Here is a 57671-nt window from a genome sequence, read left to right as displayed (position 1 = left end):
GCCAAAACAGCTTTAATTATGGATGAATTTGATATTTTTTGTTTGAAGGTAAGCGTTTCCATTTGAATTTGGTTTAAGTATTAATTTGAAGCAAATGTAGATTGCCCAAAAACCAAAAAATAGAATGAAATTTGCCTCGCTTATAATTTTTGAAATTGTTTTGGAAGAAATCCCGTCTGACTTTTAAAAGTTCTTATAAAATGGCTTTGATCTGAAAATCCGCATTGGAACGCTATTTCGGTTAAGTTTTCTGGGCTGGATTGTATTAGCGAAAGCGAACGGTTAATTTTAATTCGGCGCATATATTCGCCCAAAGTACAGCCAAAATATTTCGGAAAATGTTTAGAAATTGTAATCGGATTTAAATGTAAAACTTGCGCCAAATCATTCAAATTTGGGTTTTCGTTCCAACAATCATTCAACAATTCATTCAGGCTTTTAACCCAAAACGGACTTTTGTCAAATCGTTCCAAATGATCCGTAGAATTGGAAAGCTGCGAAAATAACATTCGAATATTATCATTAGAAAAAGAATCAGAAGATTGCGTTTCCTTAAAAATCTTCAAAATCAAAAACTTGGTATAAACGCTGTTCTGCACCGATTTTTCTAAAGCAGCTTCATTCATTTCAAGCTCTTTCAGCAGATTTTCTTCAATTTCGATATTAATATTTCTGGACGGAAAAAGCGTATTTTGGTTCAAATGCAGTTCATCACTATGGTAAAAAAGTAACGAACCTGGACCAACTGTTTCGCTAAAGTTTTTACGTTTTTCGGTTGTTCCTCCGTTTAGAAAAAGAGTAATATGGGCATTATTATGCGAATGCCAGCCTTCGTAAACCTTATTTTGGTATTCGGTTTCTACGACTGCAAGACCTTCTGTATGGAAGATATTTTTGGTATTGCCCAGATATTTTTCTTTTTCCAGTTCGTACATTTCCAAATTCTTGCGTGGCGTTTATAGACAACCAAAATACTATTTTATTTGCGAGCTAAAAATATAATCTGAATAGGATTCAAAATACACATTCACTTTTGCATATTTTGTAATCTTTTACATCTCAAAAGAAAGATTATGAAAAAATTAACCGCTAGAAAGCAATAAATTACAAAAAAATTAATTGTTTTGTAACAAATTAGAAACATTGAAGACTAATTTTGTTAAATCTTAAACATAAATTATGAATACATTTTCATTCAAATCAGTGTTTGCTGCTTCAGTATTTTTCGTTGGAACTGCAGGCTGTTTTGCGCAAGACATTTTAGTAAATTCACTTAAACTAAACGCTAGCGACAAAAGTAAAGAGAACTTCAAATTTACAGAAGTAATTAACTTAGGAACAACATCAGTTAAATCTCAAGGATCATCTGGAACTTGTTGGAGCTACTCAACAAACTCATTCTTAGAGTCAGAAATGATTCGTTTAGGAAAACAGCCAGTTGAGTTATCTCAAATTTATTCTGCAAGAAACGTATATGTTGAAAAAGGAGTAAACTATGTTCGTATGCACGGAGCAATTACTCTTGGAGACGGAGGAGCTCTGCACGATGTAATTAATATGTATAAAAAATACGGAACTGTACCAAGAGAAGTTTATACTGGATTAAATTACGGAACAGACAAAAACAAATTTGCTGAAATGGGTGCGCTTATGGAAAGTGTTCTTACAGCAGTGGTGAAAAACCCGAACGGAGAATTAACTCCAAACTGGCAAAAAGCTTACGCAGCTGTTATTGATTCTTACTTAGGAAAAGTGCCAGATAACTTTACTTACAAAGGAAAAAACTATACGCCGCAAACTTTTGCTAAAGAAGTAGTAGGAATTAACCCAGATGATTACGTAGAAATGTCATCTTTCACAAATGCTCCATACTACCAAAAAACAACGATGATGGTGCCAGACAACTGGTCATTGGATCAAGTTTACAACGTAAAAGTAAACGATATGACAGATGTTATCGACAATGCTCTTAAAAAAGGATACACTGTAGCTTGGGCAACAGATGTTAGTGAGAAAAGCTTTAGCTGGAAAAATGGTGTTGCTTACGTACCAAACAAAAAATTCGATGATATGACTGCAGAAGAAAAAGCAGACATGTTTAACGGACCAAAAGCAGAACCAGAAATTACTCCAGAAATGCGTCAAGCAGCGTTTGATAACTACACAACAACAGACGACCACGGAATGCACATTATTGGTTTAGCAAAAGACCAAACTGGAAAAGAATACTATATCGTAAAAAATTCTTGGGGAGAAACAAACGACTACAAAGGTTTCTTGTTTGTAACTAAGAACTTCGTAAAATATAAAACTACTGCATTACTAGTAAACAAAGGAGGAATTCCTGCTGAAATTGCTAAGAAATTAGGGGTTTAATTAACCTGAGGATTTTTAAAGAAAATAGAAAAGCGCCGTAATCTTTTGGATTGCGGCGCTTTTTTTAATTAAATGCTTCATTAGGAATTAAAGCATTGCCATCCCTAAATTCTTCAACTAGATGAAAATTATTTAATTGATTTTCTTCCCAGTAATCTTTAGAAGCATGTTCTAGCAAAATTATTTGAAAATCTTCATGATAATTTTTACTAATATTAGTAATAAAATCATTTAATAATTTAAAAGCATTCTGAAGTTTTTGTCTATCATCATCAATTTTTATATTTTCAGAATTCTTGCTTTCATAATAAGGTTGACTAGGCTGATCAATTATTAAAAATTGAGGAACAAAATTAATTTTTTGATTTATGAAATGTTCGTGTAATCCTAAGAATAAAAATAAATGTAAGAACATATAATTTGACTTACTTCCAATAGTTAAACTTATTGGTTCAGTTTCTTTTCTTACTTTTAGTGTTTTTGTTCTTACATCGAAATTAACTTTATAGTTTTTATAAACTCCCATCGAGTTAGAATTGTTATAATAATTTTGAATTATAGATTCTAAATCTGAAAGCAGAATTCTTCTTTTTTCTTCGGTATCTTTTATTTTCTCTTTAAGGGAATTTAAATCATCTTCGATTTCATCTGTATTTACTGATTCTTCTTCCATATCCCATTTGTTTTCATAAAAACTTAATTGAGATTTAACTTCTCCGATAAAAACATATTTATAAATTTCTTTACTAAAATCAATATTCTTGGATGCATACTTTGAAAGCTCTTCATCGATAAAATCAATTTGTTTTTTTAGTTCTTTTACCTCTGATTTAATGTTAGTAACCATTGTTACTTTATTAGAAATTGCATTCTTAATTTTATGTAATGATTCTTCTAATGATGATAAAAATGCAGTTAATTCTAATGTTGGAATAAGTTGATCAAAGTTTTCTGTAATATATTGGATCGGCTTTAGACTATCGTAATCTTTTTTTAAGTTTTCACGATATTGTTTATATTCATTTTCAAAACGTTCTAAATTCCTTAATTTTCTAAATAAACTTCTTTTTTTACTATTTAGCTCATCAACCTGCATCGAATTATTTGAATACTCTATTTCACGTCCTAATGAAGAAACAAGTCTGTTTAATTTTAGTAATGCATCTTCATTATTGAATAATCTCCTTTCAATTAAATCATAACTTTGGGCTTGAAGTAGCAATTCTTGTATTTTTTTTCCAAAAAGTAATTCTTCCTTGTCAAGCAGTTTTTTTCTTTTTTCTATTTTAGAGAGTTCTTTTTCTAATGAATTTATTTTTTCTTTAACCAATACATTCCCAACATCGTCCACTCCAATTGCTAAATAAAAAATTCTATCAAGTGCTTCTACATATTTGTCACGATCATATAAATCAAAATCAAAAAAAACATTTGTGTTTGCAATTGTATCTTCTGATAAAGTATTAAACAGTAAAAAATATCTATATGAGATTTTGCTGCCAGAAATTATATGTTTACCTCCATAGGGCATTTTAAAATTTTCGTCAATCCCAAACTCTCGCTCTAGAATTTTTTTTACTTGGATTATATCATTGTTATGCGTAGGAAAATCAGGGAGTATACCTGTGCCAGAAAAAAAGACTTCTTTTGAGCCGATTCCTCCTAATGGATGTTTTCGAGCAATAGAAAAATTTTTATTGTTTATGTTGAAATCAATACCATACCAAATTACATTTTCATTTATAGCTGTTTCTGCTATTCGTGCACTTGTAGATAATAAACAGTAATCAATAATTGCTAAGATACTTGTCTTTCCTGTTCCACTAGCTCCTGTTATTACATTTACTTTATTATTTTTAAATTCTAAAATTCTAGGCTCAGAATCATTTTTAAACCAAATTTTAATTTTATTAATTCTAAACTTCATAGTTCGATTTTTAATGTTAAGTAGAGTGAATTTTGATCATTTTGAGTTATAATTTCTATTAAATTGTCAATACCTTTCATTATTTTTTTTGCTCTATCACCAATATCGTGATTGCTTTTTCTTTTAAAATTCCCATTTGGGTTATAATAAATATATTCTCTATCTAATACTATTATCTCTAATTCATTAAGAATGGTTATTGAGTTTATGGAGAGAGGAAGAAAGTCTTTGTAACGTGAGTTGAAATTAGAAAGTAGTAATGGCTTTTTAATAATAAATTCTTCCAAACTTCTATTAATTGAATTATTATTTAATTGTCTTAATGTTTGTTCATGAAGTACGAAAGGAAGAATTAACATGAATTTTGGTATTGAAATCACTTTAACTTTTGCAATGAAGTAAGCTAAAGCAATTGTAGAAATTGCTTCATTGTTGTAAATAAATAGATTGTTTTTAGGAAAATTAATATCTTGATTCCCAATTGAGATGCCATCCGATTTGCTCATTATTTGCTAAATGATAAAAATGTCCATTACTTAATTCTAAAGATAAAGCTGTTTCATCAATTGATAAAATTGCTTTTCTGATTTCATCTAAGCACTCAAGTGCTTTATATTTAATTTCAAAATCTTCAACGCTTATTCCAGTATTGAGTTTCGTTTTAATTTCTCTAAACTTTTGTTTAAAAGAATTTTTCCATATTAATATTGACTGCTTATTAAAGTTTTCTATTTCATAATTAACAATATCTCCGTCTTCTTCCCATTTTTTTAAATTATTAATTAATTGAAACATTTGAATTGTATATTCAAGTATTTCATCCTTCTCACTAATATTTATATCACCGATGTCTAATAATTGAATTATAAATTTTTGATCTTCAATTTTAGTGGGAGCAATTATTTTAAAATCTCTAATAGGAAGTTTATTGGTTAATCCTTTTTTAAAGCATTTCCTAAATTTTGAAGCAAATTCTTCAAATGTTAGCGTTTTTTTATCGCCTTTTTTTACTTCTAGATAATCATTTAGTTTTAATTCAGAATATAAATCATTAAATACATCATCAACTCTTTCTTTAAAAAGAATCTTTTCTAAAATGCGTTCTTTAATTCTGTCAATTAAATTGTCTTCGTCTAATTTAAGATCAATTTGTTTTACGAAATCTTGTAATGTAGAATTATTTAGACTTTTGAATAGTTTTATGTAGCCATTAATAGTTGCGTCTTCTCCACTATCAATTAAACTTTGTAAATAAGTTTTAAACTCTTGTATAGTTAGGTCGCTATTAGCAGTTTTTCTAAGATTGGTAATAAAGGGATTTGCACTTGTAGCTTTGTTGGTTATTAATTGGAATTTGGTGTTATTAATGAATTTTTTTTTATCAGGATTTTCAGTAATAACTTTTGTCCAATTGCTAATTGTTTTCCATAAATCTTTATCTCGCTCAGTTAAGTTTATGTTAGATAAGTCTTTTTTTGTTTGAACTGTATGTTTTGTTTGAATAAGTATAAGACGACCGCCTTGTAAATCAATATGAATATCATCCTTAATCTCTATTCCAATTTTCTCGTTATGTCTCAAGTCTAAAATTAGATACATAAAATAGTAAAATTGATAATCAAAACCAATTGAAGTATCAGAAGCGGAGGTGGTTTCATATCTTGATTTTCCCATATCTTATTTTTTAACAAAAAAACATCCTTAATATTTCAAAGATATAAATAATCTATTGAGAATGTTAAAAAGGATTATTTTGTTAGATGCTAAGATAAAAGTGTATCTCGAATTAATTTTACGGTTTTCCATAATAAACCATACACAATTGAAATTAAACAAAAAAAGAGCCTCTTTTAAAAGAAGCTCTTTTTTATATATTTTTCAAAAACTAGAATTTTACTTCCCCTTCATCAACTTCTCCAAATACTCCACTTTATCCTTCTCAGCCTGAACCAAACGCTCATAAAGCTCTACAATTTTATCAAGAGGGTTGAAATTGCAGTTATGGTTTACAGTTGGTCCGCTATGAATAACAGAGCCTTCGTGGTTATTTTGAATGTTGTTTAGTACAACTTCATCACTATAATTTTTAATCGCATCAGCCGAAACACCCAAAGCCTCAGCAATGGCGTTTAGTTTTTCGTCGTCAACCGTTTCGCTTCCTTCAATATTAGAAACAGATTGTTGGCTCAAACCAATGGCAATGGCAAGTGCTTCTTGTTTCATTCCTCTAAGCTCTCTAATTCGGCTTATGTTTCTCCCGATATGTTTTGGTTTTGTTGCTGTGCTCATACTTCAAAGATATTAAAAATCCTTAAAAATTAGGACTATAGTAAATTACAATCTTTTGTTGGTGAAATACCATTTCTTGTATTTTGTCTTCAGGTATTCTATTGTTTATTTCGCGAAAGCAAAAATACAATTTTTCGTACAATAAATATTCAAAACCAAAACCATAATAAACGCCATGAAAACAGAAAACGAAAGCAACGAAAGTCAAAAGAAAGTAATAGAATCGGTAGCGAAATTGGTATCAGATATTTGTTTCGACGGAGAATTTAGGAACCATCCCGAATACTTAACCGAAATTTTCGAATATCTTCTAGAAGCAGAATTTGGAAACAGTCGCGAGTTACGACTTAAAATGCTAAGCTGTATTGGAATCAGTAAAATGTTGGCAAAAGCTTTAGAACCATTTTCAGACGAAGAAATACAAAAAGCCTGCGTTCAAATGATCCATTCCTAAAAAGCAGTACTTTATCGGTTTTCTAGGTCGTTGGCAGGAGAATAAAAGTTAAAGGGAAGAAAATGAGTAACTTTAATGTGAGTTTTTTAATTGGAGCATTAATTTTATTCAAAAATCATGAAAAAGTATGAAGCACTTATTGTTACACTTGCGTTCGTATTTTCTCTCAGTTGTTTTGCCCAGCACGCAAACAATGCCTCTGTTTCTCCGGAAACAGGAAAAACGACACTATTGACGGATAGTCTTTCTAACAATGATTTGGTCATTCAATCTTATTATGTAGAAGAGAGAATCAATAAGCTTTTTGGGGGTAGAATTATTACCTACCAAGTTTCAAAATTGGACATGGTCGACACATACGATCTTGGACCTAATAATACTAGAACAGTAATTCCTAATTACGTAAAAAGAAAACCTAAAGTAGCTCCAAATACAATAGAGACAAAAACAACTGTTTCAAGTTCGTCTGCCCCTGTAGAACCCGTTAAAGTCGAAATTACAGCTCCTGCTCCGACAACTTCAAAATATGTAACCGTTAATATGGTCGACACCTATGAAAAAGTGCTTGACAAAGGCTATAAATCTATCGATATGCTTAAAAAAGTAGCCGATCGGTTTTATTTTGAAGGAAATCTAAGCGCAGCGGTTGGTTATTACGCGAAATTATTTGAAGAAGCCAAAGATTTGGATGTCATATATTATTACAGATACGCTCAGTCCTTAAAAGCAATAAATGAAAATGAGAAAGCAAATACTTTAATGAAAAGGTTTAAAAGCGAGACTTTGTCTATGAAATAGGTTTTTCAAAGGTTCAAAGGGGCAGGGTTGCAAAGGGACAAAGGCTCAACTTTTTTAAGGGTAATTTGTTTGCGATTTCTCCCCATCGTTCGAAATGACAAACTTGCGAGCTTTGCGTAAATCTTAGCGCCTTTGCGGTTAAAAAAGCCGTCCTTAATATTGGAATTCGAAATTTCTAGATTTGGGATTTAAACAAAAAAAAGACGATCAATTTGATCGTCTTTTTTTTAAGCTCCCCCTCTTGTCCCGATAGCTATCGGGAGAACCAACCCCGAAAGCTTTCGGGGCTCTGATTAAAATGTCAATATGATATAAAAAAAATACCACTTACAATTGTAAGTGGTATTTAATAAGCTCCCCCTCTTGGGCTCGAACCAAGGACCCTCTGATTAACAGTCAGATGCTCTAACCAACTGAGCTAAGGAGGAATCACCTTAAAGGTAAATATGTTTGCTAAAAAAAGTTGCTCCCCCTCTTGGGCTCGAACCAAGGACCCTCTGATTAACAGTCAGATGCTCTAACCAACTGAGCTAAGGAGGAAGTTGTTGCTCTTTTTAGCGAGTGCAAATATAAAACTATTTTTTGTTTCTAAACAACATTTTCACTCTTTTTTTTTACTTTTTTTTACTTGCCGACAATCGCTTTGTAAATGTCGTTACCGTTAGCAAACAGTAGTAGTGAAATAAGTAAAACAAAACCAACCATTTGCGCATTCTCTAGGAATTTATCGCTTGGTTTTTTGCCACTAATTATTTCGTACAATAAAAACATCACGTGTCCACCATCAAGAGCCGGAATTGGCAATAAATTCATAACTCCAAGCATAATCGACAATAAAGCCGTGATTGACCAAAATACTTCCCAGCTCCAAGAACTTGGAAAAATGTTATAAATCGCAGCAAAACCACCTACTTGTTTGTAAGCTTTAGTTTCTGGATTAAAAATCATTTTCAATTGTTTTCCGTAACCTACTAATTGATCTTTCCCTTTTTCAAGACCAACCGGAATAGATTCGAAGAAACCGTATTCTTTTGTACTTATTTTATAGTATCCTAGTTTTTCTAATGATTTCATGTCTAAGCCACCAGAAGCAACACCAAGTCTACCTTCATTATTAACTTTTAAAGTAAGCGGTGTTTCTTTCAAATCACGTAAAACAATTGCAGAGATTGTTTTTCCTTTATTTGCTTCCAAAAAAGTTTTAGCTTCATCAAAATATTTAATCTTTTGTCCGTTAAGGGAAAGAATCAAATCTTTTGGTTTCAAATTTTGGTTTGGAGATTCTTTATCAACTTTTGCAATGGCAAAAGGTGTACGGATACCAACAAGAAGACCTTTTTCTGTTTTAGAAAGCTGATCAACAAAATCTGTTGGCATTGTAATCGTTTGCTGTTGTCCGTTTCTTTCAATCAAAACGTGTTTTGCCATGATCACATTCATGTTCATGTCACTGTCAAAATTTTCTACAGCTTTTCCATCAATAGAAATAATTTTGTCACCCGTTTTAAAACCAGCTTTCAGCATAGCAGGATTTTCAATTGCAACACCATCTTTTAAGTCAGCGTTAGCAATATAAGTATCTCCGTAAGCAAATGCCATACCTATATAGATAATAAAAGCTAGAATAAAGTTTACCGTAACACCGCCAAGCATAATAATTAAACGTTGCCAAGCTGGTTTAGTACGAAATTCCCAAGGCTGAGGAGGAAGAGCCATTTGCTCTTTATCCATACTTTCGTCAATCATTCCAGAAATTTTCACATAACCTCCAAGCGGAAGCCATCCGATACCGTATTCTGTTTCTCCGATTTTCTTTTTGAAAAGTGAATATTTAACATCAAAAAATAAATAAAATTTTTCGACTCTAGTTTTAAACAATTTAGCAGGGATAAAATGCCCTAATTCATGAAGAATAATAAGTAAAGATAAACTCAATAGAAATTGAGAGAGTTTGATAACTATATCCATTTTTTGTTTTTAATTCGTATTTAACGCACAAAAGTAGCGTTTTCTATTTTAATATAAGAGTGCAAGATAGTGTTTAAGGTTTTAAATGTTTGTTAATTAATAAACATTTCGATTTCTCTTTTTATCAAGATACTGTAACTTTACTTTTTGAACACTGCCTTACTCAATTGGTAGTAAAAAATCATTAAAAGTTACAAGTCTATGGCAACGAAATTATTTTCTCCGCTCACCATAAAAAAAATCACTTTAAAAAATAGAATCGCTATCTCGCCAATGTGCCAGTATTCTGCCGTTGACGGATTTGCAAACGATTGGCATCTCGTTCACTTAGGAAGTCGTGCAACAGGCGGTGCCGGACTAATTATTCAGGAAGCAACTGCAGTTTCTCCAGAAGCTAGAATTTCTCCTTCCGATCTTGGAATTTGGAAAGACGAACATATCGAAAAACTAAAACAAATCAATGCTTTTATTGTTTCTCAGAATTCAATTCCTGGAATTCAGTTGGCTCATGCTGGTCGAAAAGCAAGCGTTTCTTCTCCTTGGTTGGGAAATAAAAAATTAGATTTTGCTCAAGGCGGATGGCAAACTGTTGCGCCAAGTGCGATTCCGTATCACGAAGGAGAACCATTTCTACCTGAAGCTTTAGATAAAAACGGAATTCAAAAAGTAATTTCCGATTTCAAAACCGCTACAAAAAGAGTGGTCGAAGCAGGATATCAAGTGGTAGAAATTCACGCTGCTCACGGTTATTTATTGCATCAATTTTTATCGCCTTTAACGAATGTGAGAACAGACGAATACGGAGGAAGTTTTGAAAATAGAATTCGTTTTACCTTAGAAATTGTAGAAGCAGTACAATCAGAATGGCCTTCAGATTTGCCATTAATTGTTAGAATTTCAGCAACCGATTGGGCAGAAAATGGTTGGAATCCAGAAGAATCTGTTCAGCTTTCTAAAATATTAAAAGAAAAAGGAGTAGATTTAATCGATGTTTCGTCAGGCGGATTGGTTTCGCATCAAAAAATAACATTAGGACCAGGTTATCAGGTTCCTTTTGCAGAAAAAGTAAAACAAGAAGCCAACATCGCAACAGGTGCAGTCGGATTAATTACGGAAGCAAAACAAGCAGAAGAAATTTTAAATTTGGATCAAGCCGATTTAATTTTATTCGCCAGAGAATCTCTAAGAAATCCGAACTTGCCTTTAGATTTCGCGAAAGCATTAAAGGACGATATTCAATGGCCAAAACAATACGAAAGAGCTAAACTTTAAAATGTTTTTGCCACGAATTGGACGAATTTCCACGAATTAAAAATTTTATAAGTAGCGATTTGTGTTAATTGGTGCAATTCGTGGCAAACAAAAAAACTATACCAATGCAAAAGATAAAAACAGCATTATTATCATACGGAATGTCGGGAAAAGTTTTTCACGCTCCGTTTTTAGATATTCACGAAGGATTTGAATTATTAGGTTCTTGGGAAAGAAGCAAAAAATTAATTCAAGAAGATTATCCATACGTAAAAAGTTACGCTTCGCTGGACGAATTATTAAGCGACGATGTCGACTTAGTAATTGTAAATACGCCAGTTGGAACGCATTATGAATATGCTAAAAAAGTCCTTTTAGCAGGAAAACATGCTGTGGTCGAAAAAGCGTTTACTACAACTGCTGCCGAAGCAAAAGAATTGGCTAAAATTGCCAAAGAAAAAGATTTAAAATTGGCTGTTTTTCAAAATAGAAGATGGGATAGCGATTTTAAAACCATAAAAAAAGTAATTAATGACGGAGTTTTAGGAGATTTAGTAGAAGCAGAATTTCATTTTGACCGCTACAATCCTTTATTAAGCCCGAAAGCGCATAAAGAAACTGCCAACGACGGAGCGGGAGTTCTAAAAGATTTAGGCCCTCATATTATTGATCAAGCTGTAAGTTTGTTCGGTTGTCCGAAAGCTGTTTTTGGAGATATTCGCGTAACCAGAGAAAATTCTGTTGTAGACGATTGGATCGATTTAACTTTGTTTTATTCTAATTTCAGAGTACGTCTAAAAGCTGGTTTTTTTGTGCGCGAAGCCAATCCTGCATATGTTTTACACGGAAAAAAAGGTTCTTTCTTAAAACCAAGAGGAGATGTTCAAGAGGATGATTTAAAAGCGAGCAAGAAACCAAATTTAGATTCTTGGGGAACAGAAGACGAAAGTCTTGAAGGACTTTTGCATACCGAAATTGACGGTAAAATTGTGAGAGAAAAAATTCCGACGCTTCAAGGCAATTATTTCAGTTTCTTCGATGGCGTTTACGATTCGATTGCAAACAATAAAAAAGAACCCGTTACAGCAGATGAAGGCGTAAAAGTAATGCAGATTATTGAAGCTGCGATTGCGAGTAATGCACAGCAAAAAGTAATAGGCATACAATAAGTAGAGACGCACAATAGTGCGTCTTTTTTTTGGCTTCAATTCTAAAAGTAAAGTCGAAATGTTGTAATTTTAGTAAGATGAATTCAACGGAAAACCTGTGAATTTATAAACAATAACGTTATATATTGTGTATAACCTTAAGCTTTATGCACTTTAACGAGCGTTTTTAGTATTTTTGACCACATTCCAATAAAATTCAATATGCTGATAAACATTAATCCATTATCGCTTTTTCAGACCAAAGCCAAAATCAAGAAAGTATTTAGAGAAGCAAAAGCTTCATATTTAAACCGAATTCGTTTTGCCGTTGGAATGTTTTATTTCGGAATGGGTTTGAGTTTTGCTACGTGGGCGAGTAGAATTCCAGATATCAAAACGGCTTTACATTTAACCGAAGGCGATTTAGGATCTATACTTTTTGCGCTTCCGGTTGGACAGCTAATTGTTATGCCCTTTTCAGGAAAAATGGTAACCAAATTTGGTAGTCATCGCATTTTGGTTTTCTCTTTAATAATGTATGTTTTGTGCTTAATCAATTTAGGATTGGCAACAACATCATTACAATTATCACTAGGATTATTTTTGTTTGGTGTCTTCGGAAATCTTGCCAATATTGCCGTAAATACGCAAGGCGTTTATACCGAAGTTTTATTCAAAAAAACAATCATGTCTTCTTTTCACGGAATGTGGAGTTTTGCTGGATTCACTGGCGCATTGGTAGGTTTAGGAATGCTGACTTTAGATTTGAGTCCGTTGCATCATTTTATAATTGTGGCTGGAATTGTTTTAGTAATGGTGGCATTTAACTTTAAATTTTTGGTTAGAGCCAAAGAAAAATCAAAACCAAAACCAGAAGGTAAAAAACTATTTGTAAAACCAGATACCGCTTTGCTTTGGTTGGGAGTAATCGGATTTTGCAGTATGGCGAGTGAAGGTGTAATGTTCGATTGGAGCGGAGTTTACTTTAAAGATATTGTAAAAGCGCCAGGACCATTGGTAGTTTTAGGTTATACTTCTTTCATGATTATGATGGCAAGCGGAAGATTTTTAGGCGACGGATTAATCAATAAATTTGGACGTGAACGCGTTATGCAGATTAGCGGTGTCATGATTTCAGCCGGACTTTTTACAGCTGTTTTTCTTCCTTATATTATTCCGTGTACTATTGCATTTATGTTTGTAGGACTTGGCGTTGCAACGATCGTTCCTACTGTTTATAGTATTGCAGGGAAAAATCCAACAGTGCCTGCGGGAGAAGCTTTAACGATTGTTTCTAGCGTGAGTTTCTTAGGTTTCTTAATGGGACCTCCAGTAATTGGACATATTGCACAAAGTTTCGGATTACAGTTTTCTTTTGCCTTTATCGGAATTTTCGGTGTTCTAATTGCCTTTATGGTTTCTAAAATTAGAGCTTAGTATTAACTCTATTTTTGATTAACATTTATTAAAAACAAATAAATTTGTAAGAATTTATTTGTTTTTTAAATATTTTGTCTACATTTGAATTCAGCAATAGCTTGAGTTTTTAAACGCTCTTTTTCCAAAAACCAATTTTATCTTTTGAATAAAGGATTTCTATCCTAAGATTATTTTTCAAAGTAAATTGGATTTTTTAATGGTAAAAAAATACGCAGTCTTTTTTATTGTATGGTTTTTTAATTTTGCTTTTTCGCAGAAGGAAATTAGGGTAACAGGAATTGTTATCGATGCTAGAACGCAAAATCCGCTAGAAAATGTAGTGGTGACGATACAAAATACGGCTGTCATGCAGCTCACATCAAAAACAGGGAAATTTGAACTTCAGATATTTCCCCAAAAAGAGAAACTTCTTTTACTGAAAAGTCAAGGGTATAAAGATTTCCTTTTAAAAGTTCAGTCCAATTCAGGGCAAAATATAGATCTCGGTATTTTACAATTAGAAGATACTTATTCAGATGAGGCTCCAGCGGCATTGATTACGTTGTCAGATAATGATTTTTCTGATGACAATAGTTCGTCCGAAATGACATCAGGTCTTTTACAATCTTCAAAAGATGCTTTTATGCAGGCTTCTGCATTCAATTGGGGGCAAGCTCGATTTCGTGTTCGTGGTTTAGATAGCGAAAATGGGACAGTTATGCTTAACGGAATGACGATGAATAAAATCTATGACGGCAGACCGCAATGGGGCAATTGGGGAGGTTTAAACAATGTACTTCGCAATCAGGAATTCTCAGTTGGAACATCGGTTTCCGATTACACTTTTGGAGGTATTTTAGGTACGCAGCAGATTTTTACTCGTGCATCTTTATATCGAAAAGGAGGATCGCTTACGTTTTCTGGAAGCAATACTACTTATTTATGGCGAGCAGTCGGAACTTATGCTTCTGGAATGAATGCTTCAGGATGGGCTTTTGTGGTTTCAGCAGGAAAACGTTGGACTGATGAAGGTTATTTTGAAGGAACAGATTTCAATGGCAATTCTTTTTTTCTTAGTGTGGAAAAGAAATTAAGTAGCAGACACTCAATTAATTTTACGGGATTTTATACACCAAATTCGCACGGAAAGAATTCAGCCAATACCAGCGAAGTTGCTGAGCTAAAGGATGAAAAATACAACTCCTATTGGGGATTTCAGAATGGTGAAAAACGAAATGCAAGAGTAAAAAATGTAGAGGAGCCGCTGTTTATGCTAAATCATTATTTTAAAATTGATAATAAAACCAATCTGAATTCGGCGGTAATGTATCAGTTTGGAAAAGTAGGAAACAGTACGATTGATTATCAAAATGGCGATAGTCCCGATCCAGTTTATTACAAAAAAATGCCAAGTTATTTTACTTCGCTTTACGCGAAAGATCAAGGTGAATTTTCGGGGGCATTTACTCCAGATTATGAAAATGCAGAAAAAAGTAAAATGGCTTTTTTGACAAATTCGCAGATAAATTGGGATGAAATGTATTTTGCTAATCAGAAGCTTGGAGCCAATGGTTATGAGCCTGCACAAAGCCACTATGTACTTTATGAAGACCGAACAGATGATCGAACTTTTGCCTTAAATTCAAATTTAAATACACAGATTACACCAAATATTTCCTTTGATGGCGGATTTACTTTTAAGAAATTAAAATCGCATAATTTTCAATATTTATTGGATCTTCTTGGTGGAGAATATTTTGAAGATATTGATCCGTTTTACAAAGGAAATCTTTCTCAATCAGATTTGCAGCATCCAAATCGTCAAGTCAGGAAAGGAGATATTTACGGATATAATTATAATTTATTGGCGAACACTTTAGATGTTTTTGCTCAGTTTAAGTTTAGCTACAATAAAACAGAATTCTTCTTAGCGCAGTCTTACACAATGTCAGACTATCAAAGAGAAGGATTATATCAAAACGGACTTTATCCAACGACTTCTTTAGGAAAAAGCGATAAAGTAAATTTTGAGAATTTTGGTTTCAAAGGCGGATTCACGTATAAAATTTCAGGAAAGCAGCTGCTGTTTTTCAACGCTGCACATTTTACCAGAGCACCTTCGCTTAGAAATACTTTTTCGAATGCACGCTTAAATAATAGCATTGTTAATGGTATTGAAAGTGAGAATATCAGCAGTGCTGAAGCCAATTATGTTTACCGATCTTCAAAACTCAAGTTGCGTTTAACAGCTTACTATTCTACAATAAAAAATACTTCAAAAACGTCTTATTTCTATGCTGAGGGAATTTTCGACAAAGGTTCTGAATATAATCCTACAAACGCATTTGTCAGTCAGGCTTTGACAAAATTGGATAAGAAAAATACAGGCGCAGAATTAAGTTTTGAGTATCAAATTTCATCAACACTAAAAGCAAATTTATCAGCAGCATTTGGAAATTATGTATATAGCAGTAATCCAAATGTGATGATTACAAACGATGCCAACAGGGCAAAAGAAGGAGCTCAAACCACTTTTGATTTTGGGCCCGCTTTTTTAAAGAATTATAAACAGCCGGGAACTCCACAGCAAGCATATTCGTTTGGACTAGAATATCGTGATCCAAAGTTTTGGTGGGTGGGCGTGAATGTTAATTATCTGTCAGATAGTTATATTGATGTTTCCCCAATTTCTCGAACTTCTCAATTTTACATCAATCCAGTTAATAGCTTTCCTTTTTCAGAGGCAACTGCCGAAAGAGGAAATGAATTATTAAAACAAGAAAAATTTAAGAGCATTAGATTGCTGAATCTTAGCGGAGGCAAATCTTGGCGTATTCATAAAAAATACATCGGGCTTTTTGCCAGCGTCAATAATGTCTTGAATTTAATGTATAAAACAGGCGGTTTTGAGCAGGCAAGAAATGCCAATTTTAGAGCCTTAAATCAAGATATGTCTAGTGGAACACCATCTTTTGGCCCACACTATTATTACGGTTATGGGCGAACTTATTTTCTAAATCTTACAATCGGTTTATAAACTGAAAAAATTATTTCTAATGAAAAAACTAATTTTATTTTTCACCTTATCCATAATATTCAGCTGCAGTAAAGGAGTTGAAAATCCAGAATTAGCTTGTACACAGCCAAATTTTACTGCAAACGAAACGGCAGAAAAAGTATATGAACTCACAGGGACAACAGCTAAGCAATATTTGTACGATGATATTATTGAAGCTTATGTAGTTTCGAGCGATGAAGGAGGGAATTTTTTCAAAACAATTTCATTACAGACAAAAGAAACTGAAAAAGTACCAGCTATTGGTTTTAGTGTATCTATTGACGCTACAAATACTTTTATCGATTATCGTGTGGGGAATAAAGTATATGTAAGACTGAAAAATCAGTTTACAGATTTATATTATGGTGGTGTAAGGATTGGGAGTTTGTATGTGAGTAATGCTGGAGATCCAACAATTGGAAGAATTTCTCAAAATGAGTACAAAAATGTATTAAACGCTTCGTGTACCAATATAGACGAGAATCAGTTGGTAAAATCTCTTTCTATGGAGGAAGCACTTTCAGATGATAAGCTCAATACTTTGATTGAATTAAACGATGTTGAGTTTACCGAAGCAGCGCTAGGACGCCATTATTTTGAAGAAGCCAATAATGTAGGAGGTTCAACCAATTGGTATTTGAGAGATAAAACAGGGAATCAGGTTATTTTTAGAACGAGCGCTTATGCAAAATTTGCAGATCACTTTGTGCCAGAAGGGAACGGGAAAGTTAGAGGTATACTAACAAAATTTGGTTCAGATTATCAATTTATGGTTCGTTATGAAAGTGACATTGCAATGAACGGGAAAAGAAGTACGCCATTCTTTTCGGAAGATTTTCAATCCGTTAAAAACAATGTGAATTTTGTACTTCCTGGCTGGAGCAATATTGTAGAAAAGGCTTCGAAATTATGGGAAAGCACAGTGTATTCTGGAAATGGGTATGCAGAATTTAATACTACAAGCACCACTGCAGCCGAGAATGTGGCTTGGCTGGTTTCGCCTAAAATAGATCTTACAAGTTATAAGAATATTATCCTTTCGTTTAGAAGTGCGCAACATGATTTGAAAGTTGATTCGCCTTTAAATGCTTTAGAGGTTTATATTTCAACCAATTTTGATGGGTCAAGTGTTACGAAAGCAAGATGGATAAAATTGGATGCAAAAGTCCCGACACTTTCAACACCTTCCCGTGAATTTATAAGTTCTGGCGGAATCGATCTTTCTGCTTATTCTGGAAATATAAATATTGCGTTTAAGTACATCGGATCTGGAAAAGATAAAACGTTAAACGGCGCTTTTATGGTAGATGACATAAAGATATTTGGGGAGAAGTAAGAAGTAATTTAGAATAATGAAAATAATAGGTTGATTTTTAAAGTATTATTGAAAAGTTTGTAGTTTTTGTATTTCAAAACGTGAAAATCTAATTGAATTTTGTATTTTGGTCGTCCCAAATCAATACAAAAACAAATATGAAAACCTACTTTATTGCCATCTTAATGATGGTGTTTCCTTGCTTGATGCACAGTCAAGACGACGTTAAACTAAAGCAGATTAACATTGTAAAGACAAATTACCAAAACTCTAAAGACGGAGAAATTGTTAACAAAACAATGGTTTTTAAAGAGGGTAAACTTCAAACCATAACTACTTCAGATGTTGTACAGCATTTCTATTACAACAAAAATGGATTACTGGATATGACAGTAAAAGATAAAGTTGGAAGTGATTGGAAAGAAGTCATAAATTACACTTACGACGCAGATAAGAACATTACCAAATTTGTAAAAAAATACCAAGAAGGACCAAATTATATTACAAAAGTGGTTTCGTTTGTTTATGAAGGAGCAAGGGTAAAAGTAACTACAAAAAAGAGCACTAATCACCAAAACTTAGTAGACGATATTGAATATCTTGTTGAAAACGGAATTATCGTAAGACGTACTTCACGTGATAGAAATAAAGCTATTATCGGAAAATTAGAATATGTTTATGTAAACGATAACGTATCGAGACATAAAGGATTAGTGGGAGATAAAATCTCTAAATCATATACTTACGATGATAAAAAATCGGTTGATCAATTAATAGTTCAAAGTCTTTTTGGAGATAATTACAAAGTAATCGTTCCGATGATTTCTTATCACGAAGAAGAATTTGAGTTTGAAGCAATTTCATATAACAACGAAATGAATTTCAGCCCATCATCAACAGCTTTAGTTGCGGTGAGCAGAAAATACAAATACAACAAATTAAATTATCCAATTTCTTGTTCTCAAATAGAAGAAAACGGAATTGTGAAAACGGAAAAAACGTTTATTTACGAATAAAGGTTTTAAACTTAGACCATTCATTTGAAAAGTGGAACTTTAGTTGAGTTTATCTTAACGGGTTCCATTTTTTTTGAAGTATAGTTTAATATAAATGTAAAAACAAAATTGTATAATTGATTGTAGCTGACAAATGATTAAATTTGTAGCTTATTCGAGACTATGTTAGATAAAGAAGTTATAAATTTTGAGAGAACAGTAATTGTTGGTATTGTTACTCAGAGTCAAAGTGAAGAAAAACTAAATGAATATTTAGACGAATTGGAGTTTCTAACTTTTACCGCTGGAGGTGAGGTTATTAAGCGCTTTTCGCAGAAAATGGAACGCCCTAATCCGAAGACTTTTGTAGGGACGGGAAAAATTGATGAGATCAATCTTTTTGTGGTTGAAAATAAAATATCGACTGTAATTTTTGATGACGAATTAACGCCATCACAACAAAAAAATATCTCAAGAATTATTGACTGTAAAATCTTAGACAGAACAAACTTGATTCTAGATATTTTTGCACAAAGAGCAGAAACTTCATACGCAAGAACACAGGTTGAGTTGGCGCAATGCCAATATTTATTGCCAAGACTTTCTGGTTTATGGACACACCTTGAGCGCCAAAAAGGGGGTATCGGTATGCGTGGACCTGGAGAAACGGAGATTGAAACCGATAGACGTATTGTTCGTGATAGAATTTCGTTGCTAAAAGAGAAAATCAAGACGATTGACAAACAAATGGGAATTCAGCGCAGCAATCGCGGTGCAATGGTTCGTGTCGCGTTGGTTGGATATACCAATGTTGGAAAATCGACATTGATGAATGCAATCGGTAAAAGTGATGTTTTTGTTGAAAATAAATTATTCGCAACCTTAGATACAACAGTTCGAAAAGTGGTTATAAAAAACCTGCCTTTTTTACTTTCGGATACGGTTGGATTTATTAGAAAACTGCCAACACAATTGGTAGATTCTTTTAAAAGTACGTTAGATGAGGTTCGTGAAGCTGATTTGCTTTTACATGTTGTAGATATTTCGCATCCTGATTTTGAAGATCATATTGAATCGGTTAATAGGATTTTGCAAGAAATAAAAAGTAACGATAAACCAACCATAATGGTTTTTAATAAAATCGATACTTACAAACATCTTACTATCGATGAAGATGATTTGATTACAGAAAGAACTCGTAAACATTATACTCTTGGCGAATGGAAACAGACGTGGATGAGTAATGTTGGGGAAGATAAAGCGTTGTTTATTTCTGCTAGAAACAAAGAAAACTTTGAGGAATTTAGAGAGAGAGTTTATGAAGCGGTTCGCCAGATTCATATAACTCGATTCCCATATAATAACTTCTTGTATCCAGATTATAAGGATGCAGTCGAAAAAGACGAAGAAGAATAAAAAAAGCGCTCCAATTGAGAGCGCTTTTTTTATGTTATATGTTTGGCTTGCTTCGGATCATTAGAATCCAAAGCTAATTCCTAAGCCGAATACCTGTCTGGTTTGGAATCCGCGGAAAGCATTATCATCATATATTGCCTGAAATGAGAAATTTGCAGACAGAAATTTATTTACTTTCATGATAATATTAAGAGAATAATCCATGTCTACATTTTGAGGGTCTTCTAAATAGTTTGAGTAAAGGTTTAAAGTGTTTTCTGCGGTAACATTGGTCATAATGGCTAATTTGTAATAAATCGATGAGTAGAAACCTAATTCGTAACGCATAGTTTTGCCTTCGTCCACTCCAAAATAAGCGCCATCTACATAAGGCAGGCCAGTAAATCTATCAATTCCACTTGTATAGGCGTTGTCTACAAAAGTGAATTTTGAAGTTAGAGGAGCAAAATTTATTTTTAAATTTTCGTCTTTAGACCAGTATATACCAGGTCCAGTGGTTAGATATCCAGGTGACATGAACTTAGTTTGCTCCGTTCTGATTTCTTTCCCGTTTGCATCCTGTCCGTAAAGGTATCCAGTTGTAAATTGTGTTCTGAAATTTAGGAAATAAGAGTAATACCATTCTCCAAATGCTCTTTTTCCGACTATAGAGTTGAATTCGAGTCTATCATCAGTTTTCTTTTCAAAATCGGCATTTTTAGTCTGCAATAAACCATATGAGGCTAAAAGTTTATTGTCCCAAGTGACATCGTCTTTTTTGTAGTTGAAATCGTAATTGACTCCCAATGTTCCAGAAAAGCTGTCTTCTCCTCCCGCAATCCAGTTATTAAAACTAGATTGATTCAATAAAAGAGAGACAATTCCTTTCGTTTTCCATCCTTCTCCTTCTATGGTGTCGTTAATTTTTTTTACTGCTTTTTCAGTATTTTTGACTAGCTCTTTTTCTGAATTTTGGGCTTGTACAAATGTGAAGTTTACTAAAATGAAAAGTAATAGAGTTAGCTTTCTCATGGTTTTTAGTTTAGAGTGTATTATCAAATATACTAAAAACCAATGGAAAGTTAAGGGGTATTAGCCTGTTATTGCAGGTTATTTCTTAGATTCTTTGTATAAAGGTACTGCTGAACATGCCTCGCCATACATAATACTTCTTGCAAATGGCTGAAGATAAGTTGTAGCTAAAATGTAAGCTCTCATCGGAACTGGTTTTCTAGAGCAGCCTTTTACAATGACAGGTTTGCCTTTATAAGCAGAATAATCAATTGTGCTTAGAATTTCTTCGTAAAGACTTGCATCCAGATCTTCAATAGTTCCGTTAACTACTTTTTTTGCAAAAGGTGCTAAATGAACGCTTACTAAAATTAATGCCCAAGCAGGAATGATAGCATCTGTACTGCAATTTACAGCCACATATTGATCTTGATATTGCGACCAATCATGGTTTTTAAGATGTTCTCTAAAGTCTTTTTCTTTCAATAAAAATCCTTCCAAAAGCCATTGCGAAATGTCAATTTGCATACGCATTCCCTTTGGATAATAATCCTCTAAATCAAAGACTTCTAAAGCACTATTGGCAACTTTATTGATAATTTCTTCCATTTTTTTTAAGTTTTCAGTCACAGTTTTCAGTCTCAGCTGAACACTGAGACTGAGACTGTAAGCTGTATACTTTTTTAAAGCATTCCTAATTCTAATTTCGCTTCTTCGCTCATTAAATCTTTGCTCCAAGGCGGATCGAAAGTAATTTCAACGTCTACATCTTTGATGTTTTCAATTGTTTTTACTTTTTCTTCTACTTCTCTTGGTAAACTTTCAGCAACTGGGCAGTTTGGAGAAGTAAGCGTCATTAAGATTTTTACTTCGTAATCTGTGTTTACCATTACATCGTAAATTAATCCTAATTCGTAAATATCTACAGGGATTTCAGGATCGTAAATGCCTTTTAAAACTCTTACGATTGATTCTCCTAATTCGTTTGTGTCTATTTCTTGTACCATTTTTTTGTTTTTTCCACCATATAAGTAATATAAGAAAATTTAAGTTTTGACTTGTACTACCTAAAATGTGTTTAATAATTGTTTTTTTAATCTTCTAGCCATCGATATAATTCGTTGACATATGTTTTTTGACCTTCATGATAAATATTTGTTACATTAAAATTTATCATTAATCCTATTGGAGATTCTAAAAGCTTCATATAAGACATTAGTTTGGCGACGTGTATTGGAATAATTTGATAAACAGCTTTTAATTCAAGAACTAAACAATTTTCAATAAATAAATCACATCTTAGATCTGATTCTAACTCCAAACCTTTGTATTCAACAGGAATCTTCAATTCTGATTGAAAATTAATTCCTCTCAAGGAAAGTTCTTTAATCATACATTGATGATAAATGCTTTCTAAAAGCCCTGCCCCAATTTTTCTATGAACTTCAATCGCCGCCCCATTGACCCGATATATCAAATCAGTCAAATATTTCTTTGTTATCATTACTTTTTTTAGCAATAATACAAATAAAAAGAAAGATAAATCTCACTTTGTTTTTTTCTAACCATCTAAATATATAAGAAAATCTAAGTCTTGTTTTACATGAACTTATATGACTTATATGGTTTAAAAATTTCTCTATTTTTTGTTTTTAGCATCAAAAGCCAAAGCGTACATTTTGATGTTTTTAATCATCGAAACCAAACCGTTGGCACGTGTTGCTGATAAATGTTCTTTTAATCCGATTTCGTCAATAAAATCAGTGTCTGCTTCCAGAATATCTTTTGCTTTTTGATTAGAGAAAGCACGAATTAAAATCGCAATTATTCCTTTTGTCAAAATAGCATCGCTATCTGCGGTGAAAACAATTTTATCATCTTGCTGTTCACCTTGTAACCAAACTTTCGACTGGCAGCCTTTGATTAAATTCTCGTCGGTTTTGTATTCTTCTTTGATTAACGGAAGACTTTTTCCTAATTCGATGATGTATTCATAACGCTGCATCCAGTCATCAAACATTGAAAATTCGTCTATTATTTCGTCTTGAATTTCTTTTATCGTCATAATTATTCTTTAGAAAAATCAACTAATAAATTTACTAGTTTTTCGATTTCTTTTGGTGGAAAACCATTGTCGAAACCAGGAGTTTCATAGGTTTTTCCATCTTTTGTTACTTTTAAATTTCCTATTGCAGCACCATCATAAGTACGTTTGTCAGTAGGTGCTTTTAAAGTGCTTAAACTTTCCAAGTTAACTTTCGAAAATGCATCAACGATTTGATTCCATTTTGCATCATCGATATTGTTTTTAACAGGTTCAGCGTTACGGTCTTTAGCAACAGAAACTGTTTTGTCTTGAACAGTTATCACTTTGTAATAACCTCTTGAAAGGGCAGAATATTCAATTTGAGTCGATTTCATATCTGCTTTTTTTTGACTGCAACATCCTGATGCAATAAAAAGTGTTACAAGTAATATTGATAGTATTCGCATATTTTTAGCTTAACATAGTTTGTGCTTTTTTCACAGCATCGACCATTGCGTCAATTTCTTCTTTTGTATTGTAGAAAGAGAAAGAAGCACGAATTGTTCCTGGAATACAGAAGAAATTCATGATTGGTTGCGCGCAATGATGTCCTGTTCTAACCGCAATTCCTAATTTATCTATAATAGAACCAACATCATACGGATGGATTCCATCAATATTAAACGAAATTACAGAAGCTTTATTTTTTCCTGTTCCATAGATTCTGATGCCTTTAATTTCAGATAAACGTTTTGTAGCGTGATCTAAAAGTTCGTGCTCGTATGCTTGAATATTTTCGAAACCAACTTCATTTAAATAATCAATTGCAGTTCCTAAAACAATTCCGCCAGCGATATTTGGAGTTCCAGCTTCAAATTTATGAGGAAGATCAGCGTAAGTTGTTTTCTCGAAAGTAACTTCTTTAATCATCTCTCCACCACCTTGATAAGGAGGAAGTTTGTTTAACCAAGTCTCTTTTCCATACAAAATTCCAGTTCCTGTTGGACCGCACATTTTATGACCAGAAAAAGCATAAAAATCGCAATCTAATTCCTGAACGTCTGGCTTTAAATGTGGAACAGCCTGTGCACCATCAATTAAAACGGCAGCACCAACAGCGTGAGCTTTGTCAATAATATATTTAATTGGGTTGATGATTCCCAATGCATTTGAAATATGATTTACAGTGACGATTTTCGTTTTGTCTGAAAGCAATTTGTCAAATTCTTCCATGATCAATTCTCCATTGTCATTGATTGGAATAACTTTTAAAATTGCTCCAGTTTTCTCGCATAACATTTGCCAAGGCACAATATTGCTATGGTGTTCCAAAGAAGAAACAACTACTTCATCACCAGGTTTTAAAATCGAAGCAAATCCGTTTGCGACTAAGTTAATTCCGTGTGTAGTTCCTGATGTAAAAAGCACTTCGTGAGCATGTTTTGCATTGATGTGCTCTTTTACTTTTCCACGAGCAACCTCATAAGCATCAGTTGCTAACTGGCTTAAAGTGTGAACGCCACGGTGAATGTTGGCGTTGATTTCGTTATAATATTTTACTTCTGCATCAATTACAACTTGTGGTTTTTGCGAAGTAGCTCCGTTGTCGAAATATACTAATGGCTTTCCGTTTACAGTTTGAGAAAGTATCGGGAAATCAGCTCTTATTTTTTGAATATCTAGCATGTCTTATTTAGAAAAAATCTATTTACAAAAGTACTAAAACTAAATTTGTTTATGCAGAAATTCTATAATTTCCTTTTATGGCGCCATTGCCTCAAGGCGTAAATGTTGATTCCGTAAAAATCAATTCGGTTTTCTGAATTATCTGAAACAGTTTTCTAATTTGACACTTAAAATCGTGAACATAAATTATTTATATTGCAGTAAAAATATCTAATCATTATGAAAAAATTTCTCAAAGTATTCCTTCTTGTATTGGTTCTGGCTTTTTTGTACTTCGGATTTACGACGTATCCGAAACTTGATTTGATTTCTGGTTTTTCGGCTAAAAGTGTCGCTTCTGGACATTTTATAGACAATCGTCCGTTGGATTTAATTCAAAAAACTGACAATGATATTAAAATGATTGATTTGGCTAAAAACTCAATTGATGATGCTGGGAAGTTTGCAATTGCTTCAGTTTATGGATTGAAAGAAAGAAAAGCAATTTATCGAGAAGGTCTTGGAGCAACTTTGATTGATGATAATTTTGATGTTTCTAAGCCATATTTGCTTCCAAAAAGAACGAAACTAGAAAATAATCTTCCTTTTCCATACGGAAATAACGAACCAAAAGATTCAGCATTTTCGAATGTTGATTATTCAAAATTGAAAAAAGCGGTTGATAATGCTTTCGACAAAACTGGAGGAAGAATTAAAAGAACTCGTGCGGTTGTAGTTTTATACAAAGACCATTTAATTGCTGAAAAATACGATACAGGATTTAATAAAGACAGTAAAATTTTAGGCTGGTCGATGACGAAAAGTATCACAAGTTCGGCTTTTGGAGTTTTGGCAAAACAAGGAAAAATCGATATTTATAAACCTTCTCCAGTTGCAGAATGGAAAAATGACGAACGCAAAAATATTACACTTAACGATCTGCTTCACATGAATTCGGGTTTAGAATGGGAAGAGAATTACAGCACAATCTGCGACGCTACAAAAATGCTTTTTCAAGCTGAAGATATGGGAAAAGTGCAATTGGAAAAACCGGCGCAATTTAAACCAAACACACATTGGAATTATTCTTCTGGAACAACCAATTTATTATCTCTGATTTTAAGAAGACAATTTAAAACACAACAAGAATATCTTGATTTTTGGTACAGCGCCGTAATCGACAAAATCGGAATGAACTCGATGATTGTTGAACAAGATATGAGCGGAACTTTCGTCGGATCATCTTATGGATGGGCAACACCGCGCGATTGGTCAAAATTTGGATTATTATATCTGCATAAGGGAAATTGGAACGGCGAACAAATCCTTGACGAAAGCTGGGTGAAATACACCGCAACTCCAACCAATACTTCAGAAGGAAAATATGGAGCTCAATTTTGGTTAAACGCAGGAGGAAAATTCCCAGATGTTCCTCGTGATATGTATTATTGCAGCGGTTATCAAGGTCAAATGGTAGCGATTATTCCATCAAAAGATATGGTAATTGTGAGAATGGGAGTTAGGGAAGAAGAACCAGGATTTGATTTTAATGGATTTTTGAAAGAGGTTATGGATAGTGTGAAGAAATAATAAATGGCAATTTTAAAAAGAATAGAAAATGAAGAGCTTTATTTATATATGAATGGAGTTCTAATATATAAACGCTGGCTCAGTTCCGGAAATTCTAAAATATTTGACATAATGGCTTATGACAAATATACGTTAATGACTTATAATGATTTAGAATATGAAAATTCAAGTGAATTGCTGCCTGTTAAAGCTAAAATTAGATTAAAAGGTACTCTAGAAGGAGGAAGGCGAACAGGAATTATTAGTGGTTATCGACCTAATCATGTTTTTGAATATGGGAGCGATGGAAAAATAAATCAAACTTTTATGGGAGATATTATTTTTGAAAATAAAACTACCATAGAACCAGGTGAAGAAAGAATAGTTACAGTAAGGTTTTTGCTTAATCAGCCCATCGAAAAGTATCTTAGTAAAGGACAAATCTGGTGGATTCACGAAGGGCCTAATTTAGTTGGAAATGCGGAAATCATATAAAATAAAAACCCGATAAGTTTTTAAAGCTTATCGGGTTTTTATTTGTTAAAAGAATCTATTACAAATCAAATCCTAAATTCACGCCCAATTTCATGGCAATGATTTTAGTAATTCTTTGTTTTAATTCAGGTATTTTGATGCTTTCGATAACAGCATTTGAGAATGCGTACATCAATAAAGCTTTAGCTTCTTTTTTCGGGATTCCGCGAGACTGCATGTAGAACATTGCTGTTTCATCAAGCTGTCCAACAGTACATCCGTGAGAACATTTTACGTCATCAGCAAAAATTTCCAATTGTGGTTTTGCATTGATTGTCGCTTTATCACTCAATAAAATGTTGTTGCTTTTTTGGAAAGCGTTTGTTTTTTGAGCTTCTTTCTCAACCAAAACTTTTCCGTTGAAAACTCCTGTCGAACGATCAGAGAAAATTCCTTTATAATCTTGGAAACTTTCGCAGTTTGGTTGCGCGTGGTTTACCAAAGTATAATGGTCAACGTGTTGTTTGTCATTTAAGATCGAAATTCCGTTCAACGTACTAGTTAATCTTTCGCCGAAATGGTAAAAGTTTAAGTTGTTACGTGTAAGGTTTCCTCCAAATGAGAAAGTATGAACATAAGCGTGGCTTTCTTGTTGTTGAGAAACATAAGTGTTATCAACTAAATTCGCTTCGCTATTGTCGTTTTGAATTTTATAGTAATCAACAATCGCACGTTTTTGAGCGAAAATCTCTGTAACTGAATTTGTTAAAACCGGATTTTCATTCAAACTTTGGTGACGCTCAATAATTTGAACATGTGAATTTTCACCAACAATAACCAAATTTCTTGGCTGAACCATTAAAGCAGCTTCATTACCAGTTGAGAAATACATGATTTCAATTGGTTTATCAGCAACTTTTTTCTTCGGAATATTGATAAATGCACCTTCAATCGCAAAAGCAGTATTCAATGAAGTCAAACTATCATCTTTACTTGCAATTTGGTTGAAGTAGGTGTCAATAACCATTTTATATTTTGGTTTGGTCAATGCCGAAGACATCAAACAAACATCGATTCCGTCGTGAGTTGTAGAAGACAAATGCGAACTGAAAACACCATCAATAAAAACTAATTTATAAGTGTCAATTTCGTGTAAAAAGTATTTTTTTACCTGATTAAATTCGATTGCGCTTTCCTGCTTTGGAAAAACCGTAAAGTCATTTTTTAAGATGGCATTTAGCGATGTATATTTCCAAGCTTCTTCCTTTTTGGTTGGGAAACCTTTATTTTCGAAGTTTTTTATAGCATTTGTACGGATGTCATGCAAATCTGAATGCACATCAACACGCTCTTCAAAAGCCATAAAAGACGATACTAATTTTTCTTTTAAATCCATTTCTTTAGTTATAAGTTATGAGTTATAAGTTATGAGTTTGGTAAACTGTAAACTGTAACTGTAAACTAGTTTTCTGCTTTAATCCAGTCGTATCCTTTTTCTTCTAATTCGTAAGCCAACTCTTTTCCGCCTGATTTTACGATTCTACCGTTGTAAAGAACGTGAACGAAATCTGGAACGATATAATCTAACAAACGTTGGTAGTGTGTAATAACGATAATTGCGTTTTTGTCGCTTTTTAATTTGTTTACACCATTAGCCACAATTCTTAAAGCATCGATATCAAGACCTGAATCGGTTTCGTCAAGAATAGCTAATTTTGGCTCTAACATTGCCATTTGGAAAATCTCATTTCTTTTTTTCTCTCCTCCAGAAAAACCTTCATTTAAAGAACGAGATAAAAATTTACGGTCGATTTCTAACAATTCAGATTTCTCACGAATCACTTTAAGCATTTCGTTTGCAGGCATTTCTTCCTGTCCGTTTGCTTTACGCGTTTCGTTGATAGCAGTTTTCATAAAGTTAGTCACGCTAACTCCAGGAATTTCTACCGGATATTGAAAAGAAAGGAAAACACCTTTGTGTGCTCTTTCTTCAGGAGCTAAATCAGCAAGATCTTCTCCGTCAAGAATTACCTCTCCGTCTGTAACTTCATAATTTTCGTTTCCTGCAATAACAGCAGAAAGTGTACTTTTTCCAGAACCGTTTGGTCCCATTATCGCGTGAACTTCTCCAGCTTTAACTTCTATATTAATTCCCTTAAGGATTTCTTTATCACCAATCGCGGCGTGAAGGTTTTTTATTGATAACATTGTTCTTTATTTTATATAAATGTCAATTCTATTTTTGTTTGTTGGTTTAGGATGTTTGCATTGTAATGCGCATGTCCTAAATATTCCATGCCTAAATAATCGGCTGATTTTTGAAACGGAATGTAAAAACTCTCTTCGATTTCATTATCGTGTGAATTTGTAATTACTCCGATTTTCTTTCCTCTTAGTTTTCTTCCGGTTTCTTTTTCAATTCGGATTAAATCTGAAATTCTGTCGAAAAAGACCTTCATAATTCCGCTCATATTATACCAATAAATGGGCGTTGCAAAAATTAAAGTGTCATACTTTTCGATAATTCCTCTAATCAGAGGCAAAAAATCGTCGCCTATATTTTTGCTTTCGTAATCATAATAGGAAATAGTATAATCACTTAAATTAATTACATCTATGTTGTGTTCTTTCGAAATTTCATCCACAATTTTTGTTGTGTTTCCGTTTTTTCTGGAAGAACCTAAAATGATGACTGTTTTATTTTCCATCTTCAAATTAACCTACAGATCCTTCTAAAGAAATTTCTAATAGTTTTTGAGCTTCAACAGCAAATTCCATTGGAAGTTTGTTTAATACATCTTTACTGAAACCGTTTACAATTAAGGCAATCGCTTTTTCAGTCGGAATACCTCTTTGGTTGCAATAGAAAACTTGATCTTCACCAATTTTACTTGTAGTTGCTTCGTGCTCGATTTTTGCAGATGGATTTTTACTTTCGATATAAGGGAAAGTATGCGCCCCACAATTGTTACCCATTAATAATGAGTCACATTGAGAAAAGTTTCTTGCATTTTCTGCTCTTGGCGAAATTTGCACTAAACCACGGTAGCTATTTTGTGATTTTCCAGCCGAAATACCTTTAGAAATGATAGTCGATTTAGTGTTTTTACCTAAATGGATCATTTTTGTTCCAGTATCCGCTTGTTGGAAATTATTTGTAACAGCGATAGAATAAAATTCTCCTACTGAATTATCTCCTTTAAGTACACAAGAAGGGTATTTCCAAGTTACAGCAGAACCTGTTTCAACCTGTGTCCAAGAAATTTTAGCGTTTGTTTCGCATAAACCTCTTTTCGTTACGAAGTTGTAAACTCCACCTTTTCCTTCTTTATTTCCAGGGAACCAGTTTTGAACTGTAGAATATTTGATTTCAGCATCATCCAAAGCGATTAATTCAACTACAGCTGCGTGCAATTGATTTTCATCACGGCTTGGTGCTGTACATCCTTCAAGGTAAGAAACGTAACTTCCAGCATCAGCAATAACTAAAGTTCTTTCGAATTGTCCAGTTCCTGCTTGGTTGATTCTGAAATACGTTGAAAGTTCCATCGGACATTTTACACCTTTTGGAATATAACAGAAACTTCCATCAGAGAAAACAGCTGAATTCAAAGCGGCATAAAAGTTATCTTTCTGAGGGACAACAGTACCTAAATATTTTTTTACTAATTCTGGATGCTCTTTAATTGCTTCAGAAATTGGACAGAAAATAATTCCTTTTTCTGCCAAAGTTTTCTTGAAAGTTGTAGCAACAGAAACAGAATCGACAACGATATCCATAGCGATATTGTTCATTTTTTTCTGTTCGTCTACAGAGATTCCTAACTTTTTGTACATCTCTAATAATTCAGGATCTACATCATCCAAAGTTTTATTAGGATCTACAGCTTTTGGAGCTGAATAATAAGAAATCGCCTGAAAATCTGGTTTTTCGTAATGAACATTTGCCCATTCTGGCTCAATCATTTCTTTCCATGCACGGAAAGCTTCGATACGCCATTCGGTCATCCACTCAGGTTCTTCTTTTTTAAGAGAAATAGCTCTTACAATCTCTTCGTTTAAGCCAATAGGAAAAGTTTCAGATTCTATATTAGTATAAAATCCGTACTCATATTCTTTAGTTTCCAGTTCGATTTTTAAATCGTCTTCGGTGTATTTGCTCATTATATTTTTTAATGTTGTCTTAAAGTTTTTAAGGTCTAAAGGAAAGTCAATTGGCAGTCTTTAAGACTTTCTGACTTTCTGCTTTTGACTATAAAGAGAATGATTCCCCGCATCCGCAAGTTCTGCTCGCGTTCGGATTATTGAAAACAAATCCTTTTCCGTTTAATCCGCCAGAGAATTCTAGAATTGTTCCAGCTAAATAAAGGAATGATTTTTTTTCAACAGCAATTTGTATGTCGTTATCAACGAATATTTTGTCGTCTTCTCCTTTGGTTTTGTCAAACTTTAAATCGTAAGACAAACCAGAGCATCCACCACTTTTTACGCCTACTCTTACGTAGTCGCTTGCGGCGTCAAAACCATCATCAGTCATCAAATCGATGATTTTCTTTTTAGCAGTATCAGAAACTTTTATCATTTTATATAGTATTTATCTTTTTCAACATTCCTTTTAAATCATTCAAAAATAGTAATCAAATTATTACAATTAAAGTGCTGTATGTCAATGTTGAAATGAAATTATCTGCAAAGATACGACTTAAAAACCTTTTTCCATAACGGTTCACATTATTATAACAAATGTGAAAATAGATATTAGTTATTTTGATAAAATGGATATGGAAATTTAAAAACGAAATTTCTTTTTCAGAATCAAGCTGCAAATGTCGCTCTTAAATGTTAAAAAACAAGTATTTATACTGATTTATAGCGGTTATTAATTTGATACTTTTGCGAAAAATTGTGAGTAATTATGAAAAAACAACATAAAAATAAGTGGCTGAAACCCTTATTGGCAGTAATTTTTGTTTTTGGATTAGGTGCTGCAGTCCTAGTTTTTAGCAGTGAATCTGATAAAATAAAAGAAGACGATAAAATCGAAAATAAAAAAGACTTAGCTGCTAATAGCGAAACAACTGAGCAGGAAAATATTTTAGATTCGTTAAATACACTGAAAGCGGCTTATGATTTAGTGCTTTTAGAAAATACATCTTTGTCTAAAGAGCTGGAATTGGAGCGCAAGAATGTCGAAAATTTGATGGAAATCATTAAAGTTTCGCAAAATCCATCTGCCGATCAAATTAGAATTTACAGAAACCAACTTTCTGGACTACGGTCTTCGTTGGACAGTAAAGTAACGGAGATTAAAAAATTGAAATCTCAGAATAAAAATTTATTGACAGAAATAGAAAGCCAAAATGTTGTCATGTATCAGCAAAAGGCAGAAAATGACACTTTAATTTCTAAACAAAAGAAATTAGAATCGACTCTTAAAGATGCTTCAAAGCTTTATTTAAGCAATTTTAAAGCAATTGCACTTCGTGAAAAAAGTTCTGGAGCAGAATTGGAAACGACAAAAGCAAAGAACACAAAAAAGCTTAAAATTAGTTTTACAGTTAATGGGAATGCTGTTGCAAAGACGGGAAGAAAAGTCTTTTATGTTCAGGTTTTAGATCAAAAAAATACGGTTTTAGGAGACAATAAATTGATTGAATTTGGAAATGATAAAGCGCTGGTTTATAGTTTCATTGTTAGCGCCGATTTTCAAGGAAAATCTCTAAATGCTTACGGAATTTTAAATGCAGATCAGTTTAAGAAAGGAACTTATTTTGTGAATTATTTTGATAAACAGGAAATAATGGGTAGCACTTCGATCACATTAGAATAATCGAGAAGTTTTTAATCTTAAATTTTTAGCAAAAGGAGTTTGAATTTTCTAGCTTTGTTCTTTTAGAAAATCATTCTCATGAAACTTTACCCAATAGAATCTGGAAATTTTAAGTTAGATGGAGGCGCGATGTTTGGCGTTGTTCCCAAAACAATTTGGAATAAAACCAATCCTGCCGATGCCAATAATTTGATTGATATTGCTGCGCGCTGTTTATTAATTGAAGACGGAAATCGTCTTATTTTAATTGATACCGGAATGGGCGATAAACAATCAGAAAAGTTCTTTGGGTATTATTCGCTTTGGGGGTCGCATTCTTTAGATAAGTCTTTAGCAAAATACGGATTCAATCGTGATGATATTACAGATGTTTTTATGACGCATTTGCATTTTGATCATTGCGGAGGAAGCGTGCAATGGAATTCGGATAAAACGGGTTACGAGCCTGCTTTTAAAAATGCTAAATTCTGGACAAACGAAAACCATTGGGAATGGGCAATAAAACCAAATCCTCGTGAAAAAGCTTCTTTCCTTTCGGAAAATATTCTGCCAATGCAGGAAAGCGGGCAATTGAATTTTGTTAAAAGGCCTGAATCTGATTTTGGTTTTTCAAAAGAATTAAATTTCGATATCTATTATGTTGACGGCCACACCGAAAAACAAATGATTCCGTACATAAAATACCAAGATAAAACGATTGTTTTTTGTGCCGATTTATTAGCTACAGCTGGACATATTCCGCTTCCTTATGTGATGGGATATGATACAAGACCTTTGCTGACAATGCCTGAGAAATCGAAATTTTTAAATTTAGCTGCAGATAACAATCATTATTTGTTTTTAGAACATGACGCTCATAATCAGATTATAACTGTCGAGCACACAGAAAAAGGAGTTCGATTAAAAGATGTTTTTACTTGTGAAGAAATTCTTTAAACAGAATATTTTAAATATAAAAAATCCCATTTTCATTCAGTTGAAAATGGGATTTTTAGATTTATTTAGTGATTATTATTCTACGATAACTTTTTTCGCAGAAGCGGCATCTCCATTAATTAAAAACACATAATAAACACCTCTTGGCAAGCCAGATAAATTGATTGTGTTGTCTGTATTTGCATTGTTTAAAGTAAAAGATTTTACTAATTGTCCTAGCGAATTGTAAACTGTCGCTTTGTCTAATGCAACATTACTGATGTTTATTTCTCCTTTTGTTGGATTCGGATAAATTACAGCTTGACTGCGAGTAGATTCATCAACGCCCAAAGTTTTACAAGTATTCGCATAAACAGTAGTTGATTCTTTAATATTTGACCAATTGGCATTCGAATAATTCTCATCATCAACTTGTATACAGCTAAGAGTTGTAAGCCCTAAGAAAGAAGTATATAATGCAGAAGCAGATTTTTTGCCAGTATTTGATGGCAAAATAAAATTAAGGTTATTTCCGTTTCGGATATTTAAAGAAACCAAAGGATTATTCACCGCATATACAATTGTAAGCTTAGTATTTTTGGACACATCTAATGTTGTAAGCTGGTTGTTGCTCACGTCTAAGGTTGTTAATGAAGTAAAATATTCAAGTCCAGTTAAATTCTTGATATTACTGTTTGAAAGATCCAAACTTGTAATAGAATTGACATCTGCAATTGTAATTTTTCCGTTTAAGCCGTCAGTGTCAATTCCTAGATCGATTAATTTTTGCTCAAAATTACTATCAGGAATTGTAGCATAGAATTCAGGACAGTTCGTGTTGTAACTAGCTGTTCCGTCTTTTATAGTTGCCCAATTTGCGTTAGCATATGCAACATCATCAACCTGAATACATGTCAAATCAGGATTGTTGGAAAAATTAGATTTTTTGCTATAGAAATTTTTATTGTTTCCATTTTTTAAATTCAGAGTTCTAAGTTTGTTGTTAGAACAATCTAAAGTATCTAAAAGAGTATTTTTAGATAAATCTAAAGAAGTTAGTTCATTTCCAGAAACCTTTAATCCTCTAAGTGAAGTAAAACCGCTAATCCCTGTTAAATCCTTTATACCATATTGTCCAACGTATAAATGCTCTACTTTGGAGATGCTAGTATTCAATACTTTTCCATTTTTACCATCTTTATCTATGTCAAGCATGATTAATCTATCTTCAAAATTACTGTCAGGGATTAATGTATATTCCTCTAGACAGTTTGTGTTGAAATTTGCGGTGGCATCTTTAAGAGTAGCCCAATTTGCGTTTGAATGAACAGCGTCATCAACTTGAATACAAGTCAAATTTGGATTGTTTGTAAATTTTGTATAATTGTTTAGAAGGAAATTTTTATTATTTCCATTCTTCAAATTTAGACTCGTTAATTGATTAGAAACAGCATATAAACCAACCATGGAAGTATTTATGCTAATGTCTAAAGTGGTTAGTTGGTTTTTTGAACAGTTTACATATTCTAAAACTTTATTTTTGCTTAAATTCAAATCTGTTATTTGATTAGACTGACAATACAACTCTGTTAGAGTAGTGATTTTAGAAACATCCAATGAGGTTAATTTATTTTCACGGCAATCCAGCAGTTTTAAAGCTGTATTATTACTTACATCTAAACTAGTTAATTGACTTGTATTACAGCCCAAAAATGTTAAAGCAGTATTTGAGCTTACATCCAAAGAAGTATATTGGTTTGCACCCGAATCTAATTTTGTTAACGCCGTATTTGCTTTAATATCTAAACTAGTTAATTGATTGGCATAGCAGCTCAAAGTGAGCAAAGCAATATTATTGCTTACGTCTAAAGAGGTTATTCTATTGCTACTACAGTCTAAAGTAGTTAGAGCGGTATTTTTACTTATATTTAGTGTTGTTAATGAATTTTGACCACAATGCAAATAAGTTAATGATGCAAAATCTTGTATTCCTGTTAAATCTGAAATATTACTTTTGGTAACGTCTAAGAACATTAGAGTGCTAATATTCTTGGTAAGAACTTTTCCATTTAATCCATCAGTATCAATTCCTAATTCGATTAATTTTTTCTCAAAATTAGTGTCAGGAATCAAGGTATAAGATGGTGGTCCAGGAGTATATAAAGCAGAAAGTTCTGCTGGAGTCAAGACACGATTCCAAATAGCAATATCATCTAAGGCTCCTTCGAAAAAGTCTTTTTCATTGTTTTTTCCTATTCTTAATGAATCGCCAAATCCGTTAGGGAACAAATCTGCAGTTCCAGACAATTCGAGAACATTATTGATATACAATGAAAAGAAATTAGTATTATCATCAAAAGTCAAAGCAAAAAAGGTCCACTGATTATTGAAGTAATTTTTTTGAGATGAAAAAGTTTGTTTTTCAAAAATGATATCTAAATAACCTTTAGCATAAAAACTCATTTTAAAAGCGTTATCTGGATTGTTCCCGTAATTTATTACTGCAAAATCCATGCTTTTGCTAATTGGCGAAAAGGCTTTAAACCAGCCAGTAATAGTTCGGGTATTATTGACTTGAGGATTATTTGCCAAATAAGGTTGCATGCTGCTGTTTATTCCATTAAATGAATAAGCAGAATTACTATTCCCAAACCGATCAGAGACAGGAGTTAGATTTGAAGGATTTCCGTTGATATTATGTCCGCTTATGTCATTTGCGTTTCCGTTAAAAGGATAGTAAAAAATCAGTCCATTTGCCGGAACATTCGAAGGAAGTGTCTGGGCAAAGGACGATAAACCGATAAAAAAAAGTAATAAAAGTAGTTTTGTTTTCATATTTATAGATAAGTAATTCTTTAGATTTTCTTTGTTTTTTTAAAGAGTTTTATTCTTAGATAATCATAGAAATGGCGCTTCTTAAAACAACCAAGTGTGTATTACAAAAGCAGCAAGAGTAATTTTATTTTCATAGGCTTAGTTTTTGTTTTTTTGGTTATGCAAGTATACGAATTGCAGCTTATTTTCTTACGAATCAAATAATTTAACGTTACAAAAAAAATCCCATTATCAACAGAATGAAAACGGGATTTTTTTAATTTAACTAACTGTAATTTTAAGTTTTAGTTTGTTTTGAATTTCCAAACTTGACCTACGGTTTCACCACCTTTATTGTCTTTTACAACAATTTTCCAATAATACTGCGTAGTAGGCTGAAGTGTAACATCAAATGATTTTGAACTTGCATTCTCGCTTACTTTTGCAGTTGGCGGATTTGCAGTTCCAAAATAGACATCATAAGTAAGAACATCTGAAGCATCAACATCCGATGCGTTCCATTTCAAACTTGCAGTTGTTGTGCTCAAAGCAGAATTGAATGTCGGAGAAATCAATTCTGGCAAAAAAGGCAAATGATTCACAACAGCTTCTCCTGAAGTATAAAATTTAAATGTTGAAGAATAAGCGCTTGATAGACCTTTAGTGTCAGTTGCTTTTACTCTCCAGTAATATGCCGTGTTTTTATCTAATTGTAAAGTGCTTGTAGAAAGAGATGCATTATCTAATGTCATTGCAATTTGACTGAATGCATTGTCTTTTGCAATTTGAATCTGATATGCGATAACATCTTTCTCTGCATCTGTAGAAGCTTGCCATTGAAAAGACACATTATTGTCTAAACATAATTTATTGTCAACAGGAAGCGAAAGCACAGGAACAGTTGGCGCCGTATTCTCTGCAGGTTTCGGATCGTCACCGCCGCTACAAGCTGCAAAGGATAAACTAATAATTAATAGATATATAGAATTCTTCATTTTTTAGTTTTTTATAATTTTAATGTATTCTGGAGTTTCCGAATTGATCTTAGCAGCATAAATTCCTGAAGGTAATTTTTCAAGATTTAAAAGAACTTTTCCGCTTTCAGTATTGTAATTTCCTTTAGAAACTAATTGACCGCCAAAGTTGAATAATTCAATTGAAACTTCAGTTTTTGCATTTGGAATTTCGATTTCAATCGTACCAGAAGTAGGGTTTGGATATGCGGCAAGTATTGTTCCCAATTCATAAGAAGAAACTTTTTTAGCATAAACACCTTCACAAGCTTTTGCCGTTGCCACTTCAACCAATCCTGCTTTGTCTAAAGCAACCGTAAAATTGGTGTCTGTTGTCTTAAATTGTTCAGTACCATCAACAAATACGGTAAAAGGAGCAGTTCCTTCTGTAATTTCAACTGCTACATTCTTAGCCGTTACATTAGATTTTCCTGTTGTAGTTGCCGCTTTTGGAATGGTTACTTTAAAGTTTTGTTCGAAAATTTCGTTCGGAATAGTAATTGAAATTGTATAGTTTCCTGGAGCTAAATTCGAATAATTTAAAGTGTTATTTGTAAATGACGCTACTTTGTCATTGATTTTTGCCTGATAAGCAAAAGACTCTTTCGCCGTGATGTTTATTGCTCCATTATTTTCGCCTTGACAAGATTCTCCTACTGCTTCAACAGTAAAATTATTAGGAAGAAGCGTAAGAGGTCCAGCGCAATCTTCAGAAAATCTAACATTTGGATCTGCATAATAAGACCACATTGATTTAGCATAAGTTGCGTCAGTAACCTGAATACATTTTAAATCTGGATTGTTTTTGTAATTAGGAACATCAAGATCGATATAAAGCGATTTTAAGCCATTTTGTAAATTTAAATTGGTAAGCTTGTTGCTGTTAGCATTTACATAAAGTACCTTTTTATTATTTGAGATATCAAAAGTCGTTAATTGGTTACTAGAGAAATTAACATATTGTAACTCTTGGTTATTTACGATGTTTAAAACTTTAAGCTTATTTTTTGGAACAATTAAATATACTAACGCAGGATTTTTTGTTACATCTATTTCTGTAATTTGATTTTCAACTAAATAAAGATCAGTTAGTTTTGAATTTTTAGATAAATCAATAGCCGTTAAATTGTTTTTGTTAGCCGTTAATTTTCCTAATTCAGGCAAAAACGTAACATCTAATGTGTTCAATTGAAGTTCACTACACTCTAATTCCCTAAGTTTTAAGTTTTTTGAAATATCAAACCCTGAGATTGTATTAGTCCCACATGCAAGAGAAGTTAAATTGATATTTTTAGTAACATTTAAATTAGTCAATTTGTTGCTTGAACATTTGTATTCTACTAATGATGTTGATGAAGTTACATCAATATCAGTCAGTAAATTTCTGCTGCAATTAAAGTAAACTAAGTTTGGTTTATTGGTAGTATTTAATGTAGTAAGCTTGTTGTTGTCAACATATAATTGTATTAAGCCACTTTGGTTAGAAAGATCCAAACTGCTTATTTCATTATTGCTACAATTCAATGAAGTTAACTTGCTGTTTGTTACATCTAGATTTTTTAATTTATTATTGAAACAGTTAAGTTCAGATACCTTTTTATTATTAGAAAGATTAATTTCTATCAGATAATTACGATATATATTAACAATAGACAATTCTGTATTATTTGAGATATCCAGAGATGTTAATAGGTTAGTAGAACAATTTAAGTAGTTAAGCTTTGTGTTCTTGCTAACATCCAAACTAGCTATTTGATTGCCATCACAAGACAATTGTGCCAAAGCAGTATTTTTAGAAACATCAAGTTTAGTTATTTTTCCGCAACCGCCACCGCTTGTAGAAACACAGCCGCTTCCGCAATGTAACGCTTCTAATGCAGTAAAGTCTTCAAGACCAGTTAAATCAGCAACTAACATTGGATCAACCTTTAATGATTTTACAGTAGCAATTCTTGAAGTTAATACTCTTCCATCAGCTGTTCCAGAATCGATGCCTAACTCAATCAGTCTTTTTTCAAATTCTTTATCAGGAATAGCGGTATATGTAGGAGCAGAACATGTAGCAGTATAGTTTACATATGCATCTTTTTGTTTCCAATTTAGAGTAGAATAATTTACATCATCAACTTGTATGCAATATAGACTTGGGTTTCCTGTTAAATTTATACCAGTAATCTTGGTATTATTACCGTTCTTTAAATTTATTTCGCCTAATACGGGATTGAATTGACAATATACCGTAGTCAAATTAACATTTTTAGAAAAATCAAGAGTTTTAAATTGACCATGACTTCCCGCAAAACGTTGCAAGTTTAAATTGTTAGAAAGATCAATTGTAGTTAATTCTTTTGATCCACAGTCAATTGATCTTAAGTTAATGTTTTTAGAAACATCTAAAGTTGGGAGTGTGGTATCTGTGAAAAGTAAAGTTTGTAAAGCAATATTATTTGATAGATCTAAACTTGTTAGCGGATTATTAGAACAATCAAGATTAACTAAATTATAGTTTTTTGATATGTCAATAGTTGTAAATGAATTGCCATAGCAATATAATGTCACTAGGCTAGTATTTTTTGAAACATCTAAAGTAGTTAGTTTGTTTCCGGATACATTTATAAGAATTAATCCTGGATTTTTACCAAGATCAAATGAGGTTACTTTTGTATAAGCACAAGAAAATGAAGTTATATTCTGGTTCTTTGAAATATCAATCGTAGTGATTAAATTACTGTCTACTGATAATAACCATAAGTTAGGATTATTAGCGGTGTTGATTGAAGTTATTTTATTTTCGCCACAATTTAAATAGTTTAATTTTGGATTATTAGAAATATCCAAGCTAGTCAATTTATTTACAGAACAATCTAGAGATAGTAAATTGATATTTTTAGAAACATCTAATGTTTTCAATATACCATCAGACTCGGCAGTAGGATAAAGATAAGTGGCTCCTTTTGCGACCAATGTTTCTAAAGCCGTAAAATCTTGAATTCCTGTCAAGTCAGAAATTACTCTTGTGTCAAGGGTTAATGATTTAACGGTTTTAATATTAGATGTTAAAACTTGTCCATCTGTTGCACCACTATCAAGACCTAAAGAGATCAATTTTTTTTCGAATTCAACGTCCGGAATCTTAGTGTATTGCAGTGGAATATCTTTTATATCTACAATTGAAACATTATCAACCAAGATTTCAGAATTAAGAGATCCATAAGTCCAGATATCTAATTCGATATTTTCAGTCACAGTCGGAGTATATTCAAATTCTAATTTTCTCCACTCAGTCGTAGAAAAAGTAGCATCTGATTTTTTAATTATTTCTTCCTTAAAAGTACTAGGTTTATGATACAAACTAAGTTCGATAGAAGTAAATGTTCCTTTCGCAAGCCTGTGATATAAAGTCACTCTATACGTTTTACCTGTGGTTACCGGAAAATAATCAGTATTAATGAAATTAGATGTTCCGCTGGCGATCATCATATTCACGCTCGAAGCACCATTTTGCGCGATAGTGCTTTTAGAAACATAGCCACTAAAATATAGAAGCCAATTGCTTGGTAGATTAGAGGAACTCCAAGTTTCGAAATCTCCATTTTGAACTAAGTTCGTTTGCGCATTAATAGAAAAATTTGCTAATAATAGCAATAAGAGTAGTTTTGCTTTCATAGAAAAAATTTAGAATTCGGTCGCGCAAGTATAGGCCAATTAAACGGATATTCCTTACGGGAAGACGTAAGCAATATATTTTTTGTTGATTTTTTCATAATTCAAAAACAAATACATACAGAAAGTATATTTTTAGTTGATTTGAGTCATTTTTGTAATGATTTGATTCGTAAATATTTGCAAGAAGTATACTTTTGAATAATTTTCGTCAAAATTTCATAACACATTGTTAACAGTTAGTTTTTTGTAACAAAAAAGCATAATTTAGACCCATCTTTTAACTTTACTTATAATATAGATACATGAGTCATATAAAACCTCTTAAATTATCTGCTTTTGCATTACTTGTTTTAGCAGGATGTAGCGCTACAGTACAAGCGCAAGTTTCTGCTTCAAAAGAGTTTATTACAGCGCCTGCGGCAGTTGTAAAAAAAGCTCCTCTAAGCGAAAATGAATTAAAAAGATGGAGTCATCTTGATTTAATAAAAGATTCAATTCCAGGAATGAGCGTTGACAAAGCTTATGCTGAATTATTGCAAGGTAAAAAAGGGCAGAAAGTAATCGTAGGAATTGTAGATTCTGGTGTAGATATCGAGCACGAAGATTTGCAAGGAATGATCTGGACAAATAAGAAAGAAATTCCAGGAAACGGAATCGATGATGACAAAAACGGATTTATTGATGATGTTCACGGATGGAATTTCCTTGGAGATGCTGTTCATGAAAATCTAGAAATGACTCGTATTGCAAAAAAAGCCGATGATGGTTCTGCAGAATATAAAGCAGCTTTAGCAGAGTATACTAAAAAATACGAAGAAGCTCTTCAAGACAAACAGCAAGCAGATTTTTTACTTGATGTTCATAACACAATTAAAAAAGAATTAAATAAGTCAGATTATAAAATCGAAGACTTAAGCGCAATTACTTCAACAGATCCAAAAGTGGCAAGAAGTAAGGCGATTATGACTCAGATTTTTACAAATGCTGGCCCAACTTTTAATCCAGAATCTGAATTAACTGAATACAGCGAACAAGTTGAAGATCAGTTAAAATATAATTTAAATAAAGATTACGACGGAAGAAAAATCGTAGGCGATAATCCAGAAGACATTAAAAACAATCATTACGGAAATAATGTTGTTTTTGGTCCAGACAAAGAAAAAGCACTTCACGGAACTCACGTTGCTGGAATTATTGCTCAAATTAGAGGAAATAATTTAGGAGGAGATGGAGTAGCGAATAACGTTGAAATTTTGACTGTGAGAGCAGTGCCAGATGGAGACGAATACGATAAAGATATTGCTTTGGCAATTCGTTACGCAGTAGACAATGGAGCAAAAGTAATCAACGGAAGTTTCGGAAAAAGTTTCTCTCCGCACAAACAATGGGTTTATGATGCCATTTCTTATGCGGCTAAAAAAGACGTTTTAATTGTTCATGCTGCTGGTAACGATGGTTACAATATCGATGAAGCAAAAAACATCAATTATCCAAACGATTCTAAAGACAACGTAAAAGAATTTGCTGATAATTTAATTACAATTGGAGCAATCAATAAATCATACGGAGAAAATGTTGTGGCTTCGTTTTCAAACTTTGGAAAAATAAACGTAGACGTTTTTGCTCCAGGTGAAGAAATTTATGCAACAGTTCCAAACAATAAATACAAATATTTGCAAGGAACATCAATGGCATCTCCAAATGCAGCAGGTGTTGCAGCTTTAATTCGTTCTTACTATCCGAAATTGAAAGCGGCTCAAGTTAAAAAGATTTTAATGGACTCTGGAGTTGCGCTTCCTTCAACAGTTGTTTTAGGTACAAGCGAAACACCTGGACAAAAACCAGCTCCTGTTTCATCAGCAGAATCATCAAAAACAGCTAAGATGGTAAATGCTTATAATGCTTTATTAATGGCAGAAAAGATGTCTAAAAAATAAACGATAATACACTATTAATCCGATGGAAGGGCTAACGCTCTTCCATTTTCTATTACATATAAACATGCGAAAAATTATTTTACTTTCTTTCCTAAGCTTAGGTTTTAACTCGGCTTTTGCACAAAGCGCCCCATATTGGCAGCAGCACGCTGACTACAAAATGGAGGTTTCGATGGATGTAAAAAACTATCAGTACAAAGGAAAACAAGAATTGGTTTATACCAATAATTCTTCTGATACTCTGAAAAAAGTATTCTATCATTTATTTCCAAATGCATTTCAACCAGGAAGCGAAATGGATGCACGTCTTCATTTTATTAAAGATCCAGACGGAAGAATGGTAAACAAAGTAAAAGGAGCAGACGGAAAAGAAGTAAAACAAAGCCGTATTGAAACTTTAAAACCAAATGAAATTGGTTATTTAAAAATTACAAACTTCAAACAAGACGGTGCAGTTGCCCAAACAAGAGTTTCTGGAACAATCTTAGAAGTAACTTTGGCTAAACCAATTTTGCCAAATTCTAAAACGACTTTTACTTTAGATTTTGACGGACAAGTTCCGGTTCAGGTACGTCGTTCTGGAAGAAATAATTCTGAAGGAGTTGAACTTTCTATGTCACAATGGTACCCAAAATTAGCAGAATTTGATTTCGAAGGATGGCATGCAGATCCTTACATTGCAAGAGAATTTCATGGTGTTTGGGGTAACTTTGATGTAAAAATTACAATCGATAAAGACTACACAATTGGTGGTTCTGGATATTTGCAAGACAAAAATGCTATCGGACATGGTTACGAAGATGCAGGTGTAACAGTTACATATCCTAAAAAAGCAAAAACACTTACATGGCATTTTATCGCGCCAAATGTTCACGATTTTACATGGGCTGCCGATAAAGAATATACTCATGATATTGTAAAAGGACCAAACGATGTTGATTTGCATTTCTTCTACAAAAACAATGAAAAAACAACTGCAAACTGGAAACAGTTAGAGCCTTTAATGGTTAAAGTAATGGATTATTACAACCAAAGAGTTGGAGCTTATCCATACAAACAATACTCATTTATTCAAGGTGGAGACGGTGGAATGGAGTATGCAATGTGTACTTTAATGTTAGGAAACGGAACTCTTGAAGGGATTCTAGGAACAGCTACTCACGAATTAGGACACTCTTGGTTCCAGCATATTTTAGCTTCAAACGAATCAAAACACCCTTGGATGGACGAAGGTTTTACAACTTACATCGAAGACAGTGCTTTGAATGAATTAAAAGGAGACAAAAAAGAGGTAAATCCTTTTGTTGGAAATTATAAAGCGTATTACAGTTTAGTAAATTCTGGAAAAGAACAACCACAAACAACTCACGGAGATCGTTATGACGAAAACCGTCCGTACAGTATTTCTTCTTACATCAAAGGAAGTCTTTTCCTTTCTCAGTTAGATTATTTAATCGGAAAAGAGAATGTTGATGCGACTTTAAAAAGATATTTCAACGATTTTAAATTCAAACACCCAACTCCAAACGATATCAAGAGATCAGCAGAAAGAGTTTCTGGAGCTGAGTTAGATTGGTATTTGATCGATTGGACACAAACTACAAATACTATCGATTACGGAATTAAAGACGTGGCTGACAATGCAGGAAAAACAACAGTTTCTTTAGAAAGAATCGGAAGAATGCCAATGCCAATCGATTTAAAAGTGGATTACACTGACGGAACTTCTGAAACATTCTATATTCCGTTAAGAATGATGAATTTCATCAAACCAAATCCAAATCCAAACGAGAAAAGAACAGTTTTAGAAGACTGGGCTTGGGCACAGCAAAACTATAGTTTTACAATTGACAAAAACAAAACGTCAATCAAAAAAATCACTATCGATCCAAGCGGATTAATGGCTGATGTGAAGCAAACAAATAATGTTTTTGAAGTGAAGTAATTCTCTTTATAATACATAAAAAAAGCCCTTAAATTTAGTTTTAAGGGCTTTTCTTTTATAATCAAGTTTATTCCTATTTTCTATTTTATACCATTTTCATATCTGCGACAACCTCTTCTGGTTGTACTTTTTTAAAAGGAACCAATTCTCTGTAACTCGCAGATCTCCATAACCATTCGATTGGACCATAATTGTATTTTGAAAGCCACCATTTGCTAACAAATAGTTGAATTATAAATACTGAAATAGCAAGGAAAAAGTAAAACCAATACGGCATTGAATCTGCAATTCCGAATCCAATTCCAGAGAAGATAATACCAGCCAATACATTTTGAGTCATATAATTGGTCAATGTCATTTTTCCGCCTGCGCTAAAATAGCTGAAAACCGTTTTTAATTTTCCATTGATGTACAAAAGGCAAATTCCTGTTGAAATAAAAATCATCGTACTTAAAACTAGCCAGTAAAGCGGATGGAAGATTTTTAATATTGGAGATTTATAGATTATAGCAATATTAAATCCGATTCCGATAATTACAGCGAGTGCAAAACTAATTACACAAACATTTTTTAAGAGGCCTTTTAATTCTCTTAAGCGATTGAAAAAGTTTAGTTTTTGAAGTAAAAAACCAAAAAGCATACAGCCCAACATTACATAATGAGCAGTAATGGCATAACCAGGAATAATAATTTGCTCGTAAAATGAAGCTAATAAGTTAAATCTAAAAAAGTCAATCCAGTTTCCAGAATGATATAGTTTTAAATATTCTGGATTTGATGCAATTGCAGGGTGTTCGATTTTTAGACCATTTACATAAGCCATTACAAAAGGAACGGTAAGTATAATTACACCAGAAATAATGGCTAAAGTCTTGGCAGAACATCTGTAGAAAAGCAATAATACAAGTCCTAAAAATGCATAATCTTTTAAAATGTCGCCAAGCCAAAAGGCAGAATTAATAAAAGCTAAAATAAATAGCAAAAACATTCGCCATGCAAAAAAAGCGACAGGATTTTTTCCTTTAGAAGCAACATTGTTAATTAAAATGGCAAATCCGAAGCCAAATAAGAGAGTTAATAATGTCCAAGATTTTGCCGCAAATAAATAGCGGTTAATATATAGGAGAACTTCAGAAAAAGTACTGTGCTTAATTTCTTTTTCTATACCGATGTACAGGAAATCTATATAATTGCCAATTGCCACGCCCAATATGGCCCAGCCCCGAAGTATGTCGGCAATTGCAGTTCTTTTGCTTTGTTCGACAGGATGATAAGAATTTGTCATTTGATTGATGATTTTGTTGTGATTTGATTGATGATTTTGGAATAAACTTGATTAATGTTTAACGCAATCAAAAGTAAATAAATTATAGATTCAAAGTTTTTTCTTATAATAAAATTCACAAAAAAAGCGTGTTATTCTGAAATAACACGCTTTAAAATCTTATCGTTTTTAGATTATGCTAAATGATCTAGCATATCCTTTGTCATAGTTTCCAAATCAAATTTATGATTCCATCCCCAATCTTTTCTAGCTTCAGCATCATCAATACTTGCTGGCCAGCTGTCCGCAATTTTTTGACGGAAGTCTGGATTATAAGTAATCTCAAATTCAGGAATATGTTTTTTGATTTCCGCTGCAATTTCAGTCGGAGTAAAACTCATTGCCGCTAAATTGTATGAAGAATGAATTTTGATTTCTTCAGCCGGAGCTTTCATAATATTAATTGTTGCATCAATTGCATCATCCATATACATCATCGGCATTTTGGTTTCAGATGATAAGAAGCACTCGTATTTTTTATCAGCAATAGCTTTATAAAAAATATCAACCGCATAATCTGTAGTTCCACCGCCTGGAGGAGTCGACCAGCTAATTAAACCAGGATAACGGATGCTTCGAACATCAACACCATAAATATTATGGTAGTATTCGCACCATCTTTCACCTGCTTGTTTACTAATTCCGTAAACTGTTGAAGGCTCCATTACGGTATATTGAGGCGTATTTTCTTTTGGAGTTGTTGGTCCGAAAACGGCAATACTTGAAGGCCAGAAAATCTTCTGAATCTTTTTAGCTTTAGCTAAATTCAAAACATGAAAAAGTGAATTCATATTCAAATCCCAAGCAAAAGCTGGGTTTTTTTCAGCAGTTGCAGATAAAAGCGCCGCCATCAGATACACATCGGTAATTTTATGAACTTCTACCAAATGTTCGATCTGATTAAAATCTAAAGCATTGACTACTTCAAAAGGTCCTGAATTCACAACATCAGTATTTAATTTTCGGATATCAGAAGCAATTACATTCTCTGTACCGTATATTTTACGCAACTTTTGGGTCAGCTCCGTTCCAATTTGACCGCAAGCGCCAATGATCAATATTTTTGGATTCATTTTTTTCATGATTTTTAGTGAGACAAATATAACGTTTTCGTAATCAAATGTGTTTTTTTGAAACAGAAATTATCAATTCAATAATTTAAAACTTTGTTTGTTGGATTATTCATTTTAGAGAGGTGTGTCTTTGTGTCTTTTTATTTTTGGTTTTAAAGCTCCTTTTTAAGAAGAATAAAACGAAAAAAAAGGTCTCATTTAGCGTTATCTACGACAAAAAAAATAACCTTGATTTATAGAATCTTTAGCATAAAAACAGAATTCATAATTGTAAATTTACTTCGTAACTTTGCAGCCTAACATTTTAATAAATGAAATACAAAATATCTCTTTTTCTGCTTTTGACAACTGTATTATTTTCTTGCCAAAATGAAAATGAAAAACGCCTTGCGGAAAATGCAAAAGAAGCGAAAAAGAAAGAAGTTATTTTTAATAATATAAATAAAGGCTGGACTTTTCTAGACGAACCAATTAACGAAATTTCAGAATCACAATTGAATTCATGGACAGAGTGGCGTGAATTTATGAAAGAAATTGGGGATAAGCCTAGAAAGACAATTGGAGCTTTTCAGAAAAAATCGACTGCAATTTCTAAGAAAGCTGTAGCTTTAAACAACAATATACCGCCACAGTTTAATCAGCCACAGATCAAAAGCCGTATTTCTATTTTAATTACTAAAATTAAAATGCTGGATTTATTTATTCATTTAAGTGTAATTCCAGATGATAAAGTCGTGTTTTTGATACAAGAAATCAATAAAGAGATGATTTCGTTGGAAAGACAAATGGATAAAATTGTTGAAAAAGCTAAAATTCCAAAAGAGGAAGGAGAAGCAGATTTCCTTAGAATGTTGGATACAACGCGCGCGATTCCGAGTTCGAGTGCTCCTCAGGTTCCACTACAAAATATAGATCAAAACGCACCAAAAGTTGAGTAAAAACGCCTTATATACAACCTACGATAATCTGCCAAAAGCACAGCAGATTGCATCAAGTTTACTGGAAGGGAATCAGGTAAAAATGAACATCAGCGGATTATTGGGATCTGCTGTTTCATTTATTATCCGTTCTGTTTTCAGAAAAACCGAACTGCCTTTTCTGATTGTTTTAGACAACAAAGAAGAAGCGGCGTACTATCTAAATGATTTAGAGCAAATGATTGGCGAGCAGGACGTATTGTTTTATCCTGCTTCATTTCGTCGTCCGTACCAGATTGATGAAACTGATAATGCCAATGTTTTGCTTCGTGCTGAGGTTTTAAATAGAATCAATTCAAGAAAAAAACCGGCCGTAATTGTTACGTATCCGGAAGCACTTTTTGAAAAAGTAGTTACGCGAAGAGAATTAGATAAAAATACTTTAAAAGTAGCTTTAAACGATAAAATTTCGATTGATTTTATCAACGAAGTTTTATTTGAATACGAATTTAAAAGAGTAGATTTCATTACAGAACCTGGAGAATTTTCGGTTCGTGGAGGAATTGTCGATGTATTCTCTTTTTCAAATGATCATCCGTACAGAATTGAGTTTTTCGGAAACGAAGTAGACAGCATCAGAACTTTTGACGTTGAAACGCAATTGTCTGTAGAAACACATAAAAAAATCACGATTATCCCGAATGTTGAAAACAAACTTTTTCAGGAAAACCGTGAGAGTTTCTTAGATTATATTGCTGAAAAAACAGTTATTTTCATCCAAAATACCGAAGGACTTTTTAGTCAATTGGACAGACAATTCGCAAGAGCAGAAGAAGCTTTTGAGAAATTATCGAAAGAAATAAAACATGCTACGCCAGAACAATTGTTTTTAAATCAGGCGTCATTTATAAAAAGATCTTTGGATTTTTCAGTTGTAGAATTGGCTTCGAGACCAGTTTATAAAACAGCTAAGAAATTCGAATTCCATATTCAGCCACAACCATCATTCAACAAACAATTTGATTTATTACTCAATAATCTAAGTGATAACCATTTTAACGGATATGTTAATTATCTGTTTTGTTCGAATGATACGCAGGCAAAACGTTTTCATGATATTTTTGAAAGCTTAGATGAAGCCAATTCAGAAAACATCAGAAAGCAATATCATACGATTGTATTGCCTTTGTACCAAGGTTTTATTGATGAAGAAAATCAAATAACGGCTTATACAGATCACCAGATTTTTGAGCGTTATCATAAATTCAACATCAAAAATGGGTATTCTAAAAAGCAGAATATCACTTTAAAAGAGTTAACTGCACTTTCTGTAGGCGATTATGTAACGCATATCGATCACGGAATCGGGAAGTTTGGGGGACTGCAGAAAATTCAAGTTGAAGGAAAAACGCAGGAAGCCATAAAATTGGTTTATGCCGATAATGATATTGTGTATGTGAGCATTCACTCGCTTCATAAAATCTCGAAATACAACGGAAAAGACGGAACGCCTCCGAAAATATATAAACTTGGTTCGAACGCTTGGAAGGTTTTAAAACAGAAAACCAAAGTGCGTGTCAAACATATTGCATTCAATTTGATTCAGTTGTATGCGAAACGCCGTTTAGAAAAAGGTTTTCAGTTTGCGCCTGATAGTTATCTTCAAAATGAATTGGAAAGTTCGTTTATTTATGAAGATACGCCAGACCAAATGAAATCGACGGCAGAGGTGAAAGCCGATATGGAAAGCGATCGCCCAATGGATCGTTTGGTTTGTGGTGACGTTGGTTTCGGAAAAACTGAGGTTGCGATTCGTGCTGCTTTTAAAGCCGTGGATAATAGTAAGCAAGTTGCAGTTTTAGTTCCTACAACAATCTTAGCGTATCAACATTACAGAACATTTTCGGAACGTTTAAAAGACATGCCAGTTTCAATAGGTTACTTAAACCGATTTAGAACAGCAAAACAAAAAACACAAACTTTAAAAGATTTAGCGGAAGGTAAACTAGATATCGTAATTGGAACTCATCAATTAGTAAACAAAAATGTGGTTTTTAAAGACCTTGGTTTATTGATCGTTGATGAGGAACAAAAGTTTGGAGTAAACGTAAAAGATAAATTAAAAACCATTGCTGCCAATGTTGATACCTTGACATTAACGGCAACGCCAATTCCGAGGACTTTACAGTTTTCATTAATGGCGGCGCGAGATTTATCGGTAATTACAACTCCTCCGCCAAATCGTTATCCAATTGAAACGAATGTGGTTGGTTTTAATGAAGAAATTATTCGTGATGCGATTTCGTATGAAATTCAAAGAAACGGACAGGTTTTCTTTATCAATAACCGAATCGAAAATATAAAAGAAGTGGCAGGAATGATTCAGCGTTTGGTTCCAAATGCAAGAGTCGGAATTGGTCACGGACAAATGGACGGCGCGAAACTTGAAGAATTGATGTTAGGTTTTATGAACGGAGATTTTGATGTTTTGGTTGCCACAACAATCATCGAAAGCGGATTGGACGTTCCAAACGCCAATACAATTTTCATCAACAATGCTAATAATTTTGGTTTATCAGATTTGCATCAAATGCGTGGTCGAGTAGGGCGAAGCAATAAAAAAGCATTCTGTTATTTCATCTGTCCGCCGTATTCATCCATGACCGAAGATGCGAGAAAACGTATTCAAGCATTGGAGCAATTCAGCGAATTAGGAAGCGGTTTCAATATTGCCATGAAAGATTTGGAAATTCGTGGAGCAGGAGATTTATTAGGAGGAGAACAAAGCGGTTTCATTAACGAAATTGGTTTTGATACGTACCAAAAAATCATGAATGAAGCGATTGAGGAATTGAAGGAAAACGAATTCAAAGATTTGTATCCTGAAGAAAATGATATCGATACAAAAGAATACGTAAAAGACATTCAAATCGATGCCGATTTCGAGTTATTATTCCCAGATGAATATATCAACAACGTTTCAGAACGTTTGGTTTTATACAACGAATTGGGTGCGATAAAAGATGAAGCCGGTTTACAAGAATTCGAGAAAAAACTAATTGACCGTTTCGGACCGTTGCCAAAACCTGCTGTTGCTTTATTAAACAGCATCAGAATTAAATGGATTGCAACGAAAGTCGGAATCGAGAAATTGGTCTTGAAACAAGGCAAAATGATTGGTTATTTCGTTTCAGATCAACAATCTGATTATTACCAATCGGTGAAGTTTAGAAATGTTTTAAACTTCGTGCAAAAGCACAGTAATCTCTGCAAAATGAAAGAAAAACAAACCGTAAACGGCTTACGCTTATTATTGACTTTTGAAAATGTGAAGTCGATTAAACGTGCGCTAGAGTTGATGGAGTTGTTTGAGGAATAAAATAAGTTTACCACGAATTCACGAATTTATTTTAAGCGTATTTTTAAAATATTCGTGAATTCGTGGCTAAAAAAATTAAGTTTTATTTACCTTTTATTTAAGAAAAACCTTAGAACTAAAAAGTTTTCTTTGAACCAAAATTTTTCAAAGCCAACTTTTATGCAAAATCAATTTCTTGTTCTTTTTTTACTTCTTGGATTTACTTCAATTTTTGCCCAAGGAAAAGGCAAAATCATTTTAAACGATACATTAAAATCTGAAACTATTGATCCGCTTCTTCCTGCAAAAGCGGCATTTTATTCTGCAGTTTTACCTGGTTTAGGTCAGATTTACAATAAAAAATATTGGAAACTTCCTTTGGTTTATGGTGCAATTGGCACAAGTGCTTATTTGTATATAGACAATCAGAAAAACTACAATGTTTATAGAAACGAATATAAAAATAGACTCGAAGGTAAAAAAAGCGATTCTGAATTTTTAGCAAGATTAAGCGAAAGCCAGTTAATTACAGCTCAAAAAGGTTATCAAAGAAATAGAGATTTATCAGCCTTGTTTATGGTTGGTTTTTATGTTCTAAACATTATCGATGCCAACGTTGATGCTGCTTTATCTCAGTTTAATGTAAGCGAAAATCTAGCTTTTAAACCTTCGCTAATAAGCAATGATATAACTTCTAAGAATAATGTTGGCTTCGCTATGAATTATTCGTTTTAGAAAATAAAAAAGGCGTATGAGTTATTCCATACGCCTTTTTCATTTTTCTTTAAAAAAGTTATTCTAGTTTCAAATAATGTAAACCTTTATTTCCTGAAACAATAATTTTCGATTTAGAAAAAGAAATATCATTTACCACTGATTCTGCTGGTAATTCAAGCTCCAATTCCCATGTTGCGCCAGCATCTTTTGTAACATAAATTTTGTCGCCAGATTGTATGTACCACTGCGTTTCTGTTCTAAGAAATATACTTTTTACATCAGTTTTAACTACGCTCCATGTTTTTAGCATATCAGTAGAAGCAACCAGTGCTTTGTTCGTATTATCTATAGTGAAAACTTTGTTGATATTTAAGAATTTGTAACCGTAAGATAAGTCAAGATTTGCTTTCGTAATAGTATCAATAACAGTCCAGTCACTATATCCAGTTGGAGATTCCATTACGATATTTCTGTTTTTATTTGAGCCTTCTTTAATAAAATCATTTATTACTCCTAACTGATAAAATTTACCGTTTGTAGATTTTGCTAAAGTAGTGATTGAAGCTCTATAGAAATTTCCTCTAGCTGTCCATACTGGAGGTTCATTTTTAATAATTGTGGCTCCATTATCTTTTGTATAAATCTGTGCTCCTCTTAATGTGCTTACAATGCTCATATTCTGATCCAGATAGCTAATATTTAATCCATTAATTGCAGGGCTAAAACTAGATGTAACAGATGTTGAATTGTTGGTTTCGAAGCCACTATCAGAATAAAATGCTTGAATTGTATTTGTTAAAACACCATATTTATCATTTAGCATTTTAAAAGCACCATAGCTGCCAAGCTGCTTAACATAAACTTGTTTAAGACCTTCTGAAGTTCCTTGCAACTTTGCAGGAAATCCCCAGAAAGAAAAATCACGGATATCACTGTCAGCAAATGAAAAAATAGAATTACTGTCATCAAACACGTTAGAAGTCATAATATCATATGATCCTAAGCCATTCAATTTAGTCCATCCTTTTTTTATGACAAAGAAATTGGAACGGTCGCTTAGTGTTTTATTAATTTGAATTCTTATCGAATTGGTACCCGCTTTTATTGCATCTGTTACTGAAATTACAATTTTGGTATCTGTAACTTCCTTAGCAGTGATTTTCTCTGTATCATTTATTAATAATACTGTTGGGTAATCTTTGTTAACAAAATTTATTCCTTTGATTTCTAAATCTTGTCCAACAATTAAAAATTCAGAAGAAAGTGCTGTAATAGTAATTGGCAACGGATCTTTTACTACTGGTGTAACAGGTGTTTCTGGTTTATTTCCAGAATCATCGCTGGAACAAGAGAAAAATAATCCTCCTGCTAATATAAGGCTAAGTAAAAGTAGTTTTTTATTCATGTTTTTGGGATTAAATTAAAGTGCAAAAAAAAGAAATCATATGGTGAAATCAATACGGGAAACCTCATTTTAGATTACTTTATTAAAAAAAGCGCATGAAATTCTGTTGTGTTCTTATTTGGCAATCAGTTTTTTAGTTGCCTTGAAATCTTTAGAAATAATATTGACAATATAAACTCCTGAAGATAAGTGATGATTGACTTATCTCATCATCAAAAAATTTTAAATTCTAACATTTGAAAACAAACTAAAAACTTGTCAAGTATTGATTTTGCTGGATTTTTTTAAAAGAAAAAAATAAAAGAAGTCAAAAAAAAATCACTCCGAAGAGTGATTTCATGGCATTATTGTGGTTTTGGTTAGATAATTGTATCGTCAATTTGAAAAAGCGTTATTCGATTTGAACTCTCGGAACACTTATCTCAAAATAATTTAATTCATTTTAGAATCAAAATTGGTATTGTTTCTTGATGTGTTAGCAAATATATAAAAATATTATTCTTAATAAATTATATTCAAAAAAACTTAATTCGTATTTTTTGTTAGTTTTTTATATGAAAGACATGAAATATAGTGTGAAGTGGCTTTTTTACAAGTAAGTGTCATATTGACGCTTTTCCGAAATAAAATTTATTTCAGAATTTGTCTTTTGAGAATATTCTTATCTAAAAAAGAATATTAGTATCAGATTAAAAAACAAAATCCTTTTATCTTCAGGAAAGATAAAAGGATTGCGTGCAAAGGAGAATCAAAAAAGATTCTTTATTTTTATATTAGTTAGTTTTTCAAGTCTTTAATTACTTTGAAAGCGACATCAACTTGATCTTCTCCAACTAAGATTGTAAATTCATTTGAAGTAGAAATTACCTCATTGATAATGATTCCTTCCCAAGCCAAACGCTGGAAAATAAAATAGTAAATACCAGGAACAACAATGTTTTCTTTTGGTAATTTTACTGTAATAGAAGCTAAATTATCTAATTTCTGGATTAATTTTTCTCTCATAAAGTGTTTTTCAACTAAGTGATTTACACTACTGCTGACAACGATATTGGTTTCGTTTACACCACGAGATGAGGTATAAAAAATATCAGATAAAGCATTAATATCAGAGATCAAATCTGCTTGTTTGTTCAAAACAGTTTCTGAAGCTGCAAAAGTGTAATCGGTAAGTTCAGAACGAACAGTGATTTCACCAATATTCTTAATTACTTTATTGATTTTGTGGTTTAATTTGAAATCTAATTCTTCTGTTAGTCGTTTTAAAGACATTACTACAGCGCCTTGTTTTACTTCTTTGCCAAACTCACTTTCTAATTCGGTCATAATATTTCGCGAAAGTGAAGTCAGGTTAATAATTCCGAGCGACAGGGCATTTAATAAAAATGGTTTTGTTTTAATGTAGTTTTCTACAATAGAAGAAACAGTTTTCATAATTCTTTTTTTTTTTTGGTAACAGTTGAGTTGGTTGTTAATTTAACATTACGATGTTATAATTCTTTGCAAATATAAATAAAAAAACAAATTGTTACAATTATAACAATAAAAAATTATGTTAAAAGTGATAAAAAGCGTCGGTAAGATGTTCAATTGCAAATGATTCCCCTTTTTTATAGATGGCAACGATGTCAAAACGGATTTCTAGATCTTCCTGAAAATCCTTTTCCCTATCGTTTATGTAGGCATTTACTGCTTTAATAAGTAATTGAATCTTTTTTGGCTTCACAAAATCTTGTGGAGAGCCAAAATCTAAACTCGAACGGGTTTTTACTTCAACTATGGCCAAAACACAATCTTTTTCTGCAATGATATCTATTTCGGCTTTATTAGAAACGTAATTTCTATCTCGAATAGTATATCCGTTTTCTTCAAGATGTGCCACTGCGAGATCTTCTCCAAGTTTTCCTAAATCATTATGTTCTGCCATTGCTGTAGTATTCAGTTTTAGTCACAGTTTTCAGTGTGAATCTTAGAATTTATTTTTGCTAAATGAATATTGCACGAAAAAACGCAAAATCACAAAGCATTTTAAAACTTTGCGACTTTGCGTCTTTCGAGATTTTTATGTGGTATTCTGAGTTTCCTTAAAAGGATTATGCAGTATTACTTTTTAAAAGTAACCGTACTTCCAGAAGCTGTAACTTCTATAGAGACGGTATTTCCCATAATTAAAGTTCTATTGTCTCTAATATGGCCAGCTGGGAAATTAAAAATTACTGGAATATTGTATTTTTTGGTTACATCATCAATAATTTCTAAAGCATTTTTCCCCCACGGAACTTCATTGTCTTTCATGCTTGTCATTCCGCCAATGATAATTCCTTTTAGGTTTTCGATGCATCCGTTACGTTTTAGATTCATCATCATACGGTCAATATGATATAAATATTCATCCAAATCTTCGATAAATAAAATTTTATCCTTGCAGTCGATAGCAGATGGAGATCCTAATAAACTATATAAAATAGATAAATTACCGCCAACTAATTCTCCCGTTGCGCTCCCAAAACGATTCATCGGAGTTGGGCTGATTGAGTACGAAATGGGTTCGTTAAATAAAGCTGCTTTTAATGAACTAACAGCGTCTGGAGTTGCTCTAGGAACCGTTACAGGCATTATTCCATGAATAGATTTGTAGCCCATTGTATTCAAATGATTATGAAGAACTGTTACGTCGCTAAAACCAATAACCCATTTCGGATGTTGTTTGAATTTGGTAAAATCTAATAAATCTAACATTCTTACCGTTCCATATCCGCCACGAACACACCAAATTGCTTTAATATTCGGGTTGTCCAATTGCTTTTGAAAATCGGCAGCTCTTTGTTCATCTGTTCCAGCCAATTGGTGATAATCTAAGCCAATCGTAGATCCAATTACAGCCTCTAAACCCCAACTGTGCAATAAATCTATTGTTGGTTTTAAATTGTCATCGATGTTTTTTCTAGCTGTTGCTAAAAGCGCTACAGTATCTCCTTTTTGTAAATAAGGCGGTGTTATCATGTTTTGTTGAGATTGACAGTTGAATGAATGTAAAGCAAAAATAAGAAATGCGAGTTTACAAAAGACAAAGTGTCTCTTTATATAGTGAAAGCAGTTTTTATTCATTTTTTTCTTTTGCTTAAAATTATAAAATTAATTTTTAAGGTTTAACGATTTAACCTCCATATTGTTTTTGAAGTTCGGCTAAAAGCAACATTAAACCTTTGTCAGCTTCTTCAGATTGCACATTGGCAAATAGTATAAAAGCTTTGTTGATGTCTTTGCAAATATACACTTTGGTTAAAAATGTTCCTGGATTTCCGTAGTGAAAAGAATATTTTAGACCAGATTTTTCATTAATTTCAGAATACCAGCCAAAAGAAAATTCGGGTAAACCAAAATGCATTTTATTAAATTCTTCTTGAAATAATACTTTTGATTTTCCTAATAAACCTTGCAATTGCATTTGAGTAAATTTGCAAAAATCAGGAAGATTTACATTGATATTTCCTGCTGATGAAAGCCAATTTAATTTATAATTTACAAATGGTTTTTCAGGCTTCAAATCTTCATCATGCCCCCACGGCTGGTTGATATCAGTCACGTTTGGCTGCCCGAAACCGAAGTTGATATTTAG

Annotated in this window: 48 protein-coding genes, 2 tRNA genes and 1 pseudogene (2 of these 51 only partly in view); 19 read left to right on the top strand and 32 right to left on the bottom strand. The window is 32.8% G+C overall.

The window, feature by feature from the left end; genetic code table 11:
* Both ACE01P_RS07115 and ACE01P_RS07110 read right to left on the bottom strand, forming a co-directional pair.
* Positions 1-62, bottom strand: the 5' end (the start) of a protein-coding gene (locus ACE01P_RS07115; RefSeq protein ID WP_379695698.1) for a CPBP family intramembrane glutamic endopeptidase. 799 nt of this gene lie to the left of the window's left edge; 62 of the gene's 861 nt are visible here — the first part of the coding sequence; its start codon is at positions 60-62; its stop codon lies off the left edge, out of view.
* Positions 63-140: 78 nt separating this feature from the next.
* Positions 141-935: a helix-turn-helix transcriptional regulator gene (locus tag ACE01P_RS07110; RefSeq protein ID WP_379695696.1), complete on the bottom strand. Its 795-nt coding sequence runs from the start codon at positions 933-935 to the stop codon at positions 141-143.
* Between the two features lie 244 nt (positions 936-1179).
* Between ACE01P_RS07110 and ACE01P_RS07105 the strand changes: the two genes are divergently transcribed.
* Entirely contained in the window at positions 1180-2376 is a 1197-nt protein-coding gene (locus ACE01P_RS07105) for an aminopeptidase C (RefSeq protein WP_379695694.1), read from the top strand.
* Between the two features lie 64 nt (positions 2377-2440).
* On the opposite strand, the gene ACE01P_RS07100 is transcribed toward ACE01P_RS07105, so the two are convergent.
* From ACE01P_RS07100 to ACE01P_RS07085, 4 genes are all read right to left on the bottom strand, one after another.
* Positions 2441-4303, bottom strand: coding sequence for a DUF3732 domain-containing protein (locus ACE01P_RS07100; protein ID WP_379695692.1), 1863 nt, complete (start codon positions 4301-4303; stop codon positions 2441-2443).
* Entirely contained in the window at positions 4300-4809 is a 510-nt protein-coding gene (locus ACE01P_RS07095) for a three component ABC system middle component (protein WP_379695690.1), read from the bottom strand. Before ACE01P_RS07095 ends, ACE01P_RS07100 begins: the two co-directional genes overlap by 4 nt.
* Positions 4766-5977 (bottom strand): hypothetical protein, encoded by a 1212-nt coding sequence (locus ACE01P_RS07090; RefSeq protein WP_379695688.1) that lies wholly within the window; start codon positions 5975-5977, stop codon positions 4766-4768. Before ACE01P_RS07090 ends, ACE01P_RS07095 begins: the two co-directional genes overlap by 44 nt.
* 219 nt (positions 5978-6196) lie before the next feature.
* Positions 6197-6592, bottom strand: coding sequence for a helix-turn-helix domain-containing protein (locus ACE01P_RS07085; protein ID WP_379695686.1), 396 nt, complete (start codon positions 6590-6592; stop codon positions 6197-6199).
* A gap of 175 nt (positions 6593-6767) precedes the next feature.
* On the opposite strand from ACE01P_RS07085, the gene ACE01P_RS07080 reads away from it, so the two are divergent.
* Entirely contained in the window at positions 6768-7046 is a 279-nt protein-coding gene (locus tag ACE01P_RS07080; protein WP_379695684.1) for a hypothetical protein, read from the top strand.
* Positions 7047-7163: 117 nt separating this feature from the next.
* Positions 7164-7844, top strand: coding sequence for a hypothetical protein (locus tag ACE01P_RS07075; RefSeq protein ID WP_379695682.1), 681 nt, complete (start codon positions 7164-7166; stop codon positions 7842-7844).
* Between the two features lie 354 nt (positions 7845-8198).
* Here ACE01P_RS07075 and ACE01P_RS07070 read toward each other — a convergent pair.
* From ACE01P_RS07070 to rseP, 3 genes are all read right to left on the bottom strand, one after another.
* Positions 8199-8272, bottom strand: a tRNA-Asn gene (locus tag ACE01P_RS07070).
* A gap of 38 nt (positions 8273-8310) precedes the next feature.
* A tRNA-Asn gene (locus ACE01P_RS07065) sits at positions 8311-8384 on the bottom strand.
* Between the two features lie 84 nt (positions 8385-8468).
* A complete protein-coding gene (rseP, locus tag ACE01P_RS07060; protein WP_379695680.1) occupies positions 8469-9812 on the bottom strand; it encodes an RIP metalloprotease RseP in 1344 nt (447 codons plus the stop codon).
* 201 nt (positions 9813-10013) lie between these two features.
* On the opposite strand from rseP, the gene ACE01P_RS07055 reads away from it, so the two are divergent.
* The 7 genes from ACE01P_RS07055 to hflX all read left to right on the top strand — a co-directional run bounded on the left by ACE01P_RS07055 (position 10014) and on the right by hflX (position 20414).
* Positions 10014-11084, top strand: coding sequence for an NADH:flavin oxidoreductase/NADH oxidase (locus ACE01P_RS07055; RefSeq protein ID WP_379695678.1), 1071 nt, complete (start codon positions 10014-10016; stop codon positions 11082-11084).
* A 104-nt stretch (positions 11085-11188) separates the two neighbouring features.
* The gene (locus ACE01P_RS07050) at positions 11189-12232 is read left to right on the top strand and encodes a Gfo/Idh/MocA family oxidoreductase (RefSeq protein ID WP_379695676.1); all 1044 of its coding nucleotides are present in this window, start codon (positions 11189-11191) and stop codon (positions 12230-12232) included.
* Between the two features lie 201 nt (positions 12233-12433).
* Positions 12434-13648, top strand: a complete 1215-nt coding sequence (locus ACE01P_RS07045; RefSeq protein WP_379695674.1) for an MFS transporter — start codon at positions 12434-12436, stop codon at positions 13646-13648.
* Positions 13649-13847: 199 nt separating this feature from the next.
* Entirely contained in the window at positions 13848-16667 is a 2820-nt protein-coding gene (locus tag ACE01P_RS07040) for a TonB-dependent receptor domain-containing protein (protein ID WP_379695672.1), read from the top strand.
* A gap of 19 nt (positions 16668-16686) precedes the next feature.
* A complete protein-coding gene (locus ACE01P_RS07035) occupies positions 16687-18024 on the top strand; it encodes a DUF5689 domain-containing protein (protein WP_379695670.1) in 1338 nt (445 codons plus the stop codon).
* A gap of 137 nt (positions 18025-18161) precedes the next feature.
* The gene (locus ACE01P_RS07030; RefSeq protein ID WP_379695668.1) at positions 18162-19019 is read left to right on the top strand and encodes a hypothetical protein; all 858 of its coding nucleotides are present in this window, start codon (positions 18162-18164) and stop codon (positions 19017-19019) included.
* Between the two features lie 162 nt (positions 19020-19181).
* A complete protein-coding gene (gene hflX / locus ACE01P_RS07025) occupies positions 19182-20414 on the top strand; it encodes a GTPase HflX (RefSeq protein WP_379695665.1) in 1233 nt (410 codons plus the stop codon).
* A gap of 60 nt (positions 20415-20474) precedes the next feature.
* Here the strand turns inward: hflX and ACE01P_RS07020 are convergent, their stop codons facing one another.
* The 7 genes from ACE01P_RS07020 to ACE01P_RS06990 form a co-directional block, all read right to left on the bottom strand.
* Entirely contained in the window at positions 20475-21425 is a 951-nt protein-coding gene (locus ACE01P_RS07020) for a DUF3078 domain-containing protein (RefSeq protein ID WP_379695663.1), read from the bottom strand.
* Between the two features lie 78 nt (positions 21426-21503).
* On the bottom strand, positions 21504-22013 hold the full coding sequence (locus ACE01P_RS07015) for a DUF2480 family protein (protein WP_379695661.1): 510 nt from the start codon (positions 22011-22013) through the stop codon (positions 21504-21506).
* A gap of 74 nt (positions 22014-22087) precedes the next feature.
* The gene (locus ACE01P_RS07010; protein WP_379695659.1) at positions 22088-22411 is read right to left on the bottom strand and encodes an SUF system Fe-S cluster assembly protein; all 324 of its coding nucleotides are present in this window, start codon (positions 22409-22411) and stop codon (positions 22088-22090) included.
* An 86-nt stretch (positions 22412-22497) separates the two neighbouring features.
* Positions 22498-22908 carry a GxxExxY protein gene (locus ACE01P_RS07005; protein WP_379695657.1) on the bottom strand — a complete coding sequence of 137 codons (411 nt, stop codon included), beginning with the start codon at positions 22906-22908 and terminating at the stop codon, positions 22498-22500.
* Between the two features lie 135 nt (positions 22909-23043).
* Positions 23044-23469, bottom strand: coding sequence for a SufE family protein (locus ACE01P_RS07000; protein WP_379695655.1), 426 nt, complete (start codon positions 23467-23469; stop codon positions 23044-23046).
* A gap of 2 nt (positions 23470-23471) precedes the next feature.
* A complete protein-coding gene (locus ACE01P_RS06995; protein WP_379695653.1) occupies positions 23472-23825 on the bottom strand; it encodes a hypothetical protein in 354 nt (117 codons plus the stop codon).
* Between the two features lie 76 nt (positions 23826-23901).
* The gene (locus ACE01P_RS06990) at positions 23902-25116 is read right to left on the bottom strand and encodes an aminotransferase class V-fold PLP-dependent enzyme (RefSeq protein WP_379695651.1); all 1215 of its coding nucleotides are present in this window, start codon (positions 25114-25116) and stop codon (positions 23902-23904) included.
* A gap of 219 nt (positions 25117-25335) precedes the next feature.
* Between ACE01P_RS06990 and ACE01P_RS06985 the strand changes: the two genes are divergently transcribed.
* Both ACE01P_RS06985 and ACE01P_RS06980 read left to right on the top strand, forming a co-directional pair.
* On the top strand, positions 25336-26685 hold the full coding sequence (locus ACE01P_RS06985; protein WP_379695649.1) for a serine hydrolase domain-containing protein: 1350 nt from the start codon (positions 25336-25338) through the stop codon (positions 26683-26685).
* A gap of 3 nt (positions 26686-26688) precedes the next feature.
* A complete protein-coding gene (locus ACE01P_RS06980) occupies positions 26689-27159 on the top strand; it encodes a hypothetical protein (RefSeq protein ID WP_379695647.1) in 471 nt (156 codons plus the stop codon).
* A 58-nt stretch (positions 27160-27217) separates the two neighbouring features.
* Here the strand turns inward: ACE01P_RS06980 and sufD are convergent, their stop codons facing one another.
* The 5 genes from sufD to ACE01P_RS06955 form a co-directional block, all read right to left on the bottom strand.
* Entirely contained in the window at positions 27218-28534 is a 1317-nt protein-coding gene (gene sufD, locus ACE01P_RS06975; protein WP_379695645.1) for a Fe-S cluster assembly protein SufD, read from the bottom strand.
* Positions 28535-28599: 65 nt separating this feature from the next.
* Positions 28600-29346 carry a Fe-S cluster assembly ATPase SufC gene (sufC, locus tag ACE01P_RS06970; RefSeq protein ID WP_008466070.1) on the bottom strand — a complete coding sequence of 249 codons (747 nt, stop codon included), beginning with the start codon at positions 29344-29346 and terminating at the stop codon, positions 28600-28602.
* A gap of 11 nt (positions 29347-29357) precedes the next feature.
* On the bottom strand, positions 29358-29846 hold the full coding sequence (locus ACE01P_RS06965; protein ID WP_379695642.1) for a flavodoxin family protein: 489 nt from the start codon (positions 29844-29846) through the stop codon (positions 29358-29360).
* 7 nt (positions 29847-29853) lie between these two features.
* Positions 29854-31302 carry a Fe-S cluster assembly protein SufB gene (gene sufB / locus ACE01P_RS06960; RefSeq protein WP_379695640.1) on the bottom strand — a complete coding sequence of 483 codons (1449 nt, stop codon included), beginning with the start codon at positions 31300-31302 and terminating at the stop codon, positions 29854-29856.
* Between the two features lie 88 nt (positions 31303-31390).
* A complete protein-coding gene (locus ACE01P_RS06955; RefSeq protein WP_012023267.1) occupies positions 31391-31720 on the bottom strand; it encodes an iron-sulfur cluster assembly accessory protein in 330 nt (109 codons plus the stop codon).
* A gap of 333 nt (positions 31721-32053) precedes the next feature.
* Between ACE01P_RS06955 and ACE01P_RS06950 the strand changes: the two genes are divergently transcribed.
* The gene (locus ACE01P_RS06950; RefSeq protein ID WP_379695638.1) at positions 32054-32968 is read left to right on the top strand and encodes a hypothetical protein; all 915 of its coding nucleotides are present in this window, start codon (positions 32054-32056) and stop codon (positions 32966-32968) included.
* Positions 32969-33046: 78 nt separating this feature from the next.
* Positions 33047-33904, top strand: coding sequence for an MBL fold metallo-hydrolase (locus tag ACE01P_RS06945; RefSeq protein WP_379695636.1), 858 nt, complete (start codon positions 33047-33049; stop codon positions 33902-33904).
* 75 nt (positions 33905-33979) lie between these two features.
* On the opposite strand, the gene ACE01P_RS06940 is transcribed toward ACE01P_RS06945, so the two are convergent.
* From ACE01P_RS06940 to ACE01P_RS06930, 3 genes are all read right to left on the bottom strand, one after another.
* The gene (locus ACE01P_RS06940; RefSeq protein WP_379695634.1) at positions 33980-36718 is read right to left on the bottom strand and encodes a LamG-like jellyroll fold domain-containing protein; all 2739 of its coding nucleotides are present in this window, start codon (positions 36716-36718) and stop codon (positions 33980-33982) included.
* Positions 36719-37002: 284 nt separating this feature from the next.
* Positions 37003-37692 (bottom strand): hypothetical protein, encoded by a 690-nt coding sequence (locus ACE01P_RS06935; RefSeq protein WP_379695632.1) that lies wholly within the window; start codon positions 37690-37692, stop codon positions 37003-37005.
* 3 nt (positions 37693-37695) lie between these two features.
* Complete coding sequence (locus tag ACE01P_RS06930) at positions 37696-41376, bottom strand: T9SS type A sorting domain-containing protein (protein ID WP_379695630.1); 3681 nt, start codon at positions 41374-41376, stop codon at positions 37696-37698.
* Positions 41377-41678: 302 nt separating this feature from the next.
* Between ACE01P_RS06930 and ACE01P_RS06925 the strand changes: the two genes are divergently transcribed.
* Together ACE01P_RS06925 and ACE01P_RS06920 are read left to right on the top strand one after the other, a co-directional pair.
* Positions 41679-43313, top strand: a complete 1635-nt coding sequence (locus ACE01P_RS06925) for a S8 family peptidase (protein WP_379695628.1) — start codon at positions 41679-41681, stop codon at positions 43311-43313.
* A 64-nt stretch (positions 43314-43377) separates the two neighbouring features.
* Positions 43378-45258: a M1 family metallopeptidase gene (locus ACE01P_RS06920; protein ID WP_379695626.1), complete on the top strand. Its 1881-nt coding sequence runs from the start codon at positions 43378-43380 to the stop codon at positions 45256-45258.
* 85 nt (positions 45259-45343) lie between these two features.
* On the opposite strand, the gene ACE01P_RS06915 is transcribed toward ACE01P_RS06920, so the two are convergent.
* Entirely contained in the window at positions 45344-46543 is a 1200-nt protein-coding gene (locus ACE01P_RS06915; protein ID WP_379695624.1) for a DUF418 domain-containing protein, read from the bottom strand.
* A 173-nt stretch (positions 46544-46716) separates the two neighbouring features.
* Entirely contained in the window at positions 46717-47655 is a 939-nt protein-coding gene (locus ACE01P_RS06910; RefSeq protein WP_379695623.1) for an L-threonine 3-dehydrogenase, read from the bottom strand.
* A gap of 311 nt (positions 47656-47966) precedes the next feature.
* On the opposite strand from ACE01P_RS06910, the gene ACE01P_RS06905 reads away from it, so the two are divergent.
* The 3 genes from ACE01P_RS06905 (at position 47967) to ACE01P_RS06895 (ending at position 52665) form a co-directional block, all read left to right on the top strand.
* Positions 47967-48593, top strand: a complete 627-nt coding sequence (locus tag ACE01P_RS06905; RefSeq protein WP_379695621.1) for a hypothetical protein — start codon at positions 47967-47969, stop codon at positions 48591-48593.
* Entirely contained in the window at positions 48586-51951 is a 3366-nt protein-coding gene (mfd, locus tag ACE01P_RS06900) for a transcription-repair coupling factor (RefSeq protein WP_379695619.1), read from the top strand. Before ACE01P_RS06905 ends, mfd begins: the two co-directional genes overlap by 8 nt.
* 159 nt (positions 51952-52110) lie before the next feature.
* Complete coding sequence (locus ACE01P_RS06895; protein ID WP_379695617.1) at positions 52111-52665, top strand: DUF5683 domain-containing protein; 555 nt, start codon at positions 52111-52113, stop codon at positions 52663-52665.
* A gap of 58 nt (positions 52666-52723) precedes the next feature.
* Here the strand turns inward: ACE01P_RS06895 and ACE01P_RS06890 are convergent, their stop codons facing one another.
* The 6 genes and pseudogenes from ACE01P_RS06890 to ACE01P_RS06865 all read right to left on the bottom strand — a co-directional run.
* Positions 52724-54052 carry a hypothetical protein gene (locus ACE01P_RS06890; protein ID WP_379695615.1) on the bottom strand — a complete coding sequence of 443 codons (1329 nt, stop codon included), beginning with the start codon at positions 54050-54052 and terminating at the stop codon, positions 52724-52726.
* Between the two features lie 114 nt (positions 54053-54166).
* A pseudogene (locus ACE01P_RS06885) lies at positions 54167-54238 on the bottom strand (hypothetical protein); the annotation flags it as partial.
* Between the two features lie 591 nt (positions 54239-54829).
* A complete protein-coding gene (locus ACE01P_RS06880; RefSeq protein WP_008466087.1) occupies positions 54830-55486 on the bottom strand; it encodes a hypothetical protein in 657 nt (218 codons plus the stop codon).
* A 121-nt stretch (positions 55487-55607) separates the two neighbouring features.
* Positions 55608-55979: a YraN family protein gene (locus tag ACE01P_RS06875; protein WP_379695613.1), complete on the bottom strand. Its 372-nt coding sequence runs from the start codon at positions 55977-55979 to the stop codon at positions 55608-55610.
* 176 nt (positions 55980-56155) lie between these two features.
* A complete protein-coding gene (locus ACE01P_RS06870) occupies positions 56156-57055 on the bottom strand; it encodes an LD-carboxypeptidase (RefSeq protein WP_379695611.1) in 900 nt (299 codons plus the stop codon).
* Between the two features lie 154 nt (positions 57056-57209).
* Positions 57210-57671, bottom strand: the 3' portion of a protein-coding gene (locus ACE01P_RS06865) for a serine hydrolase domain-containing protein (protein ID WP_379695609.1). 615 nt of this gene lie beyond the right edge of the window; 462 of the gene's 1077 nt are visible here — the last part of the coding sequence; its start codon lies beyond the right edge, outside the window; its stop codon occupies positions 57210-57212.

This window comes from Flavobacterium sp. HJSW_4 (assembly GCF_042436695.1).
Taxonomy (GTDB): Bacteria; Bacteroidota; Bacteroidia; order Flavobacteriales; family Flavobacteriaceae; genus Flavobacterium.
Note: the sequence above shows the minus strand (reverse complement) of the source record. Positions and strands in the feature narration are given on the sequence as shown.

What these genes read in the sequence shown, in the direction of transcription:
- ACE01P_RS06945 (WP_379695636.1), top strand. Translation starts at nt 33,047, where the DNA reads ATGAAACTTTACCCAATAGAATCTGGAAATTTTAAGTTAGATGGAGGC.
- ACE01P_RS07015 (WP_379695661.1), bottom strand. Translation starts at nt 22,013, where the DNA reads ATGGAAGAAATTATCAATAAAGTTGCCAATAGTGCTTTAGAAGTCTTT.
- ACE01P_RS06950 (WP_379695638.1), top strand. Translation starts at nt 32,054, where the DNA reads ATGAAAAAACAACATAAAAATAAGTGGCTGAAACCCTTATTGGCAGTA.
- ACE01P_RS07090 (WP_379695688.1), bottom strand. Translation starts at nt 5,977, where the DNA reads ATGGGAAAATCAAGATATGAAACCACCTCCGCTTCTGATACTTCAATT.
- ACE01P_RS06990 (WP_379695651.1), bottom strand. Translation starts at nt 25,116, where the DNA reads ATGCTAGATATTCAAAAAATAAGAGCTGATTTCCCGATACTTTCTCAA.
- ACE01P_RS06980 (WP_379695647.1), top strand. Translation starts at nt 26,689, where the DNA reads ATGGCAATTTTAAAAAGAATAGAAAATGAAGAGCTTTATTTATATATG.
- sufB (WP_379695640.1), bottom strand. Translation starts at nt 31,302, where the DNA reads ATGAGCAAATACACCGAAGACGATTTAAAAATCGAACTGGAAACTAAA.
- ACE01P_RS06925 (WP_379695628.1), top strand. Translation starts at nt 41,679, where the DNA reads ATGAGTCATATAAAACCTCTTAAATTATCTGCTTTTGCATTACTTGTT.
- ACE01P_RS06935 (WP_379695632.1), bottom strand. Translation starts at nt 37,692, where the DNA reads ATGAAGAATTCTATATATCTATTAATTATTAGTTTATCCTTTGCAGCT.
- ACE01P_RS07105 (WP_379695694.1), top strand. Translation starts at nt 1,180, where the DNA reads ATGAATACATTTTCATTCAAATCAGTGTTTGCTGCTTCAGTATTTTTC.
- ACE01P_RS06930 (WP_379695630.1), bottom strand. Translation starts at nt 41,376, where the DNA reads ATGAAAGCAAAACTACTCTTATTGCTATTATTAGCAAATTTTTCTATT.
- rseP (WP_379695680.1), bottom strand. Translation starts at nt 9,812, where the DNA reads ATGGATATAGTTATCAAACTCTCTCAATTTCTATTGAGTTTATCTTTA.
- ACE01P_RS07110 (WP_379695696.1), bottom strand. Translation starts at nt 935, where the DNA reads ATGTACGAACTGGAAAAAGAAAAATATCTGGGCAATACCAAAAATATC.
- ACE01P_RS06875 (WP_379695613.1), bottom strand. Translation starts at nt 55,979, where the DNA reads ATGGCAGAACATAATGATTTAGGAAAACTTGGAGAAGATCTCGCAGTG.
- ACE01P_RS07045 (WP_379695674.1), top strand. Translation starts at nt 12,434, where the DNA reads ATGCTGATAAACATTAATCCATTATCGCTTTTTCAGACCAAAGCCAAA.
- ACE01P_RS07050 (WP_379695676.1), top strand. Translation starts at nt 11,189, where the DNA reads ATGCAAAAGATAAAAACAGCATTATTATCATACGGAATGTCGGGAAAA.
- sufC (WP_008466070.1), bottom strand. Translation starts at nt 29,346, where the DNA reads ATGTTATCAATAAAAAACCTTCACGCCGCGATTGGTGATAAAGAAATC.
- ACE01P_RS07010 (WP_379695659.1), bottom strand. Translation starts at nt 22,411, where the DNA reads ATGGTACAAGAAATAGACACAAACGAATTAGGAGAATCAATCGTAAGA.
- ACE01P_RS06955 (WP_012023267.1), bottom strand. Translation starts at nt 31,720, where the DNA reads ATGATAAAAGTTTCTGATACTGCTAAAAAGAAAATCATCGATTTGATG.
- ACE01P_RS06940 (WP_379695634.1), bottom strand. Translation starts at nt 36,718, where the DNA reads ATGAAAACAAAACTACTTTTATTACTTTTTTTTATCGGTTTATCGTCC.
- ACE01P_RS07075 (WP_379695682.1), top strand. Translation starts at nt 7,164, where the DNA reads ATGAAAAAGTATGAAGCACTTATTGTTACACTTGCGTTCGTATTTTCT.
- ACE01P_RS06890 (WP_379695615.1), bottom strand. Translation starts at nt 54,052, where the DNA reads ATGAATAAAAAACTACTTTTACTTAGCCTTATATTAGCAGGAGGATTA.
- ACE01P_RS06965 (WP_379695642.1), bottom strand. Translation starts at nt 29,846, where the DNA reads ATGGAAAATAAAACAGTCATCATTTTAGGTTCTTCCAGAAAAAACGGA.
- ACE01P_RS07040 (WP_379695672.1), top strand. Translation starts at nt 13,848, where the DNA reads ATGGTAAAAAAATACGCAGTCTTTTTTATTGTATGGTTTTTTAATTTT.
- sufD (WP_379695645.1), bottom strand. Translation starts at nt 28,534, where the DNA reads ATGGATTTAAAAGAAAAATTAGTATCGTCTTTTATGGCTTTTGAAGAG.
- ACE01P_RS07100 (WP_379695692.1), bottom strand. Translation starts at nt 4,303, where the DNA reads ATGAAGTTTAGAATTAATAAAATTAAAATTTGGTTTAAAAATGATTCT.
- ACE01P_RS06915 (WP_379695624.1), bottom strand. Translation starts at nt 46,543, where the DNA reads ATGACAAATTCTTATCATCCTGTCGAACAAAGCAAAAGAACTGCAATT.
- ACE01P_RS06920 (WP_379695626.1), top strand. Translation starts at nt 43,378, where the DNA reads ATGCGAAAAATTATTTTACTTTCTTTCCTAAGCTTAGGTTTTAACTCG.
- ACE01P_RS07005 (WP_379695657.1), bottom strand. Translation starts at nt 22,908, where the DNA reads ATGATAACAAAGAAATATTTGACTGATTTGATATATCGGGTCAATGGG.
- hflX (WP_379695665.1), top strand. Translation starts at nt 19,182, where the DNA reads ATGTTAGATAAAGAAGTTATAAATTTTGAGAGAACAGTAATTGTTGGT.
- ACE01P_RS06905 (WP_379695621.1), top strand. Translation starts at nt 47,967, where the DNA reads ATGAAATACAAAATATCTCTTTTTCTGCTTTTGACAACTGTATTATTT.
- ACE01P_RS07030 (WP_379695668.1), top strand. Translation starts at nt 18,162, where the DNA reads ATGAAAACCTACTTTATTGCCATCTTAATGATGGTGTTTCCTTGCTTG.
- ACE01P_RS07080 (WP_379695684.1), top strand. Translation starts at nt 6,768, where the DNA reads ATGAAAACAGAAAACGAAAGCAACGAAAGTCAAAAGAAAGTAATAGAA.
- ACE01P_RS06995 (WP_379695653.1), bottom strand. Translation starts at nt 23,825, where the DNA reads ATGAAATCGACTCAAATTGAATATTCTGCCCTTTCAAGAGGTTATTAC.
- ACE01P_RS07035 (WP_379695670.1), top strand. Translation starts at nt 16,687, where the DNA reads ATGAAAAAACTAATTTTATTTTTCACCTTATCCATAATATTCAGCTGC.
- ACE01P_RS07020 (WP_379695663.1), bottom strand. Translation starts at nt 21,425, where the DNA reads ATGAGAAAGCTAACTCTATTACTTTTCATTTTAGTAAACTTCACATTT.
- ACE01P_RS07055 (WP_379695678.1), top strand. Translation starts at nt 10,014, where the DNA reads ATGGCAACGAAATTATTTTCTCCGCTCACCATAAAAAAAATCACTTTA.
- ACE01P_RS07085 (WP_379695686.1), bottom strand. Translation starts at nt 6,592, where the DNA reads ATGAGCACAGCAACAAAACCAAAACATATCGGGAGAAACATAAGCCGA.
- ACE01P_RS07000 (WP_379695655.1), bottom strand. Translation starts at nt 23,469, where the DNA reads ATGACGATAAAAGAAATTCAAGACGAAATAATAGACGAATTTTCAATG.
- ACE01P_RS06985 (WP_379695649.1), top strand. Translation starts at nt 25,336, where the DNA reads ATGAAAAAATTTCTCAAAGTATTCCTTCTTGTATTGGTTCTGGCTTTT.
- ACE01P_RS06895 (WP_379695617.1), top strand. Translation starts at nt 52,111, where the DNA reads ATGCAAAATCAATTTCTTGTTCTTTTTTTACTTCTTGGATTTACTTCA.
- ACE01P_RS06880 (WP_008466087.1), bottom strand. Translation starts at nt 55,486, where the DNA reads ATGAAAACTGTTTCTTCTATTGTAGAAAACTACATTAAAACAAAACCA.
- ACE01P_RS06910 (WP_379695623.1), bottom strand. Translation starts at nt 47,655, where the DNA reads ATGAATCCAAAAATATTGATCATTGGCGCTTGCGGTCAAATTGGAACG.
- ACE01P_RS06870 (WP_379695611.1), bottom strand. Translation starts at nt 57,055, where the DNA reads ATGATAACACCGCCTTATTTACAAAAAGGAGATACTGTAGCGCTTTTA.
- ACE01P_RS07095 (WP_379695690.1), bottom strand. Translation starts at nt 4,809, where the DNA reads ATGAGCAAATCGGATGGCATCTCAATTGGGAATCAAGATATTAATTTT.